The organism is Pseudomonas sp. LH21, assembly GCF_036549575.1.
GTDB classification, from domain to species: Bacteria; Pseudomonadota; Gammaproteobacteria; order Pseudomonadales; family Pseudomonadaceae; genus Aquipseudomonas; species Aquipseudomonas peradeniyensis.
On sequence record NZ_CP144367.1, the window covers coordinates 5036845 to 5092122 of the forward strand.

The 55278-nt window shown below is 65.3% G+C and carries 61 protein-coding genes and 1 tRNA gene (2 of these 62 cut by a window edge); 40 read left to right on the forward strand and 22 right to left on the reverse strand.

Annotated features, from left to right (window positions below; genetic code table 11):
• Positions 1 to 757, forward strand: the 3' end of a protein-coding gene (locus VUG52_RS22885) for a methyl-accepting chemotaxis protein (protein ID WP_050703753.1). The gene continues 1385 nt to the left of window position 1, outside the view; only the last 757 of its 2142 coding nucleotides appear in the window; the start codon falls outside the window, past its left edge; the stop codon is at positions 755 to 757.
• A 151-nt stretch (positions 758 to 908) separates the two neighbouring features.
• Here the strand turns inward: VUG52_RS22885 and VUG52_RS22890 are convergent, their stop codons facing one another.
• From VUG52_RS22890 to VUG52_RS22900, 3 genes are read right to left on the reverse strand one after another with little or no spacing between them, the layout of a single operon-like run.
• A complete protein-coding gene (locus VUG52_RS22890) occupies positions 909 to 1529 on the reverse strand; it encodes an SOS response-associated peptidase (RefSeq protein ID WP_050703752.1) in 621 nt (206 codons plus the stop codon).
• A gap of 15 nt (positions 1530 to 1544) precedes the next feature.
• Complete coding sequence (locus VUG52_RS22895; RefSeq protein WP_050703751.1) at positions 1545 to 1805, reverse strand: putative signal transducing protein; 261 nt, start codon at positions 1803 to 1805, stop codon at positions 1545 to 1547.
• Positions 1805 to 1987 carry a CPXCG motif-containing cysteine-rich protein gene (locus VUG52_RS22900; RefSeq protein WP_010225771.1) on the reverse strand — a complete coding sequence of 61 codons (183 nt, stop codon included), beginning with the start codon at positions 1985 to 1987 and terminating at the stop codon, positions 1805 to 1807. Before VUG52_RS22900 ends, VUG52_RS22895 begins: the two co-directional genes overlap by 1 nt.
• A gap of 125 nt (positions 1988 to 2112) precedes the next feature.
• Between VUG52_RS22900 and VUG52_RS22905 the strand changes: the two genes are divergently transcribed.
• Entirely contained in the window at positions 2113 to 3279 is a 1167-nt protein-coding gene (locus tag VUG52_RS22905) for a 1-acyl-sn-glycerol-3-phosphate acyltransferase (RefSeq protein ID WP_050703750.1), read from the forward strand.
• A 115-nt stretch (positions 3280 to 3394) separates the two neighbouring features.
• Here VUG52_RS22905 and VUG52_RS22910 read toward each other — a convergent pair whose 3' ends face one another.
• Positions 3395 to 3655, reverse strand: coding sequence for a hypothetical protein (locus VUG52_RS22910; protein ID WP_050703749.1), 261 nt, complete (start codon positions 3653 to 3655; stop codon positions 3395 to 3397).
• 158 nt (positions 3656 to 3813) lie between these two features.
• Between VUG52_RS22910 and VUG52_RS22915 the strand changes: the two genes are divergently transcribed.
• A complete protein-coding gene (locus tag VUG52_RS22915; protein WP_050703748.1) occupies positions 3814 to 4020 on the forward strand; it encodes a hypothetical protein in 207 nt (68 codons plus the stop codon).
• A 145-nt stretch (positions 4021 to 4165) separates the two neighbouring features.
• On the opposite strand, the gene VUG52_RS22920 is transcribed toward VUG52_RS22915, so the two are convergent.
• Entirely contained in the window at positions 4166 to 4750 is a 585-nt protein-coding gene (locus VUG52_RS22920; protein ID WP_011532230.1) for a YajG family lipoprotein, read from the reverse strand.
• A gap of 139 nt (positions 4751 to 4889) precedes the next feature.
• Between VUG52_RS22920 and VUG52_RS22925 the strand changes: the two genes are divergently transcribed.
• Complete coding sequence (locus tag VUG52_RS22925; protein WP_050703747.1) at positions 4890 to 5123, forward strand: hypothetical protein; 234 nt, start codon at positions 4890 to 4892, stop codon at positions 5121 to 5123.
• A 605-nt stretch (positions 5124 to 5728) separates the two neighbouring features.
• A complete protein-coding gene (gene mqo / locus VUG52_RS22930; protein WP_050703746.1) occupies positions 5729 to 7234 on the forward strand; it encodes a malate dehydrogenase (quinone) in 1506 nt (501 codons plus the stop codon).
• Between the two features lie 164 nt (positions 7235 to 7398).
• On the opposite strand, the gene VUG52_RS22935 is transcribed toward mqo, so the two are convergent.
• From VUG52_RS22935 to VUG52_RS22950, 4 genes are all read right to left on the reverse strand, one after another.
• Complete coding sequence (locus tag VUG52_RS22935; protein ID WP_050703745.1) at positions 7399 to 7689, reverse strand: PA4642 family protein; 291 nt, start codon at positions 7687 to 7689, stop codon at positions 7399 to 7401.
• 70 nt (positions 7690 to 7759) lie between these two features.
• Positions 7760 to 8230, reverse strand: a complete 471-nt coding sequence (locus VUG52_RS22940; protein WP_050703744.1) for a hypothetical protein — start codon at positions 8228 to 8230, stop codon at positions 7760 to 7762.
• Between the two features lie 99 nt (positions 8231 to 8329).
• Entirely contained in the window at positions 8330 to 8803 is a 474-nt protein-coding gene (locus tag VUG52_RS22945; protein WP_050703743.1) for a WbuC family cupin fold metalloprotein, read from the reverse strand.
• Positions 8804 to 8805: 2 nt separating this feature from the next.
• The gene (locus VUG52_RS22950; RefSeq protein ID WP_050703742.1) at positions 8806 to 9363 is read right to left on the reverse strand and encodes a hypoxanthine-guanine phosphoribosyltransferase; all 558 of its coding nucleotides are present in this window, start codon (positions 9361 to 9363) and stop codon (positions 8806 to 8808) included.
• A gap of 165 nt (positions 9364 to 9528) precedes the next feature.
• Here VUG52_RS22950 and upp point away from each other — a divergent pair, with 165 nt between their 5' ends.
• Together upp and VUG52_RS22960 are read left to right on the forward strand one after the other, a co-directional pair.
• Entirely contained in the window at positions 9529 to 10167 is a 639-nt protein-coding gene (upp, locus tag VUG52_RS22955) for a uracil phosphoribosyltransferase (protein WP_028691132.1), read from the forward strand.
• A 2-nt stretch (positions 10168 to 10169) separates the two neighbouring features.
• Positions 10170 to 11444: a uracil-xanthine permease family protein gene (locus tag VUG52_RS22960; RefSeq protein ID WP_050703741.1), complete on the forward strand. Its 1275-nt coding sequence runs from the start codon at positions 10170 to 10172 to the stop codon at positions 11442 to 11444.
• Positions 11445 to 11556: 112 nt separating this feature from the next.
• Here VUG52_RS22960 and hemH read toward each other — a convergent pair whose 3' ends face one another.
• Together hemH and VUG52_RS22970 are read right to left on the reverse strand one after the other, a co-directional pair.
• Entirely contained in the window at positions 11557 to 12570 is a 1014-nt protein-coding gene (hemH, locus tag VUG52_RS22965) for a ferrochelatase (RefSeq protein WP_050703740.1), read from the reverse strand.
• Positions 12571 to 12583: 13 nt separating this feature from the next.
• The gene (locus tag VUG52_RS22970; protein ID WP_050703739.1) at positions 12584 to 13489 is read right to left on the reverse strand and encodes a TIGR01777 family oxidoreductase; all 906 of its coding nucleotides are present in this window, start codon (positions 13487 to 13489) and stop codon (positions 12584 to 12586) included.
• Positions 13490 to 13675: 186 nt separating this feature from the next.
• On the opposite strand from VUG52_RS22970, the gene VUG52_RS22975 reads away from it, so the two are divergent.
• From VUG52_RS22975 to VUG52_RS22995, 5 genes are all read left to right on the forward strand, one after another.
• Positions 13676 to 14662: an NAD(P)/FAD-dependent oxidoreductase gene (locus VUG52_RS22975; RefSeq protein ID WP_050703738.1), complete on the forward strand. Its 987-nt coding sequence runs from the start codon at positions 13676 to 13678 to the stop codon at positions 14660 to 14662.
• 106 nt (positions 14663 to 14768) lie between these two features.
• Entirely contained in the window at positions 14769 to 15737 is a 969-nt protein-coding gene (locus VUG52_RS22980) for a DUF523 and DUF1722 domain-containing protein (RefSeq protein WP_050703737.1), read from the forward strand.
• The gene (locus tag VUG52_RS22985; protein ID WP_050703736.1) at positions 15727 to 16602 is read left to right on the forward strand and encodes a MerR family transcriptional regulator; all 876 of its coding nucleotides are present in this window, start codon (positions 15727 to 15729) and stop codon (positions 16600 to 16602) included. The genes VUG52_RS22980 and VUG52_RS22985 overlap by 11 nt, the downstream gene beginning before the upstream one ends.
• 11 nt (positions 16603 to 16613) lie before the next feature.
• Positions 16614 to 18050, forward strand: coding sequence for a deoxyribodipyrimidine photo-lyase (gene phrB, locus VUG52_RS22990; RefSeq protein WP_050703735.1), 1437 nt, complete (start codon positions 16614 to 16616; stop codon positions 18048 to 18050).
• 3 nt (positions 18051 to 18053) lie between these two features.
• Positions 18054 to 18734 carry an SDR family oxidoreductase gene (locus VUG52_RS22995; protein ID WP_050703734.1) on the forward strand — a complete coding sequence of 227 codons (681 nt, stop codon included), beginning with the start codon at positions 18054 to 18056 and terminating at the stop codon, positions 18732 to 18734.
• A 9-nt stretch (positions 18735 to 18743) separates the two neighbouring features.
• Here VUG52_RS22995 and murI read toward each other — a convergent pair whose 3' ends face one another.
• Genes murI through hemA form a run of 5 tightly spaced genes read right to left on the reverse strand, consistent with a single transcriptional unit; the run spans position 18744 to position 23470 of the window.
• Entirely contained in the window at positions 18744 to 19541 is a 798-nt protein-coding gene (gene murI, locus VUG52_RS23000) for a glutamate racemase (protein WP_050703733.1), read from the reverse strand.
• Positions 19534 to 20289, reverse strand: a complete 756-nt coding sequence (locus tag VUG52_RS23005; RefSeq protein WP_050703732.1) for a molybdopterin-synthase adenylyltransferase MoeB — start codon at positions 20287 to 20289, stop codon at positions 19534 to 19536. Before VUG52_RS23005 ends, murI begins: the two co-directional genes overlap by 8 nt.
• Complete coding sequence (prmC, locus tag VUG52_RS23010; RefSeq protein WP_220689941.1) at positions 20283 to 21113, reverse strand: peptide chain release factor N(5)-glutamine methyltransferase; 831 nt, start codon at positions 21111 to 21113, stop codon at positions 20283 to 20285. The genes VUG52_RS23005 and prmC overlap by 7 nt, the downstream gene beginning before the upstream one ends.
• Positions 21114 to 22196: a peptide chain release factor 1 gene (prfA, locus tag VUG52_RS23015; RefSeq protein ID WP_028691144.1), complete on the reverse strand. Its 1083-nt coding sequence runs from the start codon at positions 22194 to 22196 to the stop codon at positions 21114 to 21116.
• Complete coding sequence (gene hemA, locus VUG52_RS23020; RefSeq protein WP_050703731.1) at positions 22193 to 23470, reverse strand: glutamyl-tRNA reductase; 1278 nt, start codon at positions 23468 to 23470, stop codon at positions 22193 to 22195. The genes prfA and hemA overlap by 4 nt, the downstream gene beginning before the upstream one ends.
• 857 nt (positions 23471 to 24327) lie before the next feature.
• Between hemA and VUG52_RS23025 the strand changes: the two genes are divergently transcribed.
• From VUG52_RS23025 to VUG52_RS23140, 25 genes are all read left to right on the forward strand, one after another.
• Positions 24328 to 26049 carry a tetratricopeptide repeat protein gene (locus VUG52_RS23025; RefSeq protein ID WP_050703730.1) on the forward strand — a complete coding sequence of 574 codons (1722 nt, stop codon included), beginning with the start codon at positions 24328 to 24330 and terminating at the stop codon, positions 26047 to 26049.
• A gap of 3 nt (positions 26050 to 26052) precedes the next feature.
• Positions 26053 to 26670 carry a lipoprotein insertase outer membrane protein LolB gene (gene lolB / locus VUG52_RS23030; RefSeq protein WP_050703729.1) on the forward strand — a complete coding sequence of 206 codons (618 nt, stop codon included), beginning with the start codon at positions 26053 to 26055 and terminating at the stop codon, positions 26668 to 26670.
• 4 nt (positions 26671 to 26674) lie between these two features.
• The gene (ispE, locus tag VUG52_RS23035) at positions 26675 to 27535 is read left to right on the forward strand and encodes a 4-(cytidine 5'-diphospho)-2-C-methyl-D-erythritol kinase (RefSeq protein ID WP_050703728.1); all 861 of its coding nucleotides are present in this window, start codon (positions 26675 to 26677) and stop codon (positions 27533 to 27535) included.
• A 20-nt stretch (positions 27536 to 27555) separates the two neighbouring features.
• Positions 27556 to 27630 (forward strand) — tRNA-Gln (locus tag VUG52_RS23040).
• A 45-nt stretch (positions 27631 to 27675) separates the two neighbouring features.
• Positions 27676 to 28617: a ribose-phosphate pyrophosphokinase gene (locus tag VUG52_RS23045; RefSeq protein ID WP_016391678.1), complete on the forward strand. Its 942-nt coding sequence runs from the start codon at positions 27676 to 27678 to the stop codon at positions 28615 to 28617.
• A gap of 123 nt (positions 28618 to 28740) precedes the next feature.
• The gene (locus tag VUG52_RS23050; RefSeq protein WP_011532196.1) at positions 28741 to 29337 is read left to right on the forward strand and encodes a 50S ribosomal protein L25/general stress protein Ctc; all 597 of its coding nucleotides are present in this window, start codon (positions 28741 to 28743) and stop codon (positions 29335 to 29337) included.
• A gap of 79 nt (positions 29338 to 29416) precedes the next feature.
• On the forward strand, positions 29417 to 30001 hold the full coding sequence (gene pth, locus VUG52_RS23055; protein WP_050703727.1) for an aminoacyl-tRNA hydrolase: 585 nt from the start codon (positions 29417 to 29419) through the stop codon (positions 29999 to 30001).
• A gap of 23 nt (positions 30002 to 30024) precedes the next feature.
• Positions 30025 to 31125, forward strand: coding sequence for a redox-regulated ATPase YchF (gene ychF / locus VUG52_RS23060; RefSeq protein ID WP_016713314.1), 1101 nt, complete (start codon positions 30025 to 30027; stop codon positions 31123 to 31125).
• A gap of 505 nt (positions 31126 to 31630) precedes the next feature.
• Positions 31631 to 32095 carry a phage tail protein gene (locus VUG52_RS23065; RefSeq protein WP_050703726.1) on the forward strand — a complete coding sequence of 155 codons (465 nt, stop codon included), beginning with the start codon at positions 31631 to 31633 and terminating at the stop codon, positions 32093 to 32095.
• A gap of 92 nt (positions 32096 to 32187) precedes the next feature.
• Complete coding sequence (locus tag VUG52_RS23070) at positions 32188 to 33303, forward strand: DUF2586 domain-containing protein (protein WP_050703723.1); 1116 nt, start codon at positions 32188 to 32190, stop codon at positions 33301 to 33303.
• A 3-nt stretch (positions 33304 to 33306) separates the two neighbouring features.
• Positions 33307 to 33756: a phage protein gene (locus VUG52_RS23075; protein WP_050703722.1), complete on the forward strand. Its 450-nt coding sequence runs from the start codon at positions 33307 to 33309 to the stop codon at positions 33754 to 33756.
• Complete coding sequence (locus VUG52_RS23080; protein ID WP_050703721.1) at positions 33756 to 33962, forward strand: TraR/DksA family transcriptional regulator; 207 nt, start codon at positions 33756 to 33758, stop codon at positions 33960 to 33962. The genes VUG52_RS23075 and VUG52_RS23080 overlap by 1 nt, the downstream gene beginning before the upstream one ends.
• A gap of 55 nt (positions 33963 to 34017) precedes the next feature.
• Positions 34018 to 34305 (forward strand): putative phage tail assembly chaperone, encoded by a 288-nt coding sequence (locus VUG52_RS23085; RefSeq protein ID WP_050703720.1) that lies wholly within the window; start codon positions 34018 to 34020, stop codon positions 34303 to 34305.
• 20 nt (positions 34306 to 34325) lie between these two features.
• Positions 34326 to 34472, forward strand: a complete 147-nt coding sequence (locus VUG52_RS27360) for a DUF6890 family protein (RefSeq protein ID WP_371263118.1) — start codon at positions 34326 to 34328, stop codon at positions 34470 to 34472.
• A gap of 6 nt (positions 34473 to 34478) precedes the next feature.
• A complete protein-coding gene (locus VUG52_RS23090; RefSeq protein ID WP_050703719.1) occupies positions 34479 to 36593 on the forward strand; it encodes a phage tail tape measure protein in 2115 nt (704 codons plus the stop codon).
• Positions 36593 to 36910 carry a DUF2590 family protein gene (locus tag VUG52_RS23095; protein WP_050703718.1) on the forward strand — a complete coding sequence of 106 codons (318 nt, stop codon included), beginning with the start codon at positions 36593 to 36595 and terminating at the stop codon, positions 36908 to 36910. Before VUG52_RS23090 ends, VUG52_RS23095 begins: the two co-directional genes overlap by 1 nt.
• Positions 36907 to 38079, forward strand: coding sequence for a baseplate J/gp47 family protein (locus VUG52_RS23100; RefSeq protein WP_050703717.1), 1173 nt, complete (start codon positions 36907 to 36909; stop codon positions 38077 to 38079). Before VUG52_RS23095 ends, VUG52_RS23100 begins: the two co-directional genes overlap by 4 nt.
• The gene (locus VUG52_RS23105) at positions 38076 to 38600 is read left to right on the forward strand and encodes a phage tail protein (RefSeq protein WP_050703716.1); all 525 of its coding nucleotides are present in this window, start codon (positions 38076 to 38078) and stop codon (positions 38598 to 38600) included. Before VUG52_RS23100 ends, VUG52_RS23105 begins: the two co-directional genes overlap by 4 nt.
• A gap of 9 nt (positions 38601 to 38609) precedes the next feature.
• Complete coding sequence (locus VUG52_RS23110) at positions 38610 to 40658, forward strand: phage tail-collar fiber domain-containing protein (RefSeq protein WP_050703715.1); 2049 nt, start codon at positions 38610 to 38612, stop codon at positions 40656 to 40658.
• An 8-nt stretch (positions 40659 to 40666) separates the two neighbouring features.
• Positions 40667 to 41377, forward strand: a complete 711-nt coding sequence (locus tag VUG52_RS23115) for a DUF4376 domain-containing protein (RefSeq protein WP_050703714.1) — start codon at positions 40667 to 40669, stop codon at positions 41375 to 41377.
• Entirely contained in the window at positions 41374 to 42297 is a 924-nt protein-coding gene (locus VUG52_RS23120) for a hypothetical protein (RefSeq protein ID WP_050703725.1), read from the forward strand. Before VUG52_RS23115 ends, VUG52_RS23120 begins: the two co-directional genes overlap by 4 nt.
• Positions 42294 to 42833 carry a baseplate complex protein gene (locus VUG52_RS23125; RefSeq protein ID WP_050703713.1) on the forward strand — a complete coding sequence of 180 codons (540 nt, stop codon included), beginning with the start codon at positions 42294 to 42296 and terminating at the stop codon, positions 42831 to 42833. Before VUG52_RS23120 ends, VUG52_RS23125 begins: the two co-directional genes overlap by 4 nt.
• Positions 42830 to 43534, forward strand: a complete 705-nt coding sequence (locus tag VUG52_RS23130) for a hypothetical protein (RefSeq protein WP_050703712.1) — start codon at positions 42830 to 42832, stop codon at positions 43532 to 43534. Before VUG52_RS23125 ends, VUG52_RS23130 begins: the two co-directional genes overlap by 4 nt.
• Positions 43507 to 44478 carry a hypothetical protein gene (locus VUG52_RS23135; RefSeq protein ID WP_050703711.1) on the forward strand — a complete coding sequence of 324 codons (972 nt, stop codon included), beginning with the start codon at positions 43507 to 43509 and terminating at the stop codon, positions 44476 to 44478. Before VUG52_RS23130 ends, VUG52_RS23135 begins: the two co-directional genes overlap by 28 nt.
• A 467-nt stretch (positions 44479 to 44945) precedes the next feature.
• Positions 44946 to 46115: an MFS transporter gene (locus tag VUG52_RS23140; protein ID WP_050703710.1), complete on the forward strand. Its 1170-nt coding sequence runs from the start codon at positions 44946 to 44948 to the stop codon at positions 46113 to 46115.
• Here VUG52_RS23140 and VUG52_RS23145 read toward each other — a convergent pair.
• The 6 genes from VUG52_RS23145 to VUG52_RS23170 form a co-directional block, all read right to left on the reverse strand.
• Positions 46093 to 47019, reverse strand: a complete 927-nt coding sequence (locus VUG52_RS23145; RefSeq protein ID WP_050703709.1) for a LysR substrate-binding domain-containing protein — start codon at positions 47017 to 47019, stop codon at positions 46093 to 46095. The genes VUG52_RS23140 and VUG52_RS23145 overlap by 23 nt on opposite strands.
• Positions 47020 to 47057: 38 nt before the next feature.
• Positions 47058 to 48002 carry an HlyD family efflux transporter periplasmic adaptor subunit gene (locus VUG52_RS23150; protein ID WP_050703724.1) on the reverse strand — a complete coding sequence of 315 codons (945 nt, stop codon included), beginning with the start codon at positions 48000 to 48002 and terminating at the stop codon, positions 47058 to 47060.
• 9 nt (positions 48003 to 48011) lie between these two features.
• Positions 48012 to 48218 carry a DUF1656 domain-containing protein gene (locus tag VUG52_RS23155; RefSeq protein WP_050703708.1) on the reverse strand — a complete coding sequence of 69 codons (207 nt, stop codon included), beginning with the start codon at positions 48216 to 48218 and terminating at the stop codon, positions 48012 to 48014.
• Positions 48208 to 50364, reverse strand: a complete 2157-nt coding sequence (locus VUG52_RS23160; protein WP_050703707.1) for an FUSC family protein — start codon at positions 50362 to 50364, stop codon at positions 48208 to 48210. Before VUG52_RS23160 ends, VUG52_RS23155 begins: the two co-directional genes overlap by 11 nt.
• Before the next feature lie 60 nt (positions 50365 to 50424).
• A complete protein-coding gene (gene ycaC, locus VUG52_RS23165; RefSeq protein ID WP_050703706.1) occupies positions 50425 to 51045 on the reverse strand; it encodes an isochorismate family cysteine hydrolase YcaC in 621 nt (206 codons plus the stop codon).
• A gap of 443 nt (positions 51046 to 51488) precedes the next feature.
• Complete coding sequence (locus VUG52_RS23170) at positions 51489 to 52478, reverse strand: Fic family protein (RefSeq protein ID WP_050703705.1); 990 nt, start codon at positions 52476 to 52478, stop codon at positions 51489 to 51491.
• Positions 52479 to 52697: 219 nt separating this feature from the next.
• Between VUG52_RS23170 and VUG52_RS23175 the strand changes: the two genes are divergently transcribed.
• From VUG52_RS23175 to VUG52_RS23185, 3 genes are all read left to right on the forward strand, one after another.
• Positions 52698 to 53087, forward strand: coding sequence for a YybH family protein (locus VUG52_RS23175; RefSeq protein WP_050703704.1), 390 nt, complete (start codon positions 52698 to 52700; stop codon positions 53085 to 53087).
• Between the two features lie 87 nt (positions 53088 to 53174).
• A complete protein-coding gene (locus VUG52_RS23180; protein ID WP_050703703.1) occupies positions 53175 to 54674 on the forward strand; it encodes a purine-cytosine permease family protein in 1500 nt (499 codons plus the stop codon).
• A gap of 13 nt (positions 54675 to 54687) precedes the next feature.
• On the forward strand, positions 54688 to 55278 hold the start of the coding sequence (locus tag VUG52_RS23185; RefSeq protein ID WP_050703702.1) for an aldehyde dehydrogenase family protein. It continues 840 nt past the right edge of the window; 591 of the gene's 1431 nt are visible here — the first part of the coding sequence; its start codon is at positions 54688 to 54690; the stop codon falls past the right edge of the window.

Genomic DNA, 55278 nt, shown 5'->3' on the forward strand with positions numbered 1-55278 from the left:
CGTGCACAAGCAGATGGCCGAGATCGACCAGGTGGCCACCGCCGTGCATGAAATGACCGCCACCGCCCAGGATGTGGCGCGCAACGCCACGCAAGCGGCCCAGGCCGCCAGTGAAGCCGACCGCGCCGCCAACCAGGGCCTGGACATCGTCCGCGATACCTCGCACTCGATCAGCGAGCTGGCCGCCGAGATCGGTCGCGCCGTGACCGTGGTCCAGGACCTGGCCCGCGACAGCGAGAACATCAACGCCATCCTGGTGACCATCCGCGCCATTGCCGAGCAGACCAACCTGCTGGCGCTCAACGCCGCCATCGAGGCGGCCCGGGCCGGCGAGCAGGGCCGCGGTTTCGCGGTGGTCGCCGACGAGGTGCGCAACCTGGCGCAGAAAACCCAGCAGGCCACCCAGGAAATCCAGCAGATGATCCAGCAACTGCAGCTGGGCACCCGCGAAGTGGTCAAGGTGATGGAAGACAGCCAGGGCAAGACCGACATCAGCGTGCAGCAGGCCAGCCGCGCGGCCGAGTCGCTGGCGAGCATCACCCAGGCGGTGTCGGTGATCAACGACATGAACACGCAGATCGCCAGCGCCGCCGAGGAACAGAGCGCCGTGGCCGAGGACATCAACCGCAACGTGATCAACATCGGCCAGGTGGCCGGCGAGGTGGCCGGCGGCGCCGACGAGTCGAGCCAGGCCAGCGCCGAGCTGACCAAGCTGGCCGAGCAGCAGCGGCGGTTGATCAATCAATTCAGGGTGTAGACCTGCACGCGCGCCCCTGTAGGAGCGGCCTTGTGCCGCGAAAGGGCCGCAAAGCGGACCCTGGATCTGGACGCAGATGCTGAAATCGCTGGGGCCGCTATGCGGCCCTTTCGCGGCACAAGGCCGCTCCTACAGGGGTAGCCTGCGCCACCTAGGCCGGGGTCAGGCACTCCGGCCCATTGAGCTTCGGATCGTTGACGAAGTTTGCCAGCGCCCGCTCACGCAATGCCGTCGGCGGCTTGGCCAGCAACTCGTGCAATCTGGCCATCGGTGTTTCAGGGTCCAGCCACAGCGCCTGCTCGGCCTCGTCGAGGATCAGCGGCCGACGCTGGTTCATCGCCGCTTGCGTCACCACCGCGCAACTCAGCCATTGCTGTTCCTGCACCGGGTAGACCTCCCACAGCGCGGCGAAGAACAGCGACGCGCCCTCCCCCGGCGTCACCCAGTACGGGCGCTTGCGCGCCGTGCCGCGCCATTCGTAGAAGCCGTTGGCCGGCATCAGGCAGCGCCGCTGGCGCAAGGGCTCGCGGAACATCGGCTGCTCGGCGAGGGTCTCGGCGCGAGCCTGGGCCGGGGTGCGGGACAGGTCGGTGAGCCAGGCCGGGGTCAGCCCCCAGCGTGCAGCGGCGAGCTGCAGCTGGCCGTCGAGCTGGCGCTGGATCAGCACCGTGGCACCGGGCGAGATGTTCCATTGGGCCTGCTGGCCCGGGGGGAAGCCCGGCAGGCCGGCGAAGCTCTGGGACCAGCGAAACAGGGCGTAGCGTCCACACATGGGCGAAATCAAAACCTAGCAGATCAGGGTTCCGGGATAACTTTCCGGTTCGTCGCCGGCAAGCGGCTGGGCAGCATTGTACGCATCGATCAACTGCCGTGCGTACCCAGCCTGCTCGTCCGGTACCGCCAGGCCGAGCAACCCGTGCATCGGCAACTCGCCCACGGCGCCCATCAGGTCACGCCCGACCAGGTGCACGTCGATGCCCTCGCTGGCCAGCATGCCCACCAGCATCTGCGCCTCCAGCAGGCTTTCCGGTTCATAGATCCTTTGCATCAATCGTTCTCGCCATAGACATCGAGCATCCACTCCTCGCCATGCACCTGCAGCACGAAGCGGATAGGCTTGCAGCACACCTGGCAGTCCTCGATGTACTCCTGGTCGCCGCCGGACAGGTCCACCGTGGTTTCGACTTCTTCGCCACAATAAGGGCAATCGTAGATCGCAGTTTCCAGCATCGCGGCCTCCGGAGTGACTTGTGCGTATAATTGCCGGTCTGTTTACAGGGCCAGTGTGCGTCCGAGCCGTTTTTCGGAGCCCGCCCCTACCTAATTACCCTAGCCGTTTCCAACAAGAGAGCATGATGGGCGAATTCGATGCCATCCGACCGTACGACGACGCTGAGGTCCCTGCCGTTCTGGCACGCCTGCTCAGCGACCCGGCATTCCTCGATATCCTCACCCACTTCCGCTTCCCGCGCGCGGCTGGCGCCTTCGGCTGGCTGCTCAAACCGCTGATCGCCCGGCGCCTGCGCAAGGAATTCGCCGGCGTAAGCTGCGTGTCCACGCTGCAGGACAAGGTCGAGTACTACGTCGACCGCACCATCGACCGCGCCACCGATGGCGTCACCTATACCGGCGTCGAACAGCTCAAGTCGGGTACCGCTTACCTGTTCCTGGCCAACCACCGCGATATCGTGATGGACCCGGCCTTCGTCAACTACGCGGTGTACCACGCCGGCCTGCCGACGCCACGCATCGCCATCGGCGACAACCTGCTGCAAAAGCCGTTCGTCAGCGACATGATGCGCCTGAACAAGAGCTTCATCGTGCACCGCTCGATCAGCGGCCGCCGCGAGAAGCTGGCCGCCTACCAGTTGCTCTCGGCCTACATCAACCACTCGATCCGCAACGATTGCGTGTCGATCTGGATCGCCCAGGCCGAAGGCCGCGCCAAGGACGGTGACGACCGTACCGACTCGGCAATCCTCAAGATGTTCCACATGAGCCGCAAGGACGAGCCGTTCGGCGCGGTGGTCCAGAGCCTGAACCTGACCCCGGTGTCGATCAGCTACGAATATGACCCTTGCGACCAGGCCAAGGCCCGCGAGCTGTACATCCGCGCCACCACCGGCAGCTACACCAAGGCTCCAGGCGAGGACGACAACAGCATCGCCCAGGGCATCACCGGCTACAAAGGGCGGGTGCACATCAACTTCGCGCCACCGGTGACCGACTACCACGAGGACACCAAGCAACTGGCGCAGGCCATCGATCGGCAGATCCTCGGCGGCTACCGGCTGTTCCCGGTGCATTACCTGGCCTATGCGATGTGGGCGGAAAAAGACGCGGCGCTCGAGGTGCCCAGCGCGGAGAAACTGTTCCCGGCCGACGAGCTGGCCAAGGCGAAGGAAGAGTGGCAGCGCCGCCTGGACGCGTGCCCGGTCGAGCATCAGCCGTATCTGGTGCAGCAGTATGCGACGCCGGTGCGTAACCAGTATCAGGTGAAGCGTCAGCCCACCTCAGCCTGACAACGCACCTGTAGGAGCGGGCTTGCCCCGCGAAGGCGTCAGATCAAGCAATGATGTGATCTGATATGACGCCTTCGCGGGGCAAGCCCGCTCCTACACAGAGCAAGTATCGCCTTCAGATCCAGGTACTGAACCAGGACAAAAGCAAGGCCATCGCCAGGCAGCAGAAGCCCAGGATGTAGTAATAGCGCGGTATTCGCTGCTCCAGCGCATCCACCACGCCTTCATCCACCGCCAGGCTTTCCCGCCTCAGCGCCTCGCGACGCCGGGCGCTGTGCAGCAGCAGCCCGCCAGGGCAGGTAATGAGCAGGGCCAGCAGGTTGATCAGCTTGGCCGGATGGGCGGCCAGGAAGCCCCAGAACACTTGCAACGACATTGCGCGACCTCGGTATCACGTGCGGCAAAGCCCGGCATTCTACCCAAGCTCGGGGTTGGTACCGCCACTTTGCGACCAGCTGTCATTTAATTTCATCTGTCACACGCTCGTCATCCAGGCAGGCCACCCTGTCGGCCTCTACCGAACCGGAGCTTGTCATGCTGCACGCCGAAAACCAGGACCGCCTCTACCTTGTCGCCCAGAGCGACGAGCAGCAGGCGCTGATCGATGGCTTCGCGATCAATGTCCAGGACCGCCAGTGGCTGGTGTACTGCGCGTTGGGCGGGCATGCCCACCAGGACCTGCCGGAAGTCGACCCGCACACCGGGATCAGCCTGCTGGACTTCAATGTGCAGGCTGCCTGATCTACGTTGCCTGCTTCGCGGGTAAACCCGCTCCACAGAGCCCCCAACGTGCGTGGGAGCGGGCTTGCCCCGCGATAGGCCAGTACAGACAATAAAAAACCCGCTGCCTGATCACAGGCAGCGGGTTTTCTTCATCGCAAACGCCTTACTCGCCCAGCACCTGACCGACGGTCGGGTCCTTGAACAGGCGGGTCAGCGCATCGCTGAGCACATCGCTCACCAGCTTGGTGTTGGTTTCCTGGTTCGGCGCCATGCCGAAGCGCTGGTCCAGCGAAGCACCGTAGCGGCCGCTGTAGCGGCGGTTGGCGTTGGAAACGTCGGCACGGAAGGTGGCGCCGATGGTCGCCTCGGTCACGTACATTTTGTCCTTGGGCGACTGGTACTTGAGCTCGGCCAGGGTCACGGTCAACTGCGGCGCGTTGTAGGCGTTGGGCGTCGGGGTGAAGCCGAGCAGGCGCACCGCCGCCTCGGCCTGGGCCTGCAGCTTGGGCACGACATCGTTGCCATTGACGGTGATGGTGCTGGTCTCGGGGTACATGCCACCGCGAGTGCCGAGCGACTGCGAGGCGCGCCCGTCGACGACCTTGACCACCACCGGCTGGCCGTGGCCGACCGGGGCCAGTTGCTGGGTAAGCTTGGGTTGCGGGCTGAGTTGCTGCGGGCTGTGGGCACAACCGGCCAGGCTCAGGCTGGCCACCGCGAACAAACCGACCAACAGACGTTGCAACATGCGCGTTTCTCCAGAAAAAGCGGCAAAGGCCCACAGTATACCCAGCGGCAAGCCACAAACAGCAACTGCCCCTGTGTCACAATCGTTTCATGCCCCCCGGTTACTCTGGCGCCAGCCCTCACACACAGGACTGACCACCATGGCCTCGCTCTGGACCCTGCTCTTCCACCGCCCGCGCCACGCCACCTACGCCCGCCTCGACAGCGACGGCATCTGCCTCGGTTTCAAGCACTGCGCCACGCCACCGGGTAACGGCGGCTGGGTACAGGTGAACGAGGCGCAACTGGCCTGGCTCGGTCGCCCGCTGCCAGCCAGCGCCCGGATTTGCGCCCGTGCAACGCAGCGTTGGCAGCAACGCACCCTGTCCGCCTGACAAACGCTGCAATAAAAACCCAACAAGTACGCCCTTTCCGCCCGCGACATCGTTATAATCTCCCCCCGATTATAAGGACGTCTCCTGATCGGGCCCCGCATTCGCCGCTTCACCCCGGCACCCTCGACGCTTCGCCCACAGAGAGCCTTCCACTCAGGTCTTGCATTGGCTGTCGTGCCTGCTGTTTCCGGCCTTCTGCTTCGCATGAACCTGCGGGTTGCCATCGCGCAGTCCACTTTTGAGGTTCACGACTCCAAAAGAGCGTGAAAAAACGGTTTTTCACAACTTCACGAGAGTGTGGCGAGCAAATGAACAGTCTGGCATGTGCAAGAGCGGCAGATGTGTCCCGAACAGCCCTGAACAGACGGCAAAAGCGCTCATCCCCGATGAGCCTCTGAGGCCGGTCCATAACGCACGACGGAGCACTTGACCATAAGTCGAATTGCCGCACCCGTGGCAAAGGGCGTTCAATAGCCGAACACCCAAGACTGATTGGCGGTATCCGCGGAAGTTGCAAGAACTGCGAAGAGTCGGACATGGCGATCCGGGCCACCCCACGGATCCTATGCTGTCAATTAGGTGCTGTAGATTGTGGAGACGCGTTAATGGCGCAGAACGAATCGGTTGATGTGGTACTGGTAGGCGCGGGCATCATGAGTGCCACCCTGGCCGTACTGCTCAAGGAGCTCGACCCGACCCTGAAGCTTGAGGTCGTCGAGGCGATGGACTCCGGGGCCGCGGAGAGTTCCAACCCCTGGAACAACGCCGGTACCGGCCATGCCGGCCTGTGCGAGCTCAATTACACCCCGCAGGCCGCCGATGGCAGCATCGACATCAAGAAGGCCGTGCACATCAACACCCAGTTCGAGGTCTCGCGCCAGTTCTGGGCCTACCTGAGCCGCAAGAGCGGCTTCGGCTCGCCGCGCGCCTTCATCAACCCGGTACCGCACCTGAGCTACGTCGAGGGTGACAAGGGCATTGCCTTCCTCAAGAAGCGCTTCGAGCTGCTCAAGCAGCACCACGCCTTCGCCGAGATGGAATACACCGAAGACCAGGCGGTGATGAAGGAGTGGATGCCGCTGATGATGCCAGGTCGTCCGGCCGACCAGCGCATCGCCGCAACCCGCGTGATGAAGGGCACCGACGTCAACTTCGGCGCCCTGACCAACAAGCTGCTCAAGCAGCTGGGCAACAGCCCGGACGCCCAGGTCAAGTACAGCAAGAAGGTCGTCGGCCTGCGCCGCAACGGCAGCGGCTGGACCGTGAGCATCAAGGACGTCAACAGCGGCGGCAGCCGTGAAGTCGACGCCCGCTTCGTCTTCCTCGGCGCTGGCGGCGCGGCCCTGCCGTTGCTGCAGATGTCCGGCATCCCGGAGAGCAAGGGCTTCGGCGGCTTCCCGGTCAGCGGCCAGTGGCTGCGCTGCGACAACCCGGAAATCGTCAAGCAGCACCAGGCCAAGGTCTACAGCCAGGCCGCGGTCGGCGCCCCACCGATGTCGGTACCACACCTGGACACCCGCGTGGTCGATGGCAAGACGTCGCTGCTGTTCGGCCCGTACGCCGGCTTCACCACCAAGTTCCTCAAGCACGGCTCGCTCCTGGACCTGCCGCTGTCGGTGCGTGCAGGCAACCTCGGCCCGATGCTGGCCGTGGCCCGCGACAACATGGACCTGACCAAGTACCTGGTCAGCGAAGTGATGCAGTCGATGGAACAGCGCCTGGAATCGCTGCGCCGCTTCTACCCCGAGGCGAAAGCCGAGGACTGGCGCCTGGAAGTGGCCGGTCAGCGCGTGCAGATCATCAAGAAGGATCCGAAGAAAGGCGGCATCCTGCAGTTCGGCACCGAGCTGGTCTCGGCCCAGGACGGCAGCCTGGCCGCGCTGCTCGGTGCATCGCCGGGCGCCTCGGTGACCGTGTCGATCATGCTCGAGCTGATCGAACGCTGCTTCCCCGAGCAGGCCAAGGGCGCCTGGGCCGCCAAGCTCAAGGAGATCTTTCCGGCCCGCGAGAAGGTCCTGGCTACCGATGCCGCGCTGTACCACAAGATCAGCGCCGACAACGATGTGGCGCTGGAGCTGGTGGAAAGCAGCCCGGCCAAGCATTACGCCTGATCCGGCTGAAACGAAAAAACGCCCCTCGGGGCGTTTTTTTGTTTGCGGGCAGATCCCTCGTGGGAGCGGGCTTGCCCCGCGATCTGGCCGGTGCAGACCGGATCATCTCCATGGCTGTACCACTGTTATCGCGGGGCAAGCCCGCTCCCGCGCAACGCTCCGGATCAAACTCGGGCCTTATTGATGATCTCGATGTACTCCGGCGCATTGCGCTGGTCGGCGATCACCTCGACGAAGGTCTTGCCGTGCTCGTCCTTGCCGTCCAGGTCATAACCAGCCGCGACGAAGAAGCCCACATAACGCTCGAAATCATCGATGCGCAGGCCACGATAACCCTTGATCAGCTTGTGATGCGACGGCGAGGTAAGGCCATCGGCCGGCTCGAACTGCAGGAACGTCTTGATGTACTCGTCGCTGATCTCGTCACCAATCACTTGTTTCTTGTCTTTACGCATCGCCGACTCCAACTGGACCATCACGGACATTTTCGAAGGCCGGCAGTTTACCCCCCGAAACCTGCGGCCCTCAACGCGTACGTACGGTACCGGTGTGCAGGTCGGCCCAGATGTGGCCATTGGCGTAGGTAAGGAACTGCACGTACAGGGTTTCGTTGCGCAGCAAGTCCATGATCACCCGGTAGTCGGCCATCGGGTAGTTGAGGGTCAGGGTACGGCTCTTGTCGTCATAGGCCGGCTTTTTCAAGCTCTTGCCGCCTTCGCCGTCGAAGTTGAGCAACACCTGGGCGATGGTAGAACCCTTGCTCAACGGCTTGCCCTTCAGGCGCATCTGCAGGGACGAGGTGATCGGAATCGGTTGCTGGTCGGACTGGCGCTGGGTGCCCACCACCACGCTGTAGTCGGTGACCTGCAGCAGTTGCTGGCTGGCCGGAGCCTCCTGGCGCAGGGAGAGGTCGTCGGGCGGGAGGAACTGGCTGTGCAGCGGCGCAGCGGAAAGCGGCAGGCTCACCGCCAGCAGGAGGGGGACGATCGCACGCATGTGGGGCTCCTTGGCATGAGCAGGCACTCTACGCACAGGCCCTGTCGCGGGGCAAGTCGCAGCGGCGAACCGCCCCCCCCCACGACAAGGGGCGCAGGCTCAATCGAACTGCGCGCGCATCCAGGCGTGATACTCGGCAACGCCCGCTTCACCCTCGCGTGGCGCCCACTCGGCCAGCTCACCCTCGCCCACCGCACGGTACGGCCCGGCCTTGCACTCGAACATGATGCTGTCGTCCTCCAGCACCACCAGGCCATGGTAGACCCCCGGCACCAGGTCGACGCCCAGGCAGTCGCCACCGGCCTCGAGCACACGCTTGTCGGTCAGCGCGCCCTGGTCATCGAAAATCAGCAGGCCAAGGCGCCCCTTGAGCACGATCAGCGTTTCGGCCTTGTCGTCGCTCAGATGACGGTGCGGCTGGATGTAGGTCCGCGGCTGCAGCCCCACGGCCATGCGGTGGCACGGCTCCTCCATCTCGTGGAAGTTGTGGTTCTGCCGACCGCGCGGACTGGCGGTGGCCCGCTCTGCCAGCCCGGCGAACAACGACTGATCGAGGAATCCGGGCTGGCGCATGATTACAGCCCCTTGACCGCGAAGATGCCGTTGGCGTTGCGCCAGTAGCCCTTGTAGTCCATGCCATAGCCGAAGATGTAGCGGTCGATGCATGGCAGGCCGGTGTAGGTGGCCTTCAGGTCCGGGCTGGCCTTGCGGTCGTGGTCCTTGTCGATCAGCACGGCGGTGTGCACCGCGCGGGCACCGGCGTGCTTGCAGAACTCGATGATGGCGCTGAGGGTGTGGCCCTCGTCGAGGATGTCGTCGACGATCAGCACGTCGCGGTCGATGAACGACACTTCCGGCTTGGCCTTCCAGAACAGTTCGCCGCCACTGGTGGTGTTGCGGTAGCGGGTGGCGTGCAGGTACGAGGCCTCCAGCGGGAACTGCAGGTGGGTGAGCAGCTTGCCGGAGAAGATCAGGCCGCCGTTCATCACGCAGAAGACCACCGGGTTCTTGTCGTGCAGGTCCTGGCAGATCTGTTTGCCGACCTCGGCGATGGCGGCCTCGACCTCGGCTTCGTTGTACAGGCAATCAGCCTCGTGCATCACTTGACGGATATGCTCGAGATCGGCGGACATGGCGCTCTCCAGGGGGTGCGTTTTGGAAAAGCGGGCAAAGGTACGCATCCGCTCGTCCCAGATCAAGCCTTTATGGACTAACGTGCACAATGACTGCACGACATCAAGGACTGAATAGATTAATCTAGCGCGGTTTTTTTGCCCGCCTCCCGGAGCCCTCCCCCTATGCCTACTCGTGAGATCCGCCATCCGCTGATCCGCCACAAGCTCGGCCTGATGCGCCGTGCCGATATCAGCACCAAGAATTTTCGCGAACTCGCCCAGGAAGTCGGTGCACTGCTGACCTATGAAGCCACCCAGGACCTGCCGCTCGAAACCTACGAGATCGACGGCTGGTGCGGCAAGGTGCAAGTCGAGAAGATCGCCGGCAAGAAGATCACCGTCGTGCCGATCCTGCGCGCGGGCATCGGCATGCTCGACGGCGTGCTCAGCCTGGTCCCAGGGGCCAAGGTAAGTGCCGTGGGCGTTGCCCGCAACGAGGAAACCCTCGAGGCCCACACCTACCTCGAGAAACTCGCGCCGGACATCAACCAGCGCCTGGCCCTGATCATCGACCCGATGCTGGCCACCGGCGGTTCGATGGTCGCCACCATCGACCTGCTGAAAAAGGCCGGCTGCAAGGAAATCCGCGCCATGGTCCTGGTCGCGGCGCCCGAAGGCATCGCCGTCGTGGAGAAAGCCCACCCCGACGTGCAGATCTACACCGCCTCGATCGACCAGCGCCTGAACGAACACGGCTACATCGTCCCAGGCCTGGGTGATGCCGGCGACAAGATCTTCGGCACCAAGCAGAAGGACGCCTGATCATGCAGGACGGCTTCAACGACCCGCTCTGGCGCCAGGTCGTCTCGGGCGCGCAGATGCTCTTCGTGGCATTCGGCGCGCTGGTGCTGATGCCGCTGATCACCGGCCTCGATCCGAACGTGGCACTGTTCACCGCCGGCATCGGCACCCTGCTGTTCCAGCTGGTCACGGGCCGTCAGGTCCCGGTATTCCTGGCTTCGAGCTTCGCCTTCATCACCCCGATCATCCTCGCCAAGGGCCAGTTCGGCCTGGCCGAGACCATGGGCGGCGTCATGGCCGCAGGCTTCGTGTACACCTTCATGGGCCTGATGGTGAAGATCAAGGGCACCGGTTTCATCGACCGCATGCTGCCGCCGGTGGTGATCGGCCCGGTGATCATCTCCATCGGCCTGGCCATGGCGCCGATCGCCGCCAACATGGCGATGGGCAAGGGTGGTGATGGTGCCGCGCTGATGCCGTACAAGACCGCCATGCTGATCTCCATGCCGGCACTGCTGACCACGCTGATCGTCGCCGTGTTCGGCAAGGGCATCTTCCGCCTGGTGCCGATCATTGCCGGCGTGCTGGTGGGTTTCGCCCTGTCGTTCGCCTTTGGCGTGGTCGACACCGCCAAGATCGCCGCAGCCCCCTGGCTGGAACTGCCGAACTTCACCGCGCCGGCCTTCAACTGGCAGGCCATCCTGTTCATCGTACCGGTGGCCCTGGCCCCGGCGATCGAACACATCGGCGGGGTGATCGCGGTAGGCAGCGTGACCGGCCGCGACTACCTGAAAAAGCCCGGCCTGCACCGCACCCTGCTGGGTGACGGCCTGGCCACCACCGCCGCCGGCCTGTTCGGCGGCCCGCCCAACACCACCTATGCCGAAGTGACCGGCGCGGTGATGCTGACCAAGAACTACAACCCGAAGATCATGACCTGGGCGGCGATATTCGCCATCACCCTGGCCTTCATCGGCAAGTTCGGCGCGCTGCTGCAGAGCATTCCGGTACCGGTGATGGGCGGCATTCTCTGCCTGCTGTTCGGCTCGATCGCGGCGGTGGGCATGAACACCATGATCCGCCACAAGATCGACCTGGCCGAGGCGCGCAACCTGGTGATCGTTTCGGTGACCCTGGTGTTCGGTATCGGCGGCGTGCTGATCGGCAGCGGCGACGGCCCGGACGACTGGGGCCTGAAAGGCATCGCCCTGTGCGCCGTGGTGGCCATTGCCCTGAACCTGATCCTGCCGGGCAACGATGGCTGGAAGAACAAGAAGCTGGATGATCAGCTGCCTTGAATGACTAGGTAGAAGCACCTTTGTGGGAGCGGGCTTGCCCCGCGATGACGCCAGCCCAGGCCATCGCCATCGCGGGGCAAGCCCGCTCCCACGAAGCACCACGGACTCACGCTCAAGCCTTCTCGCACATCCCCGCCAACACCCTCACCCACTCCGGGTGATCATTCAGGCACGGCACCAGCACCAGCTCCTTCCCGCCCGCCTCGATGAACTGCTCCTTGCCCCGATCGCCGATCTCCTCCAGCGTCTCGATGCAATCGGCGACAAACGCCGGGCACATCACCAGCAACTTTTTCACCCCCGCCTTGCCCAGCTCGTCCAGGCGCGTCTCGGTGTAGGGCTCGATCCACTTGGCCCGGCCCAGGCGCGACTGGAACGACACCGACCACTTGCCGTCCGGGATGCCCATCTTCTCGGCGAATGCCCTGGCCGTGGCCAGGCACTGGCCGCGATAGCACACCGCACGCATCTCGGCGCTGGCGTCCTTGCAGCAGTCGGCGGCCTGGAAGTCGTGGTTGCCGGTGGGGTCGAGCTTTTTCAGGTGCCGCTCAGGCAAACCATGGAAGCTCAGCAGCAGGTGATCGTAATCCTGCTCCAGGTACGGGCGGGCGCTGGCCACCAATGCATCGATGTACTCAGGGTGATCGTAGAACGGCTGGAGAATGCGGGTCTGCAAGGGCAGCTTGCGCTCGGCGATGGTCTGCTTCGCCAACTCCACCACGGTGGTCACGGTGCTGTCGGCGAACTGTGGATAGAGCGGCGCCAGCGTCACCTTGCGCACCCCTTGTGCAGCCAGGCGCTCCAGGACCTCCGGCAAAGCCGGCTCGCCATAGCGCATGGCGATCTCCACCGGCCCATGGGGCCAATGGGCCATCATCGCCTGCTGCAGACGGCGGGTCAGCACCACCAGCGGCGAGCCCTCGTCCCACCAGATCGAGGCGTAGGCATGGGCCGACTGCTCGGGGCGCTTGATCAGGATCAGCGACACCAGCAACCGCCGCACCGGCCAGGGCAGGTCGATCACGTACGGGTCCATGAGGAACTGGTTGAGGTAACGGCGCACGTCGGCCACCGAGGTGGAGGCCGGCGAACCCAGGTTGACCAGCAGCAGGGCGTGATCGGTCATGCAGCGTCCTATGTCAGAGGCGGCTGGACAGGTTGTCCAGGGCCGATTGCAGATCGTTGAAGCGGAACGTGAAGCCCGCCGCCAGCAGGCGCACCGGGCGCGCGCGCTGGCCGCCGAGCAGCAGCGTCGACAGCTCGCCGAGCCCAGCCTTGAGCAACAGCGCCGGCATCGGCATGAACGCCGGGCGATGCAGGGCGCGGCCCAGGCGCTTGGCGAACTCGCGGTTGCGCACTGGCTCCGGCGCGCAGGCATTATAGGGACCGCTGGCTTCGTTGTGCCGCAAGAGAAAATCAATCAGGGCGATTTGGTCGTCGATATGCACCCAGGGCATCCACTGCCGACCATTGCCCAGCGGCCCGCCCAGGCCCAGCTTGTACGGCAGGCGCAGGCGCGACAAAAAGCCGCCATCGGCGGCCAGTACCAGGCCGGTGCGCACCAGCACCACGCGGATCCCCAGGGCCTCGGCACGCTGGGCGGTTTCCTCCCAGGCGATGCACAGCTGGCTGGCGAAGTCCTCCTTCACCGGCTGCGAAGCCTCGGTGAGCTCACGCTCGCCACCGTCGCCGTACCAGCCCACCGCAGAGCCGGAAATCAGCACTTGCGGGCGGCGCTCAAGGCGCTCCAGCCAGGCCAGCAACTGCTCGGTGAGGGTCACCCGGCTGGCCCAGAGCAGATTGCGCCGCGTCGCGGTCCAGGGCCGGTCGGCGATCGGCGCGCCGGCCAGGTTGACCACCGCGTCGACCTCGTCGTCATCGGCAATGTCCTCCAGTCGGGCCACGCCTCGCACGCCGGTACCGCAGATTTTCGCCACCTGTTCGGGGCGGCGGCTCCAGACCGTCAGGCGATGCCCTTGCTGGCGCCACATCTGGCAGAGGTGTTGGCCGATCAGGCCGGTACCGCCGGTCAGCAATATATGCATGGCTGTGTCCTCACACTGGGCGGCCGTGGTCTATTTTTAAGATCAAGGCACTTTTTTGACCGAACGCTCTCGGATAAACATAGGCCAACCTGCCTATCGAGCGGAATAACCTTATACAAACATTGTGCATTGTACAGGTTTGCCTGGCAGCGTAGGCTGCGTATAGCTAGGTTCGAAGAGGCCATCATGACAGTACCTATTGCCATCATCGGTGCCGGAATCGCCGGCCTGTCCGCCGCCCAGGCCTTGCAGAAGGCCGGGCAGACCGTTCATTTGTTCGACAAGGGCCACGGCAGCGGCGGACGCATGGCCAGCAAGCGCAGCGATGCCGGCGCCCTGGACCTCGGCGCCCAGTACTTCACCGCCCGCGACCGGCGCTTCGTCGAGCAGGTCCAGCACTGGGTGGCCAACGGCTGGGCCGCGCAGTGGAAGCCGCAGCTGTACAACTACCGCGATGGCGAACTGACCCCCTCCCCCGACGAACAGACCCGCTGGGTCGGCGTGCCGCGCATGAGTGCCATCACCCGCGGCCTGCTCAAGGATGTCACGGTGAACTTCGGCTGTCGCATCACCGAGGTATTCCGCGGCAAGCAGTACTGGCACCTGCAGGACACCGAAGGCTGCAGCCATGGGCCGTTCAGCCAGGTGGTGATCGCCGTACCGGCGCCCCAGGCCACCCCGTTGCTGGCCGCCGCGCCCAAGCTCGCGGCGGTTGCCGCCGGGGTGCAGATGGAGCCGACCTGGGCCATTGCCCTGGGCTTCCAGGCACCGCTGGAAACCCCGATGCAGGGCTGCTTCGTGCAGGATAACCCGCTCGACTGGCTGGCCCGCAACCGCAGCAAGCCGGGCCGCGACGAACACCTCGACACCTGGGTGCTGCATGCCACCTCCAGCTGGAGCAAACAGCACATCGACCTGCCCAAGGAGGAAGTGATCGAGCAGCTGTGGGGAGAATTTGCCGAACTGGTCGGCTGCGTCGTTCCCGCACCGACCTTCGCCCTCGCCCACCGCTGGCTGTACGCGCGCCCTGCCGTCAATCACGAGTGGGGCACGCTGGCCGATGCCGACCTGGGCCTGTACGCCTGTGGCGACTGGTGCCTGTCCGGCCGGGTCGAAGGGGCCTGGCTCAGCGGCCAGGAAGCCGCCCGGCGCCTGCTGGAGCATCTGGAATAATCGACGGAAAATATATACAAAAAATTATACTTGTATAAGTTTTCATCTGTGCTGGAATAGACTTGTACAAACCGTGCAGCCTGTACAAGTCATTCCGGAGACCGCGATGAACGCTTCCCCACACAGTGGCAAGCCTCGCCTGGCCATCAGTGCCTGCCTGACCGGCCGCAACGTGCGCTACAACGCCGGCCACAAAGCCTCCAGCCTGTGCCTCGAGCTGCTCGGCAAGCATTTCGACTGGGTCCCCCTGTGCCCCGAGGTCGCCATCGGCCTGGGCACGCCCCGTGAACCCATCCGCCTGGTAGGCGACCCCGAGCATCCGGCCGTCACCGGCACGCGCAACAGCGCCACCGATTTCGCCGGCCCGCTGCGTGCCTACGGCGCACAGATGGCCGACGAACTCGACGATATCTGCGGCTACATCTTCATGCAGAAGTCACCGTCCTGCGGCCTCGAACGGGTCAAGGTCTACCAGGAAGACGGCCGTCCGGCCCACCAAGGTGGCCGGGGCGCCTACGCCGCGGCATTCTGCGAGCGACGCCCGGACCTGCCGGTCGAGGAGGAAGGCCGCCTGCACGATCCGGTGCTGCGGGAAAACTTCATCGCCCGCGTCTACGCCTACGCCGACTGGCGACAACTGCTGCGCCAGGGCCTGAGCCGCGGCGCGCTGATCCGCTTCCATGCCCGCTACAAGTACCTGCTGATGGCACACAACCCCCAGGCCTATCGCAGCCTCGGCCGCCTGCTCGGCAACATGAGCCGCGACGACGACCCGATGCAACTCGGCCCGCGCTACTTCAGCCAGCTGATGCAGGCCCTGCGCCGCTGCGCCAGCCGCGGCACCCACGGCAACGTGCTGCAGCACCTGAGCGGCTACCTGCGCAACGACCTGGGCCAGGCGGACAAGGCCGAGTTGCAGCAGGTCATCGGCCAGTACCAGAAAGGCGTGGTGCCACTGGTGGTACCCTTGACCCTGCTCAAGCACCACCTGCGCCGCCATCCCGATCCCTACCTGCTGCAACAGGCCTACCTGCAACCCCATCCGGAAGACCTCGGACTGCGCAATGCCATCTGACCCATTGCTGCCCATCGGCGAAGTGGCCCGCCTGACCGGTGTCAACCCGGTCACCCTGCGCGCCTGGGAACGCCGCTACGGCCTGATCAAGCCGCAGCGCACACCCAAGGGACATCGCCTTTATCCACAGGACCAGGTGCAGCGGGTCCAGGCCGTGCTGCGCTGGCTGGAGCGCGGCGCCGCGGTAAGCCAAGTGCGCGAACTGCTGGACAATACCGCGCACGCCACGGCGCCGATCCAGGGCGAATGGGGCGAACGCATCGAACAGCTGATGGCGGCCATCGCTCGCCTTGCTCAACGCCCACTGGACCAGTTGATCAACCAGGTGATGGCCCTCTACCCCGCCGTGACCGTCTGCGAGCGCTTGCTGCTGCCGCTGCTCGAGGCCCTCGAACAGCGCTGGCAAACGCATTTCGACGCCCGACTGGAACAGGTGTTCTTTCAGGGCTGGCTGCGCAGCAAGCTGGGGGCGCGGGTCTATCACGACAGCCACTCGCTAGGCGGCCCTTGCGTGCTGCTCGCCCGCTCCGACGATTGCGCCTTCGATGCCGAGTTCTGGCTCTGTGCCTGGCTGCTGAGCAGCAACGGCTACCCACTGGAGATCCTCGAGTGGTCCGTTGAACCCCGCCAATTGCGGCTGGCCGTCGAGCAACTGCAGCCACAAGCGCTGCTGCTGCACCTCGGTCGTCGCCCCGACCTCGCCGTGCTCGGTCGAGCATTGCAGGACGTCAACACACTGAAACTCCTGGGTGGTAATACCGTCAGCCTGCATGAGACGGAACTGCACGCACTGTCACTGCCTGACCTGCACCTGTTCGACAGCCCCCAGGCCGCCTTGCGCCGCCTCCAGCAACCCCGACCTTGAGCCTGTTACCCATGCAACTGATCTGGCTGCGCAGCGACCTGCGCATTGACGACAACACCGCCCTCGCGGCCGCCCGCCAGCGCGGCCCGACCGTGGCCCTGTGGATTGCCAGCCCCGGGCAGTGGCAGGCCCACGACGATGCGCCCTGCAAGGTCGACTTCTGGCTGCGCAACCTGCGACTGTTGCAACAGTCGCTGGCGGCATTGAACATTCCGCTGCTGATTCGCACCACCGACACCTGGGCCGACGTCCCTGAATGCATGCTCGAGGTCTGCCGCCAACATCGCATCGAGGCCGTGCACTGGAACGACGAATACGGCATCAACGAGGCCCGGCGAGACCAGGCAACCCATGACGCATTGCAGCAAGCCGGAATCACCGCCACCGGCCACCTCGACCAGCTGCTGTTCAGGCCCGGCAGCGTGCTGACCCGCACCGGCCAGTATTTCCAGGTATTCAGCCAGTTCAAACGTGTCTGTCTGGAACACCTGCACCGCAGCCTCCCGTCGCTGGCTCAACCGGTACAGGCCCAGCAGTCCCTCGGGATCGGCAGCGACGCCGTCCCCCAGCAGATCGAAGGATTCGCGCCCCCTTGCGAAACCCTGCGCCAACACTGGCCGGCAGGCGAGGATGAAGGCCGGCGGCGGCTGCAGCGCTTCGTCGACGAAACCATCGACGACTACGCACAGCTGCGCGACCTGCCTGCCAAGGCCGGCACCAGCCAGCTGTCCCCCTACCTCGCCGCCGGCGTGATTTCGCCACGCCAGTGCCTGCACGCGGCACTGGCCAGCAACCGAGGCGAATTCGACAGTGGCAGCGTCGGCGTACAGACCTGGGTCAACGAGCTGCTGTGGCGCGAGTTCTACAAGCACACGCTGGTGGGCTACCCGCGGGTCTCCCGGCACCGCGCCTTCCGCCCGCAGACCGAAGCGCTGCCCTGGCGCGACGCGCCCGCCGACCTGCAGGCCTGGAAGGAGGGCCGCACCGGATTCCCTCTCATCGATGCCGCCATGCGCCAACTGCTGCACACCGGCTGGATGCACAACCGCCTGCGCATGATCGTCGCCATGTTCCTCAGCAAGAACCTGCTGATCGACTGGCGGCACGGCGAACGGCATTTCATGCGTCACCTGATAGACGGTGACCTGGCCGCCAACAACGGTGGCTGGCAATGGAGCGCTTCGACCGGTACCGATGCGGTGCCCTATTTTCGGATCTTCAATCCCATCACTCAGTCGCAGCGCTTCGATCCGAAAGGGGTGTTCATCCGCCAGTGGTTGCCGGAACTGGAGGGAAAAGACGATAAATCGATTCACTACCCGGTGAAATCCGCCGACCTATTTGCTACTAATAATTACTCGGGCCCGATAGTCGATCTCGATAGTAGTCGCCAACGCGCATTGGAAGCCTTCAAAAGCTTGACCAGCTGGCAGGATCAGGGGGCATAGAGCATGACACGTCGTTTCTGGGTTACAGGAGCCAGCCACGGACTCGGCCTGGCCTTGGTGGAACAGTTGCTCGCACAAGGGCACACGGTGGCCGCCAGTGGCAGGGATAGCCAGGAACTCGACAGATTGGGGGAGCTTCACGGAGCACGCTTGCAGCGGCTTTTCGGCCCCTTGCAGGATGCCGGCCAGCGGCTTCAGGCCGCCTGGGGGGCGCTGGATTGTCTGCTGGTAAATGCCGGGAGCTGCGACTACCTGCCGGACAATATGGCGAATGCTGACCTGTTCGAACAGATCGTCAGCAGCAACCTTCAAGCCACGCACCAGAGCCTGAACGCCGCGCTGCCGTTGTTGGCCAAGGGCCAGAGGCCGCAGGTCATGGCCATTATCAGCCGCTACTCGGCATTGCAGCTGTTCGAACCGAACCAGCCGCTCAACGGCGGCAACAGCCTGCCGACGTGGCTGAAAGAGCAGCGCAACGTCCTACACACGCTGGGCATTGACCTGACAGTGGTGGCGCCCCAGTCGCTGAAGGCCCCGGTGACCTCGGTGCAGGCCATTCCGGAGCCCTGGACGGCGCAAAGCGCGGCGCAGGAGTTGCTGGCGCGCCTGGAGGAGCGCCAAGCCGATCTGGTGCTGGAGGTGCTCAACCCAAGCGAACTGTGGCCGCTGCCAAAGAACAGCTGACCCTAGGCTTCAGGGCAGGAAGCGCTGCACGCTGCCGGATTGGTTCCACAGCAGCGGCAGCACCTTGCGCAAGCACTCCGGCTCGCCACTGCTCCAGAACGCCGTTGGCTGCGCCGGTCCGTCACTGAGCAGCCCACGGGCGCCCAGCAGGCGTTGCAGTTGGCGCGCCACGGCAGCGCCGGTGTCGATGATCGCCACATCCGCCGGCACCATTTCGGCCAGCATGGGCCGCAGGAACGGGTAATGGGTGCAGCCCAGGATCAGGGTGTCGCAACCGGCCGCAAGCAGCGGCTTGACATAGCCCGACAGCAACTGGCGCAGTTGCTCGCTGACCAGGTCACCCGCCTCGATACGCTCGACCAGCCCAGGGCACGGCTGGGTGATCACCCGCACATCACTGGCGAAGCGGTCGAGCAAGGCGGCGAACTTGGCGCTCTGCAGGGTACCGGTGGTGGCCAGCACGCCGACCACGCCGGAGCGGGTTGCCGCAGCCGCCGGCTTGACCGCAGGCTCCATCCCAACCAGCGGCCAGTCCGGGTAGAGCTCGCGCAAGTCGGCCACCGCGGCCACCGTGGCCGTGTTGCAGGCCAGGACCAATGCCTTGGCGCCCTGCTCATGGTAGAACCTGGCGATCAGCCGCAGACGCTGGCGAATGTAGTCCGGGGACTTCTCGCCATAGGGCACATGGCCGCTGTCGGCCAGGTAGAGCAAGGATTCGTTGGGCAGCAGACGCTGGATCTCGGCCAGCACCGACAACCCGCCGACGCCGGAATCCATCACGCCCACCGGCGCCGAACGCTCAGCCATGGCGATTGCCACACACGGTGCAGGCAGGGTCGCGCTTGACCCGCAGCTCGCGCATGCGGGTGCCCAGGGCGTCGATCAGCAGCAGGCGGCCGACCAGCGGCTCGCCGAAACCGGCCAGCAATTTCAGCGCTTCCAGGGCCTGCAGGCTGCCGACCAGCCCCACCAGCGGGCCGATCACCCCAGCCTCGCTACAGGTCAGCTCGGCCTCGCTGCCATGGCCATAGAGGCAGTGGTAGCAGGGGCTGGTGTCGCGGCGGGCGTCGAACACCGACAACTGACCTTCGAGGCGGATTGCCGCGCCGCTGACCAATGGTTTGCCCGCAGCCACGCAGGCGGCATTGACCGCCTCGCGGGTACCGAAATTGTCGGAGCAGTCGAGCACCACATCGACCGCCGCCACCGCCGCGGCCAACGAATCCTCGTCCAACGCCCGGCGATGGGCGACCAGGCTGATTTCCGGGTTGATCGCCCGCAGACGCTTGATCGCCGAATCGACCTTGCTCATGCCGACGCTGTCGCTGTCGTGGATCACCTGGCGTTGCAGGTTGGTCAGGTCGACGCTGTCGAAATCGGCCAGGTGCAGCTCACCGACACCCGCCGCGGCAAGGTACAGCGCCACCGGCGAGCCCAGCCCGCCCAAGCCGATGACCAGGGCCTTGCCGTGCTTCAGGCGCAACTGGCCGTCGATATCCACCTGCGACAGGAGGATCTGTCGGCTGTAGCGCAACAGCTCCTGGTCGCTCAGCATGGCAGGCGCCCCAGGCTGATACGTTCGTGGCCGCCCAGGTCGACACGGCTGGCGACGTCGATGAAGCCGGCCGCCGCCAGCAGGTCGCGTACGGCGGGCGCCTGGTCATAGCCGTGCTCGAGCAACAGCCAACCTCCGGGCAGCAGGTGTGCCGGGGCCTGGGCGACGATCACCCGTAGGTCGTCCAGCCCGTCCTCGCCGGCCACCAGGGCGCTGCTGGGTTCGAAGCGCACGTCACCGGCCACCAGGTGCGGATCGGCGGCGCGGATATAGGGCGGGTTGCTGAGAATCAGGTTGAAACGCTCACCCACAAGGGCATCGAACCAGTGGCTGGCGCGCACCTGGATATTGCCCAGGCCCAGGCGCTGGCGGTTGCGCTCGGCCAGGGCCACGGCCTCGTCGATGCGGTCCACCGCCGTGACCTGCCACCCCGGGCACTCATTGGCCAGGGCCAGGGCGATGGCCCCGGTGCCGGTGCCCAGGTCGAGGACCCGGGCAGGCGTGGGCGGCACGAGCTCGAGCGCGGTTTCCACCAGCAGCTCGGTGTCCGGGCGCGGGATCAACGTATGTGGCGCGACTTCCAGGTCCAGCTTCCAGAACCCCTGCTGGCCGAGGATATAGGCCACCGGCTCACCGGCGCGACGCCGTTCGAGGTAATCGGCGAACACCTGCGCCGCCTCGCTGCTGACGATGCGCTCAGGCCAGGTGTGCAGGAAGCTGCGCGACTTGCCCAGGGCCGCGGCCAGGAGCAGTTCGGCGTCCAGCCGTTCGGTCGGCGAGTCTGGCAACTGCGCGTTGCGCAGCAGGCTGGCGATGATGGTCATTCAATCCCCCAGGGCGGCCAGCTGATCGGCCTGGTATTCGGCCAGCAACGGCTCGATCACGGCCTCCACGCCACCGGCGAGGATATCGTCCAGGGAGTAGAGGGTGAGGTTGATACGGTGGTCGGTGACCCGGCCCTGTGGATAGTTGTAGGTGCGGATGCGCTCGGAGCGATCGCCCGAGCCCACCAGCAGCTTGCGCTCGCTGGCGATGGCGTTCTGCGCGGCGCTGGTCTGCATGTCGTTGAGCTTCGCCGACAGCCAGGACATGGCGCGGGCACGGTTCTTGTGCTGCGAACGCTCTTCCTGGCACTCGACCACGATGCCGGTGGGCAAGTGGGTGATGCGGATCGCCGAATCGGTCTTGTTGACGTGCTGGCCGCCGGCGCCGGAGGCGCGGTAGGTGTCCACGCGCAGGTCGGCCGGGTTGATCTCGATGGCCACCTGCTCGTCGGGTTCGGGCAGCACCGCCACGGTGCAGGCCGAAGTGTGGATGCGGCCCTGGGATTCGGTTTCCGGCACCCGCTGCACGCGGTGCGCGCCGGACTCGAACTTGAGCTTGCCATACACGCTGTCGCCTTCGACCCGGGCGATGATTTCCTTGTAGCCGCCATGCTCGCCTTCGTTCTCGGAGAGGATCTCCAGGCGCCAGCCGCGTTTCTCGGCGTAGCGCGAGTACATGCGGAACAGGTCGCCGGAGAAGATCGCCGCCTCGTCGCCACCGGTGCCGGCGCGGATTTCCAGGAACACGTTGCGCCCGTCGTTGGGGTCCTTGGGCAGCAGCATGCGCTGCAGTTGCGACTCCAGGCCCACCAACTGCTCTTTCGCTTCCCGCACCTCCTCGACCGCCATCTCGCGCAGGTCGGGGTCGGCGTCCTTGAGCAGCGCCTGGGCGCCCTCGAGGTCGTCCTGGACCTTGCGCCAGCCTTGATAGCAAGCGATCACCGGCTCGACTTCGGCGTACTCGCGGGAGTAGGCGCGAAAACGCGTCTGGTCGGAAATGACTTCGGCGTCACCGAGCAGCGCGGTGAGTTCCTCGAAGCGATCCTGGAGCGTGTCCAGTTTGTTCAGCAGCGACGCTTTCATTGCGGGGTTTTGTCCGTCGAGCCCTCGTGGAGGGCGAAGAGTTCCTGGGCCATGGCCAGCGCATCGAGGCGGCCTTCGGCGGAGAGCTTTTTCAGTTGCACGCTGGGGGCGTGCAGGAGTTTGTTGGTCAGGCCCCGGGCCAGTTGCATCAGCACGTCCTCGGGGTTGCCGCCGTTGCCCAGCAGGCGCAGGGCCTTTTGCAATTCTTCGTCGCGCAGGCGCTCGCTTTGCTGGCGATAGGCCTTGAGCACATCCACCGCCGCCAGCTCGCGCAGGCGCACCATGAAGTCGTCGGCGCCGGCCGAGACCAGCTCTTCGGCGGCCTGGGCCGCGCCCTGGCGGCTCTTGAGGTTTTCCGCGACCACTTCGTGGAGGTCGTCGACGGTATAGAGATAGACGTCGTCCAGTTCACCGACCTGCGGCTCGATGTCACGCGGCACGGCGATGTCGACCATGAAGATCGGCTTGTGCCGGCGCTGCTTCAGCGCACTTTCCACCGCGCCCTTGCCGAGGATCGGCAACTGGCTGGCGGTGGAGCTGATGACGATGTCGCTGTTGGCCAGTTCCTGCGGGATGTCCGAGAGCAGCACGGCATGGGCGCCGAACTGCTCGGCGAGGATGCTGGCGCGCTCAAGGGTGCGGTTGGCGACGACGATGCGGCGCACGCCCTGCTCGTGCAGGTGGCGGGCGACCAGGGTGATGGTCTCGCCGGCACCGATCAGCAGCGCCTGGCTGCGGCCCAGGTCGGAGAAGATCTGCTTGGCCAGGCTGACTGCGGCAAATGCCACCGAGACCGGGTTCTCGCCGATGGCGGTGTCGGTGCGCACCTGCTTGGCGGCGCTGAAGGTGGCCTGGAACAGGCGCCCCAGCAGCGGCCCGACGGTGCCGGCCTCACGGGCCACGGCGTAGGCCGACTTCATCTGGCCGAGGATCTGCGGCTCGCCGAGCACCAGCGAGTCGAGGCCTGAGGCCACGCGCATCATGTGCCGGACCGCATCGTGCTCCTCGTGGACGTAAGCGCTGGCGCGCAGTTCGTCGAGGCTCAGCTGGTGGTAGTCGGCCAGCCATTGCAGCACGGCGTCGGCGGCGAGGTGGTCCTGCTCTATATACAGTTCGCTGCGGTTGCAGGTGGACAGGATCGCCGCCTCGCGGCTGGCGGTCAGTCGGCAGAGCTGCTGCAGGGCATCGACCAGCTGCTCGGGCGTAAACGCCACGCGCTCGCGTACGTCTACCGAGGCAGTCTTATGGTTGATACCAAGTGCAAGAAAGGCCATGCAAGGTCGCTGGTTGGGACGTGAAGCCGATAATTGTCCTACTTCGCAGGTTTTAGAACAACCACCGTTCGCTATTGTGGCGATGCGGCGTGCCTATCGCCCCGCACCCTCAACGTGAATAAACCTGATTACGGACCATAATGTGTCAACCATGTATGCGCACATGTGTCAGCGATGTGTCCGGTCTCTACAGACGCGCTTGACAAAAAGTGACTTGCCGTAAGGGCGAAAAGGTGACTATGCGTCGACATCGTAAATGAATGCGCTTGCACCTGTAGAAACCTGCGCCGACCGATTTTGACTTTGATTTTCAGAGCGTGGGTTTTGAAAGTTATACGTTCATTCATTGGCGATGGCGACGCATAGTCACCTTTCCGCCCTTACGGCGGGTCCCTTTTTGAAGGATCAAAAAGGAACCAAAAAATCCTCGCTCCGTTCATCCGGCCCCTACGCTTCGCTCCGGGGTCCCCTCACTCCGGTCTTGCTCCCGGGAGGACCGCGCTGAACGCCCCATCCTGGGGCGCAGCGCTTGACGGGCATCCATGCCCGTCACCTCCCTCCGCAAGACCTGCGTTCGGCCTCCTGAAGTCGCAATTGGCGTTGCCTGAACTACCGCGCGCTTAGAAGCAAAGCAAAAGCAACGGCAAGGGCAACGGCAAGGGCAAGGGCAAGGGCAAGGGCAAGGGCAAGGGCAAGGGCAAGGGCAGGATGCCGTGAGTGGTTGCGAACCACCGCTCCGGCTCATTGTCCCTATACTCCGAAGCACCGCTGCACACCACGACCTTCGCAGGTGGGTTTGCCCTCACGCTTGTGTCATCATGCTCCGACCGCCGGTTTAGCCTCTTTAATAAGCCTCTATGAACAAATCCTACGCATTGCTGCTTGCCCTCGCCCTGCTTCAAGGCTGCCAAAGCCTGGCCCCGAAGACGGACGCCCAGTCGCCCGCCGTCGACGCCGGCAAGAGCGCGGAAAAGCCCGTGGTGTACGGATCGTTCAAGCAGGACACCCTGTACAGCCTGCTGGTGGCGGAACTGGCCGGCCAGCGCAACCGCTTCGACATCGCCCTGGCCAACTACGTCGACCAGGCCGAAAAGACCCAGGATCCGGCCGTCTCCGAGCGCGCCTATCGCATCGCCGAATACCTCGGCGCCGACGAGCCAGCCCTGGACACCGCGATGATCTGGGCCCGCAACGATCCGCAGAACCTCGACGCCCAGCGCGCCGCGGCCATCCAGCTGGCCCGCGCCGGACGCTACGACGATTCCATGACCTACATGGAAAAGGTGCTGCAGGGCCAGGGCGACACCCACTTCGATTTCCTCGCCCTGGCGGCCGCCGAGACCGACCAGAGCACCCGTGACGGCCTGCTGCAGAGCTTCGACCGCCTGCTGGTGAAATACCCCGACAACGGCCAGCTGGTGTTCGGCAAGGCCCTGCTGCTCAACCAGGACGACAAGCCGCAACAGGCCCTCGACCTGCTCGAAGCCCATCCGCCGAAGAACGGCGAAATCGCCCCGGTACTACTGCGCGCCCGTCTGCTGCAAGCCCTGGACCGTGGCCCCGAGGCCCTGCCACTGCTGCGTGGAGCGATCCGCGACAACCCCGAGGACAAGCGCCTGCGCCTGACCTACGCCCGCACCCTGGTCGAGCAGGATCGCATCGACGACGCCAAGGCCGAATTCGAAAGCCTGCTGCAGCAGTACCCCGAAGACGACGAAATCCGCTACTCGCTGGCCCTGGTGTGCCTGGAAACCAAACACTGGGACGAAGCAGAGGGCTACCTGCAGGAACTGGTCGAGCGTGACGCCAACGTCGACGCCGCCCACCTCAACCTGGGCCGCATCCGCGAAGAGCGCAGCCAGCCGGCCGCCGCCCTGCGCGAATACGCCCTGGTCGGCCCCGGCCCGGACTACCTGCCGGCGCAACTGCGCCAGGCCGATATCCTCATCGCCAACGGCCGCAGCGCCGAAGCCTCGCGGATACTCGCCGAAGCCCGCGAGGCCCAGCCGGACTACGCCATCCAGCTGTACCTGATCGAAGCCGAAAGCCTGGGCAACAACGGCAAGGAGGCCCAGGCCGGTCAAGTGCTGGCGCAGGCGATCAAGCGCTACCCGGACGACCTCAACCTGCTCTATACCCGCGCCATGCTCGCCGAGAAGCGCAACGACCTGGCGCAGATGGAGAAAGACCTGCGCGCGATCCTTGCCCGCGAGCCGGAAAACGCCATGGCCCTCAACGCCCTGGGCTACACCCTGGCCGATCGCACCACCCGCTACAGCGAGGCCAAGGCCCTGATCGACAAGGCCCACCAGCTCACCCCCGACGACCCGGCGGTGCTCGACAGCCTGGGCTGGGTGGCCTATCGCATGGGCAACCTCGAGGAAGCCGAACGCCAGCTGCGCCTGGCCTTCGAGCGCTTCCCCGACCATGAAGTCGCCGCCCACCTGGGCGAAGTCCTCTGGGCCAACGGCAAACGCCGCGAAGCCCGCCAAGTCTGGGCCAAGGGCTTCGAAGCCCAGGCCGACAGCCCCATCCTGCGCAAGACCCTGCTGCGCCTGACCGGATCCGAGAGCCTGTAAACCATGTTCCTGCGTCATTGCATTACCTTTACCCTCATCGCCCTGCTCGCCGGTTGCGCCGGTTTCGGCAGCAAGGAAGCCGTACAAGGCCAGGGCAACCCGCAGCTGTGGCGCGAGCACAAACAGCAGCTCGGCAGCCTCGACGGCTGGCAGATCAACGGCAAGGTCGGCATCCGCGCCCCACGCGACTCCGGCAGCGGCACCTTGTTCTGGCTGCAACGCCAGGACTACTACGACATCCGCCTGGCCGGCCCCCTGGGCCGCGGTGCGGCGCGCCTGACCGGGCGCCCCGGCGGCGTGATACTGGAAGTGGCCAACCAGGGCCGCTACGAGGCCGCCAACCCCGAGGCGCTGCTGGAAGAACAACTGGGCTGGCGCCTGCCGGTGTCGCACCTGGTCTGGTGGGTGCGCGGCCTGCCCGCTCCGGACAGCAAGAGCCAGCTGACCCTCGACGGCGACAGTCGCCTGGCCAGCCTTCACCAGGATGGCTGGCAGGTCGAGTACCTGAGCTATGTGGAGCAGAACGGCTACTGGCTGCCCGAGCGCCTCAAGCTGCACGGCGAGAACATCGACGTGACCCTGGTGGTCAAGGACTGGCAGCCACGCCAGCTGGGGCATTAATACAATGCAGAAACTGACCCTGCCCGCCCCGGCCAAGCTCAACCTCTGGCTGCACATCACCGGCCGCCGCGCCGACGGCTACCACGAGCTGGAAACCGTGTTCCAGTTCCTCGAGCACGGCGACGAACTGAGCTTCGCCCTGCGCGAGGACGGCCAGATCCGCCTGCAGACTGAAATTGAAGGCGTGCCCCACGACAGCAACCTGATCGTCCGCGCCGCGCGCCTGCTGCAGGCACAGTCCGGCACCCCGCTCGGCGCCGACATCTGGCTGCACAAGGTATTGCCCATGGGCGGCGGCATCGGTGGCGGCAGCTCCGACGCTGCCACCACCCTGCTGGCGCTCGCCCATCTGTGGCAGCTGGACTGGGATGAAGACCGCCTGGCCAGCCTGGGCCTGTCACTCGGCGCCGATGTGCCGGTGTTCGTCCGTGGTCACGCGGCCTTCGCCCAGGGTGTCGGCGAGCAGCTGACCCCGGTCGACCCCGAGGAACCCTGGTATGTCGTGCTGGTGCCGCAAGTGTCTGTCAGCACAGCGGAAATTTTTTCGCATCCGGAGTTGACACGTGATTCCCTCCCCCTTAAGATGCGCCCCGTTCCCGAGGGAAACAGTCGAAATGACTGCCAACCGGTAGTAGAGCAACGGTATCCTGAAGTTCGCAATGCGCTGATTTCACTGGGTAAATTCACCGAAGCACGAATGACCGGCACTGGAAGTTGTGTGTTTGGGGCCTTCCCAAGCAAAGCCGAAGCTGATAGAGTTCTGGCCCTTCTTTCAGAGACCCAAACAGGGTTTGTGGCGAAAGGAAGCAATGTTTCGATGTTGCATCGCAAGCTGCAAGTTCTGATCAAGAAGTCGAGTTCATAAGAATTCGCAGCAACAGATACAGGGGCGTCGCCAAGCGGTAAGGCAGCAGGTTTTGATCCTGCCATGCGTTGGTTCGAATCCAGCCGCCCCTGCCATTTCTTATACTCATCCAGGTTACCCTCAGCCTTCAGGTACTGCGCGTGTCCAAGATGATGGTCTTCACGGGGAATGCCAACCCCGATCTGGCTCGGCGTGTCGTACGTCAGCTGCATATTCCACTGGGTGATGTTTCTGTCGGTAAGTTCTCCGACGGCGAAATCAGTGCTGAAATCAATGAAAATGTCCGCGGTAAGGACGTCTTCATCATTCAGCCCACCTGTGCTCCAACCAACGACAATCTGATGGAACTGGTCGTGATGGCAGATGCCTTCCGCCGCTCCTCAGCGTCGCGAATCACCGCCGTGATTCCCTACTTCGGATACGCCCGCCAGGACCGCCGTCCGCGTTCGGCACGTGTAGCCATCAGCGCCAAAGTCGTCGCTGACATGCTCACTGTCGTGGGTATCGACCGTGTTCTCACCGTCGACCTGCACGCTGACCAGATCCAGGGTTTCTTCGATATCCCCGTCGACAACATCTACGGCTCGCCCGTACTGGTCGACGACATCGAGGACCAGCGTTTCGAGAACCTGATGATCGTTTCCCCGGACATCGGTGGTGTGGTGCGTGCTCGCGCCGTCGCCAAGTCCCTGGGCGTCGATCTCGGGATCATCGACAAGCGCCGCGAAAAGGCTAACCACTCCGAGGTTATGCACATCATCGGCGACGTCGAAGGACGCACCTGCATCCTGGTAGACGACATGGTCGACACCGCCGGCACCCTGTGCCACGCGGCCAAGGCCCTGAAAGAACACGGTGCCGCCAAGGTCTACGCCTACTGCACGCACCCTGTCCTGTCGGGCCGCGCGATCGAGAACATCGAGAAGTCGGTACTGGACGAGCTGGTGGTGACCAACACCGTGCCGCTGTCCGCCGCTGCTCAAGCCTGTGACCGTATCCGCCAGCTGGATATCGCACCGGTTGTCGCTGAAGCGGTCCGCCGCATCAGCAACGAAGAATCGATCAGCGCGATGTTCCGCTAAGCGGAACACTCGCTGACGAAAAGCGCCCCGCCCCAACACTGGTTGTTGGGGCGGGGCTTTTTTGCCGTCCCCGTCTGGCGCTGGTCGCAAACGCCTTTCGGGAGGCTAATTTGGAGAAACAAAATGACTGACTTCATCCTGAACGCCCAAGCGCGTACTGACCTGGGGAAAGGTGCGAGCCGCCGCCTGCGTCACTCCGCCAACATCCCTGCCGTTGTCTACGGTGGCGATAAAGAAGCCCAATCCCTGACCATCGTGGCCAAGGAAATCGCCAAGCTGTTCGAAAACGAAGCTGCCTTCAGCCACGTGATCGAACTGAACGTCGACGGCGCCAAGCAAAACGTCGTGGTCAAGGCCATGCAGCGTCACCCAGCCAAAGGCTTCATCATGCACGCCGACTTCGTTCGCGTCGTTGCTGGCCAGAAGCTGACCGCCAAGGTTCCAGTTCACTTCGTCGGTGAAGAAGCCCCGATCAAGAAAGGCGGCGAAATCTCGCACGTCGTTTCCGAGATCGAAGTGTCCTGCGAAGCCAAGGACCTGCCTGAGTTCATCGAAGTCGACCTGTCCAAGGCCGAAGTCGGCACCATCATCCACCTGTCGGACCTGAAAGCTCCGAAAGGCGTAGAGTTCGTCGCTCTGGCCCACGGTGATGACAAAGCTGTTGCCAACGTCCACGCCCCGCGCGTTGCCGCTGAAGCTGCTGAAGGCGCTGCCGAGTAATCCACTCGCACGCCGGCGTTGATCGGGTTACAGTGCCGCGCGCACCGTAACCCACCAACTCCAAGGAAGAGCCCCTGACGTGACCGCCATCCAGTTGATCGTCGGCCTGGGTAACCCCGGCCCCGAATACGAACAGACCCGGCATAACGCAGGGGCTCTTTTCGTTGAACGCCTCGCCAGCGCCCAGCGTGTTTCGCTGTCCGCTGACAAAAAGTATTTCGGCCTGACGGCTAAGTTCAGCCATCAGGGCAACGATGTTCGCCTGTTGATCCCCACCACCTACATGAACCGTAGCGGCCAGTCCGTGGCGGCTCTGGCCAATTTCTTCCGCATCAAGCCGGAAGCGATCCTGGTGGCCCACGACGAACTCGACCTGCCTCCCGGCGTCGCCAAGCTCAAGAAGGGCGGCGGCCACGGCGGGCACAACGGCCTGCGCGACATCATCGCGCAGCTCGGCAACCAGAACGACTTCCACCGCCTGCGGCTTGGCATCGGCCACCCGGGCGACGCCAAACTGGTCTCCAACTTCGTCCTGGGCCGGGCGCCACGCGCCGAGCAGGAGAAGCTCGACGCCAGCATCGATTTTGCCCTCGGCGTGATGCCCGACGTGCTGGCCGGCGACTTCGCCAAGGCCATGCGCGAACTGCACAGCCAGAAGGCCTGACACTTTACGAAAGGGGAATACCCATGGGTTTCAATTGCGGCATCGTCGGCCTGCCCAACGTCGGCAAGTCCACCCTGTTCAACGCCCTGACCAAGTCTGGCATCGCGGCGGAGAACTTCCCCTTCTGCACCATCGAGCCGAACAGCGGCATCGTGCCGATGCCCGACGCGCGCCTCAACGCCCTGGCCGAGATCGTCAAGCCGAACCGCATCCTGCCGACCACCATGGAGTTCGTCGACATCGCCGGCCTGGTCGCCGGTGCCTCCAAGGGTGAAGGCCTGGGCAACAAGTTCCTCGCCAACATCCGCGAGACCGACGCCATCGCCCACGTGGTGCGCTGCTTCGAAGACGAGAACGTGATCCACGTCTCCAACAGCGTCGACCCCAAGCGCGACATCGAGATCATCGACCTCGAACTGATCTTCGCCGACCTCGACAGCTGCGAGAAGCAACTGCAGAAGGTCGCCCGCAACGCCAAGGGCGGCGACAAGGAAGCCCTGGCACAGAAGGCCATCCTCGAGCAGCTCATCCCCCACTTCACCGAAGGCAAGCCTGCGCGCAGCCTGATGAAGAACATGAGCGCCGAAGACAAGGCGGTGATTCGCGGCTTCCACCTGCTGACCAGCAAACCGGTCATGTACATCGCCAACGTCGCCGAAGACGGCTTCGACAACAACCCGCACCTGGACGTGGTCAAGGCCATTGCCGAGGAAGAAGGCGCGGTGGTGGTGCCGGTGTGCAACAAGATCGAAGCCGAGATCGCCGAGCTGGACGACGGTGAAGAGAAAGACATGTTCCTCGAGGCCCTGGGCCTGGAAGAACCTGGCCTGAACCGCGTGATCCGCGCCGGTTACGAGCTGCTCAACCTGCAGACCTACTTCACTGCTGGCGTGCAGGAAGTACGTGCCTGGACCGTGCGCGTGGGCGCCACCGCCCCACAGGCAGCCGGCGTGATCCACACCGACTTCGAGAAAGGCTTCATCCGCGCCGAAGTGGTGGCCTACGACGACTTCATCCAGTTCAAGGGTGAGAGCGGCGCCAAGGAAGCCGGCAAGTGGCGCCTGGAAGGCAAGGACTACATCGTCAAGGACGGTGACGTGATGCACTTCCGCTTCAACGTCTGATGCCCCGCTCCTGAAAAAAACCCGCTCCGGCGGGTTTTTTTTCGCCTGCAGAAAAGCCCTACACCCCGCGCCAGCAAAGACCGACATGCATATCGGCAAATTTGCATGCCCAAATATTTCCACAAATGCATTGACTGCATATGCATACATGCATAACCTGTGTCTCGAGCCGGACAGCAACCGGTTGTTACACAGGCAGCGATGAACAGGCCTCGACTGTTCAGAGGGTTGGCAACTGGCCCGGGTGTGCAGCGTAAAGCACCACGATCAGTTTTCCGGCGGGCAGACGGCCGCGGTCGGAGTCACCAATTCGAAGCGCAACCGCATGGCGTCACCAGTCGTGGCCAGCGGTTGGACAACGCATTACTGAAAAGCCTGCATGGCGGGCTTTTTGGAATGCCGAGCATGACTTCGGCGGTTCTCCGAACCCTGTGGAAGCGGGCAATCCCCCCACGTACTCAACGATGCATTTCTCAGCCACCTCGCCCTGTAAGGAGGCCTCCCCATGAACCAGTTGAAAGCACTCACCACCTATCTGCTCGAACGCAAGCTGGTGCCTGCCGGGCAACTGCACGCCTGGGCCCAGCAGCTGGACCTGCAACTGGCCTGGACGCAAACCGAACTGGGCCTGCACATGGGCAACCTGCGCTACCGCGCCCTGTTCGACTTCGACGACTTCAGCGGTCATCCCGGGCGGCTGATGGCGCTCGCCGGCAGCTGGCTGGAAGCCAACGACCCCGGGCGTCACCTGTTCGCCCTGCCGGCACCGGCCCTCGCCGTCAAGCAGAAGGTCCCGGGCAGCGACCTGCTCGATGTGTCGCTGGTCCTGGAGTTCGTCGAGCCGCTTTACCTGACCGAGGACACGGCCGGCGAGATCGAGGTGTTCGGCAAGACCTGGTCATTCCAGCCCTACGACCTGTGGGTCGCCGAGCAAGGCGATATCGCCCTGCCGGGCAGCCCCCTCCCCTGACCCATTACCCGGGCTGTAACGCCCGCCCCGCCAGCAACCTGATCGGCAGGTCCTGGCACACCCCTTCAATCACCCCGCTAACGAGGCAACCTATGGCACTCGGTAAAATCAGCGTGAACAATCTCAACCTCGGCCAGGGTGCCGTGACCGAGATCGAACGCTACTTCCTCTTCATCGGCCCCGCCGCCAAGAACGTCGGCAAGCTGTTGACCCTGAACACGGACAGCGACCTGGACAACGAGCTGGGCGTGACCGCCAGCGACCTGAAGACCCAACTGATCGCCGCCCGGGCCAACGGTGGCGACCGCTGGGCCTGCCTGGCCGCGCCGATCGGCGCCGAAGGCGACTGGGCAAGCGCCCTGGAGTACGCCCAGCAACACGGCTACTCGGTCGAAGGCATCGTCATCACCAAGCCGGCGACCGCTGGCGCGGAACTGCTGGCCATGCACACCGCCGCCGAACAGCTGAACGCCCGCTATGGCCGACGTTCGTTCGTCCTGGCCGCGTCCGCCGGCATCCTGCCGACCGTGACCTGGTCGGATTACCTGCTCGAGCAGAAGGCGCTCACCGACGGTATCGCCGCGCCACGTGTCGTGGTGGTGCCGCAGCTGCACGGCAACGACCTGGGCGTGCTCGCCGGGCGCTTGGCCAACGCCGCCTGGAGCATCGCCGATACCCCGATGCGCGTCGCCAGCGGCCCTGTCCTGGGCCTGGGCACGGTGCCCGCGGACAAGGACGGCGTGCCACTGCCATCGGCGGTGCGCAGCGAGCTGGACAAGGCACGCTTCTCCGTCTCGCAGACCTACCCGGACTACGAGGGCGTGTACTGGGGCGATGCCAACATGCTCGACACCGCCGCCAGCGACTTCCAGGTCCTGGAATACCTGCGCCTGGCCGACAAGGCCGCCCGCCAGGTCCGCCCGCTGCTGATCCGCCGCATCGGCGACCGTCGCCTGAACAACAGCCCCGCCAGCATGGCCGCCAACACCAGCGCGCTGATGGCGCCGCTGCGACGGATGGCCAAGGCGGTGAAATTCGCCGGCGAAGTGTTCCCCGGCGAAATCCAGCCACCGCGCGACGGCGACCTGGTCATCGTCTGGAAAAGCCACACCCAGGTGGAAGTGTTCATTCGCATCCGCCCGCACAACTGCCCCAAGGACATCACCGCGAACATCGCGCTGGACCTTTCCCAGGACAACCAGGAGTAACCCATGGCCAAGATCAGTGGCTTGAACTTCGACATCAACGTGGGCGACCTGAAGATCCACGTTGAGAGCGCAACCCTCGACATCACCGACAACAGCGCCGTGGCGCACACCAAGGGTGTGCCTGACGGCTGGGTCGCCGGCAACGTGACCGCCAGCGGCGAGCTGGAGGTGGACACCAGCAACTTCAACCTGATCATCGAAGCCGCCGCCAAGGCCGGCAGCTTCCGTCAGCTGGGGACCTTCGACCAGCTGTTCTACGCCAAGACCCCCACCGACGAGATCCGCGTCGAGGCCTTCGGCTGCCGCCTCAAGATCTCCAACCTGCTCAACATCGACGCCAAGGGCGGCGAGAAGACCAAGCACAAGCTGCCGTTCGACGTCACCAGCCCGGACTTCGTCCACGTCAACGGCGTGCCGTACCTGTCCTTCGCCGAGGTCGAGGGCCTGAGCTGATGGTGTGCCCATTCGACCGCGCCCAGGCCCTGGAACAGCTCAGGCGTGATCTGGCGATCGCCGCCGTCCGTGGCCGACGCGTGGCGACTGGGCCCAGCCTCACCCACTGCACGGACTGCGGCGACGAGATCGCCGAGGCGCGCCGCGCCCTGGGCGGCATGCGCCGCTGCGTTCCCTGCCAACAGCTTCACGAGCGCGGCCGCTGAACACAGCGCCCGCCACGTTCTTTTCGATTCCCGTATTCCAATGGAGTAGTACCCCATGACCCAACGCACCGAAATCACCCTGGAAGTCGGCGACCTGTCCCTGGACTTCGCCATCGATCCGGCGCTGATGACCAAGTACATCAACGCCCTGACCCCCTCCAACAAGGTCGCTCCGGCCAACAACCTGCTGGTCACCGCCGTGAAACCCGAGCACAAGGACCAGCTCAAGCCGCTGCTGGCCAACCCGATGACCGTTATCCAGCTGGCCGGCGCCCTGGTCGAGGAGTACGCCCCAACCGTGGAAGTCACCGTAAAAAAGCGCTCGGCCACGCAGAGCGACTGACCGAGGACGGCCTGGGCCAACTGCTGGCCCTGGCCGAACGCTGGCTGCCCGGTGCGCCGTCCACGCCCGAGAACCTGGGCACGGCCAAGTGGCTGGAGGACGAGCACTGGCGGCGAATGGAAATCGCCATCGCCAACGGCATCGCCCGTGCATTCAATGGAGGCTGACATCCCATGAGCGCGAACAACGCAATCAGCCGGCTGGATTTCATCCTGTCGCTGACCGATAAAGTCACCGCGCCGCTGGCGAGGATGACCCAAGGGTTCAACAATCTGAGCGAAAAAAGCCAGGCCGCCATCAAGCAGATCAGCGAGGGCACGCAGAGGCTGCAAAGCTCTGCCGGCAGCTTTGGCACCTTCCTTGAGCCCGCCCTGGAAATGAACCGTGCCCTTGGGGATGTACGCTCGCTCGGCGTGGCCGAGGACGCCCTGGAGGCCTTGAACAAGAAAGCCCTGATGTTCTCCATCGCCTATGGCGAGAACGCCCGGGACTTCGTCGCCTCGGCGTACAAGATCGAGGGCGCGATCAAAGGTCTGTCCGGCTCCCAGTTGGCCACGTTCACCTACGCCAGCAGCGTGCTGGCCAAGGCCACCAAGTCCGACCAGGGCGTGATGGCCGAGTATGTCGGCACGATGTACAACCTGCAGAAGCAGCAGGCCGACGCCATGGGCAAGGGCCAATGGGTCAAGATCCTGGGCGGGCAGACCGCCCTGGCGGTCCAGCTGTTCCGCACCAGCGGCGAACAGATGAAGGATGGTTTCAAGGAGGCCGGTGCCCAGGCCTCCGCCGCCGGCATCGGCCTGGCCGAGCAGATGGCCGTGATCGGCAGCCTGTCCGGCAGCATGGACGGCAGCGCGGCCGGCGGGCTTTACAAAGCCTTCTTCGAGAACATCGAGGACGCCTCGGACAAGCTCGGCATGAAGTTCACCGACGCCAATGGCAAGGTCCTGCCGATGCTCGACATCCTGGCCAAGCTGCAGGGCAAGTTCGGCGACCTGCGCGGCGCGGCGGCCAACGCCAAGATCACCGAGGCCTTCGGCGGTGAGGCGGCTCAGCTCATCGGCGCCCTGGCCCAGGACACCGACCGCCTGAAGAACGGCATCGACAAACTCGGCCAGGTACGCGGCCTGGAACAGGCCGAACAGATGGCCAAGGCCATGGTCGACCCCTGGCAGCAGTTCGGGGCTGCCGTGAAAGCGCTGCGTATCGCCTTCGGCCAGGCGCTGATTCCCATCCTGCAACCGCTGATGACACGCCTGGTCGAGATCGCCCAGACCCTGGTCCGCTGGATCAAGCTGTTTCCCAACATCACCCGGGTGATCGCCATCGCCACCCTGGCGATCCTTGGCACCAGCGCCGCGCTGACCGCGCTTGCAGTGCTGAGCGGACTGGCCCGGATAGCCATGCTGGGGGCACAGGCCGCCTGGGCCCTGCTCAACATGACCGGTTTGAAGAGCATCTTCATGTTCCTCCGGCACGCCTTGGTGCTGTCGATCTTCCTGACAAGCCTGATCGCCATGTACGCCTGGATGGGGATCGTGAGGCTCGCCACCCTTGCCTGGCAAGGCGCGCTCTGGCTGGTGAACGCCGCACTCCTGGCCAACCCGATCATCCTCATCATCGCGGGCATCATCGCGTTGGTCGCTGCCGTGGTCCTGGTCATTGCCTACTGGGACGAGCTCAAGGCCGCGTTCCTGGACAGTGCCGCCTTCCAGTGGGTCAGCGCACAGCTGGACGCACTGAGCACGTGGTTCACCGACATGGGCGGCTGGACCGGCATGGCCAAGGCGGCCTGGGACGGCATCGTCAAGATCTTCCGCAGTTCACTCGACCAGGTGATCGAGTGGTTGAACAAGATCCCGGGCGTCAACATCGAGACCTCGTTCGCCGATCTGCCGGAAGCACCCAAGGTGCCAGGGCTTGCCAGCCAGGTCGCGCCGATCGGCGTACTGCCCATGAGCAGCACGCAGCCACTGCTCAAGACCCTGATGCAGGTGCCACCTGCGGCCCCGCACACGGCTTCGATGGCACCCGCTGCCCTCGCCCCCAGCATGGCCAGCGCGCCGGTCGAGCAACTCGAGCAGCAGCGCCAGCGCATGACCCAGACCGCACTCAACCTCTCGCCGGCCAGCCCGACGAGCGTTCCCCAGGGAGGCCTGATGAACCAGATCCAGAACACCACCCAGACGCAGGACCGGCGCATGCATGTCGAGAAGGTGGAGATCAACACCAGCAAGGCCATGAACCCGCTGGAGCTGGAACAGATGATGGCAATGGCGGTGGGCTGATGAGTGACTACATCGACCTGCTGATCCACGACAACGACCTGGTCCTGGACCCTTCCCACCAACCGCTGCTGATCGAGGACCGGGCCAGCATCGCTCAGGACATCGCCCACATGATCCGCGACAGCGGCCTGCTGGTGACCCTGGTGGCCGAGCGCAGCCGCCAGCGCCAGGCCGACTGCATCCTGCAACTGGAGCTGCTGGTGGAGGACGACGAGCGCCTGCTGCCGGGTACGGCCCGCGTCCTGGAAGAGCATCCGGGCCACTACCTGGTCACGGCGAAAACCCTGAAATTCGGTGATATCGAGGTATACCTGTGAGCGACTTGGACTTTCGCAAGGTGCTGGCCGACGCCGGCATTCCCACCACTGAGGCGGCCCTGCACCAGGCCTGGGAGGCCGAAGTGGCCGCCCAGGGCAGCAAGCTCAGCAACACCAGCGCCTACTCGCCGTTCTGGCGCGTGGTGACGGCGCTGGTGACCAAGCCGGTGCTGTGGCTGGTCGGTTTCATCAGCGACACCGTGCTGCCCAACTTCTTCGTCAAGACGGCCAGCGGCGCCTGGCTGGACAGCCTGGCCTGGGCGGTGAACGTCGAGCGCAAGGGCGCGACCAAGGCCCAGGGCCAGCTGTTGTTCACCCGTGAGAACAGCGCCGGCGAGCTGCTGATGCGCGCCGGCGTGGTGGTGCAATCCGCCGCGATCAACGGCCACGTCTACCAGCTGGTGACGGTCGAGGATGCTGTGTTCCCCGACGGCCGCCTGCAACAGTCGGTCAAGGTCCAGGCGCAGCAGGTAGGCAGCGGCTACAACCTGGCGCCCGGCTACTACGCCATCCTGCCCGAGCCGGTGCAGGGGATCGTCCAGGTGGTCAACGACGACGGCTGGATGACCTCGCCCGGAGCCGACCCCGAGCCCGACGATCAGCTGCGCCTGCGCACCCGCAACCAGTTCAGCGCGGTCAACCAGTGGCACACCGACGCGGTCTACCGCGCCATGATCGCCGCCTTCCCGGGGGTGCGCCCCGATGGCGTGTACTTCCTCCACGACGCACCGCGTGGTCCGGGCAGCGCCAACGCCTACGTGCTGTTCGACGCCGACGTGCCGGCGGAATCGTACCTGGAGCAGATCAACGCCCACGTGCGCGACCAAGGCAACCACGGCCACGGCGACGACCTGCTGGTGATGGTCATGCCCGAGACCCGCCACGACATCGCGCTGACGGTCTGGCCGCAGGCGAACCTGACGGCGAAGCGGCGCGAGGCGCTGCAGCAAGGCATCACCCAGTTCATCCGTGCGGCGTTCCGCGAAAGCACGGCCAGCGACTATCGCCCGACCCTGACCTACCCACAGTCGCGGTTCTCCTTCAGCCGCCTGGCCGAGGAGCTGCACCAGGCCTTCGCCGACATCGAGTCGCTGCATTTCGCCAGCGAGGACATCGTCTCGCAGCTGAGCATCGCGCGCATCGCCAACCTGCGGGTGGACCTGGTATGAGCCCGCTGAAACTGCCGTTCTGGCTCGCCGGCACCGAACTGACCAAGCTCAAGGACGCCGCCCAGGCCTGGTGGGCCAGGGTGACCGAGTGGCTGCGCTGGCCGCTGCTGCAGATGGACGCCGAGACCTGCCACCTCACCGTGCTGGACCTGCTCGCCTGGCAGCGGGACATCACCCGCTTCAAGGACGAACCGGAAAGGCTGTACCGACTGCGGGTGAAGTTCGCCTTCATCAACGCGGTCGATGCCGGCAGCACTGCGGGGCTCAAGCGCATCCTGCGCCGGCTTGGCGTGGGCTATGTCGAGATCGACGAACGCCTGGCCGGCCGCGACTGGGACGTGGTCCTGCTGCGCCTTTCCGACTCGCAGCTGTCGGAGAACCCCGAGCTGCTGCGGGTACTGATCCAGCAGTACGGCCGGACCTGCCGCCGCTACGACTTCGTCAGCATCACCCCCGTCACCCTGCGCATCGGCGCAGCTCAATTCAACGACGACCAGCAGACGCTGGTCGCCACGCTTTAGGAGTCCGCCGTGGCCAGAATCACTTTCGCGGGCGAAAGCCTGATCGCCCAGAAGCAGGGGGCCAAAGAAGTCCTGCAGATCACCCGCTTCATCTACGCCAATGTACCCGGGCTCGACCCGAACACGCCGGTCGACCGCGCCGCGACCAAGCCGCCGGCCAGCCAGATCGTGCACAGCTACGACATCCCGGCGGGCAACAGCGGCTACGTGAACCCCAACCAGGTCGTCTACAGCTCGATGCTGGGCAGCGACATCGGCGACTTCGACTGGAACTGGATGGGACTTGAAAGCGCCGAGGGCGTACTGTTCGCCGTGGCCTACCTGCCGCTGCAGCAGAAGCGGCGCAACATCCCGCCGCTGCAGATCGGCAACAACGTCACCCGCAACATCCTGGTGGAGTACAGCGGCGCCCAGGAGCTTACCGGCATCACCATCGATGCCAGCACCTGGCAGCACGATTTCACCGTGCGCCTGAAAGGCATCGACGAGCGCGAGCGCCTGAGCAACCGCGACGTGTATGGGCGAGCGTGCTTCTTCGGCGACGGTCTGCAGTTCCAGAAAGTGGGTGACAACTACCAACTGGCAGCGGGCATTGCCTACCTGGAAGGCATGCGCCTGGAGCTGCCCAAGGCCGTGCCGCTGAGCCCGCCGCAAGGGGCGACCCAAGTGTGGATGCACATCACCTGGCAGCGCAAGCTGAACGATGTGATCCCCAGCTGGAAGGTGGTCTACCTGCCCGACCAGCAGGATTCCGTCACGCCAGACGGCTGGGTCTACTGCATCCAGCTGGCGGACATCACCAGCGCCGGAGTCATCGCCGACAAGCGCAAGTCCGCCCCCATCGCCGGCCCGCTGGTAGAGCACTTCGCCAGCCGCAAGTCGGTTGCGGACCTCGAGAACGGTGTCACCTCCGCCGGCAAGGCGCGCCAGCTGGCCGAAGCGCGTCAGATCGCGTTGCAGGGCGATGTCGTCGGACGAGTGGACTTCGACGGCTCCAGGAACGTGGCGATCCAGGCCACGCTTGCGGACATCGGCGTGGTGCCCGGGACTTACTCCAAAGTCACGATCAATGGCAAAGGCCAGGTCATCGGCAGCGAGGCACTGCTGCAGATCGACATCCCCAACCTTGACTGGAGCAAGATCACCAGCGGCAAACCGACCACCCTGCAAGGGTACGGCATCACCGATGCTATCAAACGCGGCGACTATGGATTAGCGACCAACTTCGCCTCCCTGAGCCCGGTCGACACGATCGGACTGGCCGGCGGCTTTCACACAATAGCCGACGGCGCGACCTCGCTGGCGAACTATTGCAGCGTGCTCAACATGCCGTACTACTCCGAGAAGTTCTCGGCTCAGATCGCGATGAGCCAGGGAGGCCCTGGAGTGCGCATGTTTGCCCGCGCCACGACCAACCAGGGGCAATGGACCCCAACCGTCGAGGTGTTCCATACCGGAAACCTGACGCCCGGTGCCATCGTTCCGCCAGGGACGCTCGTCCAGACTTTCAGCCATGCGGCACCGACGGGCACGCTTCGCTGCAATGGCGCGGCCGTCAGCCGGACGACCTTCGCAGCGTTGTTCGCGGCAATCGGCACCTCTTTCGGAGCAGGCGACGGGGCGACTACGTTCAACCTGCCAGATACCCGTGGCCTGTTCATCCGTGATGTCGATGACGGCAAAGGCCTGGATCTTGGACGAACACCAGGCACGGTCCAGCAAAACCAGAACCAGTACCACGCCCACTCAGCATCCTCGGGCAATGCCGGCTGGCACGCCCATGGCGGGAGCACCACCTCGGTCGCGGGTAGCCATACCCACGCCTTCAACTACGTGAATACGCCGACCACCCAGGATATCCCCGGGATCGGCGCGGCCATGCACCAGGCAGGCGTGAATTGGGCCGCCACCAACCGTATCCAAGCCGCCGGCGATCACAGCCATACCCTGAACATCGTTGGCGACGGCGTTCACGCTCACCCGGTAACGGTAGATCCCTCCGGCGGTAGCGAAGCACGCCCCGTGAACATGGCCCTGTACTACTACATCAAATACTGAGGTGCCCGATGGCAAAGACGAAAACGGTCTACCAGACCTCCCCACTGGGCTTGTTCACTGGCACCGCCGAAGCGGACGAGTCGCCGCTGGAGCCCGGCGTGTTCCTGATCCCCGGCGGCTGCGTGGAGACGGCGCCGCCGTCGATCCCCGAGCACAAGGCCGCACACTGGAATGGCCAGACCTGGTCCCTGGTGGACTACTACGACGGCCTGGTGGTCTTCAGCATTACCACCGCCGAGGCCCTGACCATCACCGGCATGGGGCCGGTCCCCTCGGGTTACACGGTGAAAAAGCCCGGACCGGACCAGGTGTGGAAGAACGGCGAATGGGTGGACGACACCACCGCCGTTCTGGCCAAGCTCCACCAGCAGAAGCTGGGCGAGATCAACACCGGCTGCGCGCAGTACATCGAGGCCGGCTTCGATTCGTCGGCCCTGGGCGAGGCACACCGCTACAGCAGTTCGCTGGAGGACCAGGTCAACCTGACCGGCCTGGTGTTCAGCGGCCTGGACAGCGCCTACCCCTGCACCGGCAGCGATGGCGTGCGCCAGTTCCTGGCCCATACCCGCGACCAGTTGCTGCAAGTTAACAAGGACCTGGTCCTGTTCAAACAGTCGGCCCTGCAACACGCCGACCAACTCAAGCGTGACGCGGCGAAGGCGCTGCAGGACAAGAAACTCGGCACGCTGCGCGCCATCCAGTGGACGGTGCCGGCATGAGCTGGTCGCCCGTCACCTTGCGCTGGCCCGCTGAGGCGACCCGCTGGATGGGCCAGCTCGACGCCGCCAAGGCCCTGGCCGGCAGCGAGCTGGCCAGTACCGCCCAGCGCCTGAGCGGCCTGCAGGGCCTGGCCAGCACCAACCCCGGCCCAGTCGGTGCCGCAGCCAAGGGCGCGATCGAGGCCGGGCGCCAGGCCCTGGCCGAACAGCTGGGCGAAGTGCCCAGGTGCCTGGTGGTGACGCCGTTCCAGAGCGGTATCGGCCAGGGGCGTGGCTACCAGCGCTTCCTGTCCGCGCCGAACCTGCTGCAGCAGTTGGCCAACAAGCTTACCGACGCCACCGACAACGGCAGCCCCCAGGGTGAGCAGCACGCACTGTGCCTGCTGTTCCTGGGTACCCGCCACGATCAGCTGGCCGCCGGCCTGGCCCGCTTCAACGCCCTGATGCCGATCCCCGAACTGGTGCGCGCGCAACGCCGCGCCGAACACCTGGCCCGGCTCGAAACCGAGAAATGGCAGATTCCCCAGGCCACCGCCCTGCCGCGCTGGGAAACCTTGCCGCTGGAGCGCTGCACAGTGCTGAAAGCCGCGCAGCAGTCGCTGGCCGGGCAGATCGCGGTGCTGGAAAGCTACGCCGCCGACAGCTCGCCCATGAGCGACCTGGCCGGGCTGGCGGCGCGCAAGGCCAACCAGCAGCAGGTCCGTGACCAACGCCTGGCCGACCTGCGCCAGCTGCTGGAGGGCGGCCAGGCCGACAGCTCGGTACGCACCCGCCTGCTGGGCCCGGGCAACAACACACAACTGCGCCGCATGCTGCTCGAAGGCGATGCCCCGGGGCATGAATGGGTGATGAGCGCCGGCGTGATCCTGGTCGGCTCGGCCAAGGGCCTGAGCTTCGTTCGTGAAATGGTGGGTTTATGACACTGCTACTGTTGGACGGCCAGCCCGTCGAAGGCAAGACCCTGAAAGTCACCGGCAACCTGCGCATCGAAGCCGAGGACCTGTCCGGCCAGACCAGCAACACCGACACCGCGCACAAGGGCTTCAAGCCCAAGACCCTCACGGTCACCCTGACCATCCCCTACGTCAACGGCGCCTGGCTGCGCAGCCTGATGCGCCTGGCCGAAGCTACCGAGAGCGGCGGCCAGCTCAAGACCTACCGCATCGTCAACGACACGGCCGAGGCCTTTGGCATCCGCCAGGTGCGCTTCGCCGAGAACGTCAACGCCCGGGAGGACGACTCGCTGGCCTGCTGGCGGGTACAGTTCGGCCTGGCCGAAAAGACCTCCAACCCGGAAAAGGTCGAGAAGCGCCGCGCCAAAAAACGCGTCAAGGCCCAGGCCGCTCCGGGGGCGGCGGTGGGCGCGAAAGAGGAGGAAGAGGAGAAGGACCCGGAGTTGACCAGCTTCGAGCGCCTGCTGAAAAAAGTGGATGACTGGCTGGGAGAGAAGTCATGAAGCTGCATCAGGTACTCAATGTCGGCGGCGAGCGTTACGAGCTGGTCAGGGCGGACGTGCGCCTGGAGCTGCGCAACCCGGGGCGGGCGACCTTCATCGTCCAGGCCGAGGCGCCCCTCAAGGGCCTGGTCACCCTCGACATCGGCTACAACGACAGCCCGCTGCAGCGGCATTTCATCGGCTACGTCGAGCGCTGTACCAGCGCCAATGCCAGGCAGCAATTGCTGTTCTGCCGTGAACTGGCGGCGATCCTGGCCAGGCCGCTGCCGATGAACCTGCGCCACGTCGACCTGCGCGGCGTGCTCGACCAGATCGGCCAGCAGACCGGCCTGCGCTTTCGCGTGCCCGAGCGGCCCTACGCGTCGGTGCGCGCGCCGTTCTTCTACAGCCTGGCCGCCGGCTTCCAGGCCATGGAAAGCCTGGCCCAGGTCTTCGACATCCCCGACTTCATCTGGCAGCAGCAGGGCAACGGCGAGGTCTACGTAGGCAGCTGGGCCGACAGCTACTTCGGCGCGCGCCCCGCGCTGCAACTGCCCATGGAGCTGTTCGACAACTACCAGGGCAACCAGAGCGCCAGCATTGCGGCCCTGCCGGGGCTGCGTCCGGGCGCACCGATCAACCACGGCGAGCGCGTGACCCATGTCGCGCTGGCCGACAGCCAGATGGCCATACGATGGAAGACGCAATCCGCCGCGCCGTAGCGCGCCAGTTCCCCGAAATCACCGGCGGCTATCACCTGCCGCGCTTCGGCCGCGTGGTCGCGGTGCCCGATGCGCCGGCGGCGCCCGGGCTATGCGACGATTTCCGCCCGCGCTTCGGCGTCGATGTCCAGGTGCTGCTGCCGGACGGCGAGCCCGACCCGACGCTACCGGTGTTCACCAGCCTGCCGCTGCCGGCACCCATGGGCGGCCAGGAACGCGGCATGTTCGGCTTCCCCGAGGAGGGCACAACGGTGGTGCTGTCGTTCGCCTACGGGCTGCCGCACAAGCCGTTCATCCAGCAGATCCTGCCCCACGGGCTGAGCCTGCCCAAGGTGCCGAAGGGCGACCTGGTGTGGCAGCACAGCGAGGCCTGCCAGCAGCGCGCCGACGCCGACGGCAACTGGCTGCGTCAGACCGATGGGCGGATCCGCGACAAGGCGATCGAGCGTGAAGTCGAGGCGCTGGCCAACACCGAGCAGTTCCAGAGCCATGCCCGGACGGTGGACGACCACTCGACCGAGACCGTCGGCGGGGTCAAGAAGATCGAGGCCCTCGGCGCGCTCAAGCTGCTGTCCGGCGGCTCCGCCAGCCTGGCTGCCCTCGATGACTTGCACCAAGCCACCGGGCGCGACCTGAACCTGGCGGTGGGGCAGAAACTCAACGCAGCGATTGGCGGCGACGTCCAGGAGCGGATCGAGGGCCTGCGCCACAGCGTGGTGAAGATCAGCCAGCGCCTGCAGGCGCCGAAGACCTGGCTGGGCTCCGAGGCGGTGAACGTGCTGCAGGTGCTCTGCGACCTGCTCGACCTGGTTCAGGAAATGAACACCGAGCTGGCCGGGCACGTGCACGGGCCCACGCCACCACCTGGCAATGCGGCGGCCTTCAGCGGCGCGGCGGTGCGGGCCCAGGCCATGGGACTCAAGTTGAAGCCGATCACGCTGTGATCTTCAGGGCATTTCGCATTCGCGGGGCCAGCCCGCTCCCACAGGTTCAGCCTTGAGCCTGTGGGAGCGGGCTGGCCCCGCGTTGCGTTTGGGCGGAAAAAGTTGAGTGTTCGCACGACTGACTGCCAGAAGACTTGGATTTACCCCATCGGGAACAGCTTTGCAGCATCACCAGCGTGGGAGCGGGCTTGACCCGCGATCACCGGCGAAGCCGGTGCCATGCCTATAATCGCGGGGCAAGCCCACGCTGGTGATGATTCCCTGCGCGACCTCTCAGCCCATGGAGTCCTGTTCAGCCTGAAAGAACCCAAAGCTTCATCGCCTGCGCACAACCGTCTACAATCCCTCCTGCTTGAACCGGGATAACCGAAGCACTGCCTCGAAACCCGATGGACCTGACCACTGCCGGTCAACCGTCGGGACAAATGGGTCCGGACCTTGGCCGGCCCGTTTATCGGAGGCAACACATGAGCCCGCGTATCTGGCTGCTGGCCCTGGCGACATTCGCCACGGGCATGGCGGAAAACATCACGGTCGGCATCCTGCCGGCCCTGGCCGATGGCCTGCAGGTCCCGCTCGGGATCGCCGGGCAACTGACCACGGTCTTCTCCCTGAGCTTCGCCCTCGCCGCCCCCTTCTCTCCCCTGCTGACCACCCGTTTCCCGTTGCGCCGACTGCTCTGCATCACCCTGGCCCTGTTCGCCTTGTGCAACCTCGCCGCGGCCCTGGCGCCGGGCTATACCGCGCTGCTGCTCGCCCGCATCGGCATGGCCACGACCAGCGCCCTGACCTGCCTGACCTGCACCCTGATGGCCACGCGCCTGGTGCCCGAAGCCCTGCGTGGCCGAGCCATTGGCGTGATCTTCATGGGCATCTGCAGCTCACTCGTGCTGGGCGTTCCCGCCGGAATGCTGCTATGTGACGTGCTGGGCTGGCGCGGGGTGTTCACTGGCCTGAGCCTGCTGGCGATCGCAGTGCTGCTGATGGCCTGGCGCGGGCTGCCGCAACTGCAGAGCAGCGAACGCATCGCCCTGGGCAGCTACCTGCGCCATCTGCGCGACAGTCGCCTGGTGGCCGCCCAGGGCGTGTCGCTGTTGATGATCGCCGGGCACTTCACGGTGTTCGCCTACCTGGCCCCTTATGCCCGGCAGGTCGCCGACATCCCCGTGCAATGGCTGGCCGCCCTGTTCGCCGCCTTCGGAATCGCCGGCGTCTCGGGCGGCTATGCCGGCGGCTGGATGGCGGACCGGCTCGGTGCAGGCCGCTCCATCGCCCTGGCGCCACTGCTCTATCTCGCCAGCTTGCTGGTACTGCCCCTGAGCGTCGGCACGCCCTGGCTGTTCCTGTCGGCGATGATGCTCTGGGGCGGGCTCAGCTGGACCACCTCGCCCGTGGTGCAGAGCTACCTGGCGACCCGTGGCCCGGATACCTTCCCGGCGGGCATGAGCCTGAACATGTCGGCCATGCACCTCGGTGTCGGGCTGGGTTCGGCCATCGGCGGCGTGGTGATCACCGGGGCGACGCTGGCGGCCACCCCCTGGGCCGGCGCCGCGCTGACCGCGTTGGCGGCAGGCCTGGCGTTCTGGTCGGCCCGCCCACCCGCAGAGCCTGGTTTCAACGAGCGCGAACCGGCGTAGCGGCCTGCTGCTCCTGCTCGAAGGCATCGGCCAGGTAGTCGATCAGCTTGCGCACCGCGGGCATCAACCCGCGACGAGAAGGGAACAACGCCACCACCTCCCCTTCCCGTGGCGCCCAGTCGTCGAGGACATGCACCAATCGCCCGGCGGCCAGGTCGTCGCGCACCGCCTCCTCGGGCAACAGCACCGCGCCCACGCCGGCCAGGGCGGCCTCGCGCAGCACCGCGAGGTCGTCCGACACCACGCGGGGTCGATGGCGCACGGCAGCCTCGGCGCCTGCGGGCCCGACCAGCATCCAGGAGGCGTCCTGCACATTGGCGCCCCAGTTCAAGCTCGGCAGAACCTGGAGCCCTTCCGGCGACAGCGGGCGCCCGTGTTCGGCGAACAGGCCGGGCGCGGCCACCAGGCACTGCCGGCTCGGGGCCAGGCGACGCATCACCAGCTCGCTGCTTTCCAGTGGCTGGTGCTGCACGCTCAGCACCAGGTCGAAGCCCTCGCCGATCACATCCACCCGGCGGTTGTAGCTCTTGACCAGCAGCTCGACCACCGGGCATTGCGCCATGAAGCGCGCCAGCATCGGCGCCAGCCGCGAATCGAGCAACGCGGTGCTGCTGGCCAGGCGCACGATGCCGCGGGGCTCGGCGCGGTTGCGTTCGACCGCATCCTCGGCGGCGACGGCCTGCTCGAGCATACCCAGGCAATGGCGGTAATACTCCAGCCCCACCTCGGTCACCTGGAACTGCCGCGTGGAGCGCTGGATCAGGCGCACGCCGAGGCGCTCCTCGAGTTTGGCCACGCGCCGGCTGAGGCGGGACTTGGGCAGGCCAAGGATGCGCCCGGCGGGCGCGAAGCCGCCGTGCTCCACCACCTTGGCATAGAGATAAAGGTCGTTCAGGTCGAACATCGGCAACACTCGTCCACGGCTCACTGCTGCATCATCCGTCATTCTTCGAGGATCGTCACAGTGGCGGTGGTCCCGGCCCGCAAAGCAGGCGCCTCGGCATTCTTGGGCTCCAGGCGCAGGCGTACCGGCACGCGCTGGGCCAGCTTGACCCAGGTGTAGTTCGGATTGACGTTGGCCAGCAGGCGGTTGCCCGGCTGGTTCTCACGGTCGGTGATGGCGTAGGCGATGCTCTCCACCGTGCCCTGCAACGCCTGGCCATTCATCAGCACGATGCGCGCCCGGCTGCCGACGGCGATGCGCGGCAGCTTGGTCTCCTCGAAGTAGCCACTGACATGGAACGAATCGCTGTCCACCAACGCCAGTAACGCGGCGCCCGGTTGCGCGAAGTCGCCCTGGCGGGTCAGCAGGTTGGTGACATGACCATTGACCGGCGCCAGCACCTCGGTGCGCTGCAGGTCAAGCTGTGCCTGTTCCAGCGTGGCTTCGGCCAGTTGCACATTGGCTTGCGCCAGGCCGAGGCTGGACTGCTCGCGCAGCAGGTCGGCCTGGGCCACAGCCACATCAGTCTTGGACTTTTCCCACTCCTCGGCGGAAATGGCCGACAGTGACTGCAGCTTGCCCCGGCGCTGTTCCTCGCTACGCCGCTGCTTGAGCAATGCCTGGTTGGCGACGATGTTCGCCTGCGACTGCCCCAAGGCTGCCCGTGCCACCTCGACCGCGCGCCGGGCATGCAGCACGGCCAGTTCATAGCGCGCCGGGTCGATGCGCAACAGCAGGTCGCCCTTGTGCACGAACTGATTGTCCCGCACCGGCAGGGCGACGATTCGGCCACTGACCTCCGCCGCCAGGGTGACCACATCGGCCCGCACCCGTGCGTCGCGGGTCCAGGGCGCCTGGGTATAGTGCGTCCAGGCCAGCCAGCCCAGCACGATGGCAACGGTCAGCATGACCAGGGTCAGGCTGCGCGACAACAGCGGCTTGATCGACGACATCTACCTGCTCACTCCCATCCACAACAACAGGGCCGCGCAAATCGCGGTGTACAAGGCACCCTGGAACAGCGCCGGATGCCAGACGAATGCCAGCACGCCCACCCGGCGCAACAAGGCATCGACCAGCAGAAACAACGGCAGCGCCAGCAGCAGCGCCTGGGCGATGGGCGGCAGGTAGACCCCGCCCACCTCGAAATCAATGGGCATTGGCCACCTCCGGCAACAGCCGCGATCGTTCAGCTTCCAGCACCTGGCGATAACGCGCCAGCAACTGCCCGGCCACCGCCAGCGCCACCCGCAGGATGAACAGTCGGCGCAAGGCGTCACGCCCCATCTGCCCTGGCGCGCCATGCAGGGCATCGAGCAACTGCGCCTGATCGTCCAGTTCCCGTAACAGCGGATCGAGCGCTACCGCGCCCTGGCCACCGACGAAGTCGGCGACGCCCTGCAGGCTTTCCCGCAAGCGTGTCCGGGTCGCCGATGGCAACGCCAGATCACTGTTGGACAAAGCACGCGCCTGGCCCAGGGCGATGGCCAGCGCCGGGCATACCAGCGCGCACTCGACACGCTCGCGCGAGGTCATGTCCGCAGCGGCCGGCAACAGACCAATCAGCGCCGACAGGCGATCAAGCAGCAGGCTCTCGAAGGCGAACTGCCCGGCCAGCGAACCGCTCCCGAGCACCTGGCGGCGCACATCCTCACGGGTCTGGCGAAACAATCGGGCGATGCGTTTCTGCGCATTGAACGGAAAGACCAGCGCAAACACGGCCATCGCCAGCACCCCGGCCACCAGGTAGCCACCGGCGAACTCGAACCACTGGATATCGCTGTTGTGATAGGCCCCGACATTCTGCGGCCCGATCATCAACAGGCTGATCAGGCCGATGCCCATGCCGATCCCCGCGGTCATCGGGTTGGCCAGGCCGACCGCCGCCAGGTACAGCAACGGTGCCAGGCACAGGGCAAGCATCTCGAAGTCGGTGAACAGCGGCAGCAGGGCGAACTGATAGAGCGCCGACAAGCCCATGCCCACCAACAGCCCGCGGTTGTAGTTCTGGCTGGCCAGCAGCGGTCGGGGCAAGGTCGCCATCAGCGAACACATCACGCCCATCAGGATCACCGCCGAACGCGCGCCATCCCAGGCGCTCTCGATCCACAACCCGCCGATCAGCAGCAGGGCCAGGCAGGCGCGCACGGCGTTCATCGCCGCCAGCGGCCAGTCCAGGTGCAAGGCGCTGGCGCGCCCCTGCTGCTGGGGACAACTGGCCAGACGACCCTGCTGGATCGCCTCGTTCAGCTCGATCAGCTCGTCCAGTTGCTGCAGCAGGCGCGCCTGCTCCCAGCGCAAGGCCCAGGCCAGGGCGCGCAGGTGCGGGGGCAGTGGCTCATTGAGAAATTCCGCACGGTCGGCGGCGTCATCGAACCCCTTGTGCAGGGTGCGCAGGGCCTCGCGGTCCGCTGCCGAGAGCGCCATACCGTCACGCGCCAGCGCATCCAGGCTGGCCAGTTCGGCGTCGCGCAGCAGCTGGATATCCGCGGGCAGCGGCCCCTGCCAATGCGCCTTGATCAGCTCACGCTGCTGACGCAGCACCAGCAGTCGCGAAACCAGCAGCACCAGCTGGTTGGCGAACAGTTGCACCAGTCCATCGCCGCTGCGCAGGTGCGGGGCATCGAAGTACAGGTGCCGACGCAACCCCTCCAGCGCGCTGACCTCGGCGATCAACCGGGCCTGACGCTGACCGAATGCGGCCTCGTCCTCTTCGGTGCGGATCACCTCGGCGGCATGCTGGGCGATCAGTTTCAGCAGGCTGTCGACTTTGGCGAAATAGCTGTTGGCCACCGCCTGCGGGCGGGCCGTCAGCAGGCTGACAACGGCCACGCAGGCCACCGCCAGCAAGGTCTCGGTAACCCGTGTGACGGCCAGCATGAAGGTGCCCTCGGGCTCGGGTACGGCCAGCATGGCCACCACCACCGCGGTAAAGCCGCTGAGCACGAAGGCATGGGAATCGGTATAGCGCAGCAAGGTGCCACCGGCGGTGCACAGCCCCAGCCACAGCGCCAGGCTGACCAGCAGGGTGTACGGCATCTGCGCGAACAACGCCATCAGCAGCACGGCCACCGCCGCGCCGACCACGGTGCCGAGCACCTGCGCGAGGCTGCGCTTGAGGGTCATGCCGGCCAGCGGCAGGCTGATGATGATCACCGTCATCAGCGCCCATTTCGGTTGTTCCAGGTCGAACACGAATGCCAGGTAGAGACACAGCAGGCCCGCTACCACCGTACGCAGCGCGAACAGCAGCACATCGCGCCCGGGGCGCAGGGCAAGCCTGAAATAGGCAATCAGTGGAGCCATCCATTACCTCGTAACCGACAAGGCGGGTCCGGGCCCCGGCACCGGGGCCCGGACACACCGTCACTTGGCCAGCTTGCTGTAGCTGGTCATCAGGTTACGGTAGTCGGGAATGTGGTTGGAGAACAACGTGCCCAATCCTTCGATGTCGTTGCGCCAGTCGCGGTGCAGCTCGCAGGCCACGCCGAACCAGGTCATCAGCTGGGCGCCGGCGGCCTCCATGCGACGCCAGGCCGAGTCGCGGGTCAGCTCGTTGAAGGTGCCGGAGGCGTCGGTGACCACGAACACATCGAAGCCCTCCTCCAGCGCCGACAGCGCCGGGAAAGCCACGCACACCTCGGTGACCACGCCGGCGATGATCAGCTGCTTCTTGCCAGTGGCTTTCACTGCCTTGACGAAGTCCTCGTTGTCCCAGGCGTTGATGTTGCCGGGGCGGGCGATGTAGGGCGCTTCGGGGAACTGCTCCTTGAGCTCGGGCACCAGCGGGCCGTTGGGGCCGGTCTCGAAGCTGGTGGTGAGGATGGTCGGCAGCTTGAAGTACTTGGCCAGGTCGGCCAGCGCCAGCACGTTGTTCTTGAACCGGTCCGGGTCGATGTCGCGCACCAGCGACAGCAGCCCGGTCTGGTGATCGACCAGCAGTACCGCGGCGTTGTTCTTGTCCAGACGCTTGTATTGGAATGCCATGGTGGATCTCCTTGCTTGGATGGGGAACAGCCAGAGTCAGTTGCGTTGCGAGTCTAGTTGCTCATGACCGGTGACGACGGCCTGGGCCCTGGTGTAGCTCTCGATCAGCAGCATCGCGGCGTTTCCGGGGTCGAGTCGTGGCACCTGGCCTTCAACGTTGGCAGCTTGCGAGAAATTGCTAATCGTTCTCTCCTCTTGGCGTGGAGAACAGGCCATCCTGGCCGCTGCGGTCGGGCCGCGCCCCACACATCCACAGTGGGGACTATGAGAGTAGGCAACGCAGGCTGAACGAAGCGACCGTCAGTCGGCGGGCCGTGGCAAATACCCGTGCGGCCTGGGGCCAGGCGGGCGACAGGGCTAACGGTAGAGAGGAGAGGCGCGGGCCGGTAGGCCCATGGGTGAACCCTCAGAGTTCCATCTGGAGAACAATGAGGCGGGCACTGTTATTGTGAGGTACGACGATATTGCTGCATCGGACTGCGCGGAGCTGCCGGATCGGTCATTTCGATCAGACCGGCCGCCAGCGCTGGCTTGAGGTAGTTCGCTCTGAAGGTATGCCGATGAGACAGCTCGAGGCGCTCCATCAGTTCATTGGCGCGCAGCGCGACACCCGGTTTCAGAACCTCCAGCAATCGCGCTACTTGGTCGGTTACTTGGTCGGTTACTTGGTCGGTCTCACTCGCCTCGGCCAATGCCTTTCGCAGCGCCTGGAGCATGAACTCGACAAAGGGCGTGGCCTCGCCAGCCTGATCCGCAGCCGCCAAAGCACCGTAGTACGTCTCCTGCTGGGCACAGATCACCGACTCCACCGGCAGGTAGGCGAGTACCGGGCGCCAGCGGCTCAGTATCAGCGTCTGCCACAGACGACCCATTCGCCCGTTGCCATCGGCGAAAGGATGGATGAACTCGAATTCGTAGTGAAAGACGCAGCTGCTGATCAACGGGTGCCAGTCACTGGCGCCCAGCCAATGCAGCAGGTCATGCATCAGCGGCTGCAAGCGACTGGCAGGCGGTGCCATGTGCAACAGGCGCTGGCCGCGATAGATGCCGACACCTCCTTGGCGAAACTGGCCGGCGTCGTCGATCAACCCCATCATCAGCAGCTTGTGGGCAGCCAGCAGATCAGTCTGACGCTCGGGCAGCCAGCCGCTCATCGCTTCATAGGTGGCAAAGGCATTGCGCACCTCCTGGATTTCACGCGGCAGGCCGAGTACCCGCTTCCCTTCCAGAACCGCAGTGACCTGTTCGACGCTCAGTGTATTGTTTTCGATCGCCAGCGAGGCCTGGATGGTACGAATGCGGTTGCCCCGCCGCAGTTGCGGGGTAAGCGCCACTTCCCGATTGGCCGTAAGTGCCCCCACCTGCTCGCTGATATCGGCAACCAGCGCCAGCATGCGCGGTGTCACGGTCAGTGGCGGCAGATACTGGCTCATGGGAATGTCCATCGGGTCTGAAAGCGTGGGAACGATCGTGAAGCTTGATGACGTCAAGGCTGCCGACACCTTAGCCAGTGGCAACACCCGGGTAAAGCACAGTACCCCTTTGGTTCACGATTTCCTGAACTGATTATTTGCCCACAGCGATTTTTCCCCCCGCCCGCCCCCACCAGAATCGCTTCACCAACAATCACAATAAACCGTGAGGCCACTCCCGTGGACCAGACACTCCAGGTACGGCAGGCCGCCGCCGACCTCGTCGCCGCCTTCGCCAGCAACGACACCGCCCGCTACTTCGCCTGCTTCAGCGAAGACGCCACCTTCCTTTTCCACACCGTGCCGCAACCGCTGATGTCTCGCCGCGCCTATGAAGATCTCTGGGCCAGCTGGCAGGCTGATGGATTCGCCGTGCTCGGCTGTGAGTCCAGCAACGCGCAGGTGAGCCTGCAGGGCGACGTGGCGATCTTCATGCACGATGTGGCCACGCGCCTGCGCGTGGCCGGCGAAACCCTCGACCTGAACGAGCGCGAGACCATCGTCTTGCGCCTGCAAGGCGAGCGCTGGCTGGCCTGCCACGAGCACCTGTCGGTCGTCTCGCCGGCCTGATCCCCTTTCAAGCGGCCCTGCCGCACTGCCATCGCACACACAACAAGGCCGCCCGACGGCCGACAACATTCGCGCTGGAGCATCACCATGAGCCACTCGACCGGTATCGAGACCAATGGCGTCGAACAGATCCCCGACGATCAACGCGACGCCGCCCCGCTGGACCTGTTCCGCCTGATCTTCGGCGGCGCCAACACCTTTGCCACCGCCGTGCTGGGCAGCTTCCCGGTGCTGTTCGGGCTGTCGTTCCAGGCCGGCGTCTGGGCGATTTTGCTCGGCGTCGGCGTGGGCGCGCTGATCCTTGCGCCGATGGGCCTGTTCGGCGCGCTCAATGGCACCAACAACGCGGTATCGTCCGGCGCCCACTTCGGCGTGCACGGGCGCATCGTCGGCTCGTTCCTGTCGCTGCTGACCGCCGTGGCGTTCTTCTCGCTGTCGGTGTGGAGTTCGGGCGATGCCCTGGTCGGCGGCGCCAAGCGCCTGGTCGGCCTGCCGGAAACCGACCTGACCCTGGGCCTGGCCTACGGCCTGTTCGCGGTGCTGGTGCTGGTGGTGTGCATCTTTGGTTTTCGCTTCATGCTGTGGGTCAACAAGATCGCGGTGTGGGCCTCGAGCCTGCTGTTCCTGCTGGGTATCTTCGCCTTCGCCGGGCCCTTCGACGCGGGCTACGCCGGCAGCGTCAACCTCGGCCAGGCCGGCTTCTGGGCGGCGTTCGTCGGCGCGGCGATTTTGGCCATGAGCAACCCGGTGTCGTTCGGCGCCTTCCTTGGCGACTGGTCGCGCTATATCCCGCGCGAAACCGCCAAGTCGCGCATCATGCTGGCGGTGATCCTGGCCCAGGCCGCCACGTTGATCCCGTTCCTGTTCGGCCTGTGCACCGCCACCCTGGTGGCCAGCCAGGCACCGGACTACATCGCCGCCAACAACTACGTCGGCGGCCTGCTGGCGATCTCGCCGGGCTGGTTCTTCCTGCCGGTGTGCCTGATCGCGGTGATCGGCGGCATGTCCACCGGCACCACGGCGCTGTACGGCACCGGCCTGGACATGTCCAGCGTGTTCCCGCGCCTGCTCAGCCGCGCCGCCGCCACCCTGCTGATCGGCGTGCTGGCCATCGGCTTCATCTTCGTCGGCCGCTTCACCTTCAACCTGGTGCAGAGTGTGTCGACCTTCGCCGTGCTGATCATCACCTGCACAAGCCCCTGGATGGTGATCATGATCCTCGGCCTGATCACCCGCCGCGGCTTCTACCATGCCGACGACCTGCAGGTGTTCACCCGTGGCCAGCAAGGCGGCCACTACTGGTTCGACCATGGCTGGAACTGGCGCGGCATGGGCGCGTGGATCCCCAGCGCGGCCATCGGCCTGTGCTTCGTCAACCTGCCGGGGCAGTTCGTCGGCCCGCTGGGCGAGCTGGCCGGCGGCATCGACCTGAGCCTGCCGGTGACCCTCGGCATCGCCGCCGTGCTGTACCTGATCCTGCTCAACCTGTTTCCTGAACCCGCTGGCGTGTATGGCCCACAAGGCCCGCGCTGGGTGCGCTGCAAAAGCACGCCCGTAAAGCCCGTGACCACCGCCGAAATGGCCTGACTGGAATCCGACCATGACCACACCCCACTACATCGACGGCCGCTGGGTCGAAGGCCAGGGCAGCGACTGCATCGTTGTCCACAACCCGTCCGACGGCCAGCCGTTCGCCGAACTGATGGCCGCCAGCAGCGCCCAGGTCGACCAGGCCGTGGCCGCCGCGCGTCGCGCCCTGGCATCGTGGAAGACGGTCAGCGCCGCCGAGCGCGCCACCTACCTGCGCGGCTTCGCCGAACAGCTGGGCCAGCGCCGCGACGAACTGATCGCCCTGCAGATGCGCAACAACGGCAAGCCGCGCCACGAGGCCGAAATCGACCTGGACGACGCCATCGCCACCTTCGCCTACTACGCCGATCTGGCCGAGCAACTGCCGGCGAAGAACCGCGACGTGCCCCTGGCCGCCCCGGGCTTCACCGCCCGCACCCGCCTGGAACCGGTGGGCGTGGTCGGCCTGATCGTGCCGTGGAACTTCCCGCTGGTGACCAGCGCCTGGAAGCTCGCCCCGGCCCTGGCCGCCGGCTGCACGGTGGTGCTCAAGCCTTCCGAGGTCACCCCGCTGATCGAGCAGGCCTACGGCCAGATCGCCGAGCTGCTGGGCCTGCCGGCC

Coding starts and splice junctions, on each gene's coding strand:
- VUG52_RS23090 (WP_050703719.1), top strand. CDS start 34,479: ATGAGCGCGAACAACGCAATCAGCCGGCTGGATTTCATCCTGTCGCTG.
- phrB (WP_050703735.1), top strand. CDS start 16,614: ATGCAACTGATCTGGCTGCGCAGCGACCTGCGCATTGACGACAACACC.
- VUG52_RS23130 (WP_050703712.1), top strand. CDS start 42,830: ATGAAGCTGCATCAGGTACTCAATGTCGGCGGCGAGCGTTACGAGCTG.
- VUG52_RS22895 (WP_050703751.1), bottom strand. CDS start 1,805: ATGCAAAGGATCTATGAACCGGAAAGCCTGCTGGAGGCGCAGATGCTG.
- VUG52_RS22905 (WP_050703750.1), top strand. CDS start 2,113: ATGGGCGAATTCGATGCCATCCGACCGTACGACGACGCTGAGGTCCCT.
- prfA (WP_028691144.1), bottom strand. CDS start 22,196: ATGAAAGCGTCGCTGCTGAACAAACTGGACACGCTCCAGGATCGCTTC.
- VUG52_RS22910 (WP_050703749.1), bottom strand. CDS start 3,655: ATGTCGTTGCAAGTGTTCTGGGGCTTCCTGGCCGCCCATCCGGCCAAG.
- VUG52_RS23070 (WP_050703723.1), top strand. CDS start 32,188: ATGGCACTCGGTAAAATCAGCGTGAACAATCTCAACCTCGGCCAGGGT.
- ycaC (WP_050703706.1), bottom strand. CDS start 51,045: ATGGCATTCCAATACAAGCGTCTGGACAAGAACAACGCCGCGGTACTG.
- hemA (WP_050703731.1), bottom strand. CDS start 23,470: ATGGCCTTTCTTGCACTTGGTATCAACCATAAGACTGCCTCGGTAGAC.
- lolB (WP_050703729.1), top strand. CDS start 26,053: ATGTTCCTGCGTCATTGCATTACCTTTACCCTCATCGCCCTGCTCGCC.
- VUG52_RS23140 (WP_050703710.1), top strand. CDS start 44,946: ATGAGCCCGCGTATCTGGCTGCTGGCCCTGGCGACATTCGCCACGGGC.
- VUG52_RS23075 (WP_050703722.1), top strand. CDS start 33,307: ATGGCCAAGATCAGTGGCTTGAACTTCGACATCAACGTGGGCGACCTG.
- VUG52_RS22940 (WP_050703744.1), bottom strand. CDS start 8,230: ATGCGTGCGATCGTCCCCCTCCTGCTGGCGGTGAGCCTGCCGCTTTCC.
- ychF (WP_016713314.1), top strand. CDS start 30,025: ATGGGTTTCAATTGCGGCATCGTCGGCCTGCCCAACGTCGGCAAGTCC.
- VUG52_RS22960 (WP_050703741.1), top strand. CDS start 10,170: ATGCAGGACGGCTTCAACGACCCGCTCTGGCGCCAGGTCGTCTCGGGC.
- VUG52_RS22935 (WP_050703745.1), bottom strand. CDS start 7,689: ATGCGTAAAGACAAGAAACAAGTGATTGGTGACGAGATCAGCGACGAG.
- VUG52_RS23085 (WP_050703720.1), top strand. CDS start 34,018: ATGACCCAACGCACCGAAATCACCCTGGAAGTCGGCGACCTGTCCCTG.
- murI (WP_050703733.1), bottom strand. CDS start 19,541: ATGGCTGAGCGTTCGGCGCCGGTGGGCGTGATGGATTCCGGCGTCGGC.
- VUG52_RS22945 (WP_050703743.1), bottom strand. CDS start 8,803: ATGCGCCAGCCCGGATTCCTCGATCAGTCGTTGTTCGCCGGGCTGGCA.
- VUG52_RS23115 (WP_050703714.1), top strand. CDS start 40,667: ATGGCAAAGACGAAAACGGTCTACCAGACCTCCCCACTGGGCTTGTTC.
- upp (WP_028691132.1), top strand. CDS start 9,529: ATGCCTACTCGTGAGATCCGCCATCCGCTGATCCGCCACAAGCTCGGC.
- VUG52_RS22985 (WP_050703736.1), top strand. CDS start 15,727: ATGCCATCTGACCCATTGCTGCCCATCGGCGAAGTGGCCCGCCTGACC.
- VUG52_RS22890 (WP_050703752.1), bottom strand. CDS start 1,529: ATGTGTGGACGCTACGCCCTGTTTCGCTGGTCCCAGAGCTTCGCCGGC.
- VUG52_RS23105 (WP_050703716.1), top strand. CDS start 38,076: ATGAGCCCGCTGAAACTGCCGTTCTGGCTCGCCGGCACCGAACTGACC.
- hemH (WP_050703740.1), bottom strand. CDS start 12,570: ATGACCGATCACGCCCTGCTGCTGGTCAACCTGGGTTCGCCGGCCTCC.
- VUG52_RS22980 (WP_050703737.1), top strand. CDS start 14,769: ATGAACGCTTCCCCACACAGTGGCAAGCCTCGCCTGGCCATCAGTGCC.
- VUG52_RS22950 (WP_050703742.1), bottom strand. CDS start 9,363: ATGTCCGCCGATCTCGAGCATATCCGTCAAGTGATGCACGAGGCTGAT.
- mqo (WP_050703746.1), top strand. CDS start 5,729: ATGGCGCAGAACGAATCGGTTGATGTGGTACTGGTAGGCGCGGGCATC.
- VUG52_RS23125 (WP_050703713.1), top strand. CDS start 42,294: ATGACACTGCTACTGTTGGACGGCCAGCCCGTCGAAGGCAAGACCCTG.
- VUG52_RS23160 (WP_050703707.1), bottom strand. CDS start 50,364: ATGGCTCCACTGATTGCCTATTTCAGGCTTGCCCTGCGCCCCGGGCGC.
- ispE (WP_050703728.1), top strand. CDS start 26,675: ATGCAGAAACTGACCCTGCCCGCCCCGGCCAAGCTCAACCTCTGGCTG.
- VUG52_RS23180 (WP_050703703.1), top strand. CDS start 53,175: ATGAGCCACTCGACCGGTATCGAGACCAATGGCGTCGAACAGATCCCC.
- VUG52_RS22975 (WP_050703738.1), top strand. CDS start 13,676: ATGACAGTACCTATTGCCATCATCGGTGCCGGAATCGCCGGCCTGTCC.
- VUG52_RS23025 (WP_050703730.1), top strand. CDS start 24,328: ATGAACAAATCCTACGCATTGCTGCTTGCCCTCGCCCTGCTTCAAGGC.
- VUG52_RS23170 (WP_050703705.1), bottom strand. CDS start 52,478: ATGAGCCAGTATCTGCCGCCACTGACCGTGACACCGCGCATGCTGGCG.
- VUG52_RS22970 (WP_050703739.1), bottom strand. CDS start 13,489: ATGCATATATTGCTGACCGGCGGTACCGGCCTGATCGGCCAACACCTC.
- prmC (WP_220689941.1), bottom strand. CDS start 21,113: ATGACCATCATCGCCAGCCTGCTGCGCAACGCGCAGTTGCCAGACTCG.
- VUG52_RS23145 (WP_050703709.1), bottom strand. CDS start 47,019: ATGTTCGACCTGAACGACCTTTATCTCTATGCCAAGGTGGTGGAGCAC.
- VUG52_RS23095 (WP_050703718.1), top strand. CDS start 36,593: ATGAGTGACTACATCGACCTGCTGATCCACGACAACGACCTGGTCCTG.
- VUG52_RS23005 (WP_050703732.1), bottom strand. CDS start 20,289: ATGCTGAGCGACCAGGAGCTGTTGCGCTACAGCCGACAGATCCTCCTG.
- VUG52_RS22915 (WP_050703748.1), top strand. CDS start 3,814: ATGCTGCACGCCGAAAACCAGGACCGCCTCTACCTTGTCGCCCAGAGC.
- VUG52_RS23050 (WP_011532196.1), top strand. CDS start 28,741: ATGACTGACTTCATCCTGAACGCCCAAGCGCGTACTGACCTGGGGAAA.
- VUG52_RS22920 (WP_011532230.1), bottom strand. CDS start 4,750: ATGTTGCAACGTCTGTTGGTCGGTTTGTTCGCGGTGGCCAGCCTGAGC.
- VUG52_RS23155 (WP_050703708.1), bottom strand. CDS start 48,218: ATGCCCATTGATTTCGAGGTGGGCGGGGTCTACCTGCCGCCCATCGCC.
- VUG52_RS23065 (WP_050703726.1), top strand. CDS start 31,631: ATGAACCAGTTGAAAGCACTCACCACCTATCTGCTCGAACGCAAGCTG.
- VUG52_RS22995 (WP_050703734.1), top strand. CDS start 18,054: ATGACACGTCGTTTCTGGGTTACAGGAGCCAGCCACGGACTCGGCCTG.
- VUG52_RS22925 (WP_050703747.1), top strand. CDS start 4,890: ATGGCCTCGCTCTGGACCCTGCTCTTCCACCGCCCGCGCCACGCCACC.
- VUG52_RS23080 (WP_050703721.1), top strand. CDS start 33,756: ATGGTGTGCCCATTCGACCGCGCCCAGGCCCTGGAACAGCTCAGGCGT.
- VUG52_RS23135 (WP_050703711.1), top strand. CDS start 43,507: ATGGAAGACGCAATCCGCCGCGCCGTAGCGCGCCAGTTCCCCGAAATC.
- VUG52_RS22900 (WP_010225771.1), bottom strand. CDS start 1,987: ATGCTGGAAACTGCGATCTACGATTGCCCTTATTGTGGCGAAGAAGTC.
- VUG52_RS23120 (WP_050703725.1), top strand. CDS start 41,374: ATGAGCTGGTCGCCCGTCACCTTGCGCTGGCCCGCTGAGGCGACCCGC.